59 protein-coding genes, 2 tRNA genes, 1 pseudogene and 1 riboswitch (2 of these 63 cut by a window edge) are annotated in these 55,924 nt (G+C 57.4%); of the genes and pseudogenes, 16 read left to right on the top strand and 46 right to left on the bottom strand.

Annotated features, from left to right (window positions below):
* Positions 1-504 carry the start of a hypothetical protein gene (locus tag BM352_RS05575; protein ID WP_217642984.1) on the bottom strand. Its footprint begins 657 nt before the window's first position, so the window shows 504 of its 1,161 coding nt (coding positions 1-504); its start codon is at positions 502-504; its stop codon lies beyond the left edge, outside the window.
* Between the two features lie 797 nt (positions 505-1,301).
* Here BM352_RS05575 and BM352_RS05570 point away from each other — a divergent pair.
* Genes BM352_RS05570 through BM352_RS05555 form a run of 4 tightly spaced genes read left to right on the top strand, consistent with a single transcriptional unit; the run spans position 1,302 to position 8,594 of the window.
* Entirely contained in the window at positions 1,302-2,789 is a 1,488-nt protein-coding gene (locus BM352_RS05570; RefSeq protein ID WP_090213576.1) for an ATP-binding protein, read from the top strand.
* Between the two features lies 1 nt (position 2,790).
* The gene (locus BM352_RS05565) at positions 2,791-5,535 is read left to right on the top strand and encodes a Z1 domain-containing protein (protein ID WP_090213574.1); all 2,745 of its coding nucleotides are present in this window, start codon (positions 2,791-2,793) and stop codon (positions 5,533-5,535) included.
* Positions 5,525-6,469 (top strand): PD-(D/E)XK motif protein, encoded by a 945-nt coding sequence (locus BM352_RS05560; RefSeq protein WP_175500626.1) that lies wholly within the window; start codon positions 5,525-5,527, stop codon positions 6,467-6,469. Before BM352_RS05565 ends, BM352_RS05560 begins: the two co-directional genes overlap by 11 nt.
* A gap of 1 nt (position 6,470) precedes the next feature.
* Complete coding sequence (locus tag BM352_RS05555; protein WP_090213565.1) at positions 6,471-8,594, top strand: AIPR family protein; 2,124 nt, start codon at positions 6,471-6,473, stop codon at positions 8,592-8,594.
* A 3-nt stretch (positions 8,595-8,597) separates the two neighbouring features.
* On the opposite strand, the gene BM352_RS05550 is transcribed toward BM352_RS05555, so the two are convergent.
* From BM352_RS05550 to BM352_RS05505, 10 genes are all read right to left on the bottom strand, one after another.
* Complete coding sequence (locus BM352_RS05550) at positions 8,598-8,999, bottom strand: hypothetical protein (RefSeq protein ID WP_090213563.1); 402 nt, start codon at positions 8,997-8,999, stop codon at positions 8,598-8,600.
* 11 nt (positions 9,000-9,010) lie between these two features.
* Positions 9,011-9,472 carry a very short patch repair endonuclease gene (locus BM352_RS05545; protein ID WP_090213561.1) on the bottom strand — a complete coding sequence of 154 codons (462 nt, stop codon included), beginning with the start codon at positions 9,470-9,472 and terminating at the stop codon, positions 9,011-9,013.
* The gene (locus tag BM352_RS05540) at positions 9,472-10,746 is read right to left on the bottom strand and encodes a DNA cytosine methyltransferase (protein ID WP_245780920.1); all 1,275 of its coding nucleotides are present in this window, start codon (positions 10,744-10,746) and stop codon (positions 9,472-9,474) included. Before BM352_RS05540 ends, BM352_RS05545 begins: the two co-directional genes overlap by 1 nt.
* Before the next feature lie 292 nt (positions 10,747-11,038).
* On the bottom strand, positions 11,039-11,254 hold the full coding sequence (locus tag BM352_RS05535) for a hypothetical protein (protein ID WP_139229790.1): 216 nt from the start codon (positions 11,252-11,254) through the stop codon (positions 11,039-11,041).
* A 258-nt stretch (positions 11,255-11,512) separates the two neighbouring features.
* Positions 11,513-12,664, bottom strand: a complete 1,152-nt coding sequence (locus BM352_RS05530) for a tyrosine-type recombinase/integrase (RefSeq protein ID WP_175500625.1) — start codon at positions 12,662-12,664, stop codon at positions 11,513-11,515.
* A 449-nt stretch (positions 12,665-13,113) separates the two neighbouring features.
* Positions 13,114-13,458 (bottom strand): helix-turn-helix transcriptional regulator, encoded by a 345-nt coding sequence (locus BM352_RS05525; protein WP_090213550.1) that lies wholly within the window; start codon positions 13,456-13,458, stop codon positions 13,114-13,116.
* Positions 13,458-13,670 (bottom strand): MerR family transcriptional regulator, encoded by a 213-nt coding sequence (locus BM352_RS05520; protein WP_090213547.1) that lies wholly within the window; start codon positions 13,668-13,670, stop codon positions 13,458-13,460. The genes BM352_RS05525 and BM352_RS05520 overlap by 1 nt, the downstream gene beginning before the upstream one ends.
* Before the next feature lie 83 nt (positions 13,671-13,753).
* Positions 13,754-14,938: a tyrosine-type recombinase/integrase gene (locus BM352_RS05515; RefSeq protein ID WP_090213545.1), complete on the bottom strand. Its 1,185-nt coding sequence runs from the start codon at positions 14,936-14,938 to the stop codon at positions 13,754-13,756.
* A gap of 149 nt (positions 14,939-15,087) precedes the next feature.
* Positions 15,088-15,177 (bottom strand) — tRNA-Ser (locus tag BM352_RS05510).
* Positions 15,178-15,263: 86 nt separating this feature from the next.
* Positions 15,264-15,626: a hypothetical protein gene (locus BM352_RS05505; protein ID WP_090213542.1), complete on the bottom strand. Its 363-nt coding sequence runs from the start codon at positions 15,624-15,626 to the stop codon at positions 15,264-15,266.
* A 137-nt stretch (positions 15,627-15,763) separates the two neighbouring features.
* On the opposite strand from BM352_RS05505, the gene BM352_RS05500 reads away from it, so the two are divergent.
* A complete protein-coding gene (locus BM352_RS05500) occupies positions 15,764-15,952 on the top strand; it encodes a hypothetical protein (protein WP_139229789.1) in 189 nt (62 codons plus the stop codon).
* Here the strand turns inward: BM352_RS05500 and ychF are convergent.
* Positions 15,949-17,046, bottom strand: coding sequence for a redox-regulated ATPase YchF (ychF, locus tag BM352_RS05495; RefSeq protein WP_090213537.1), 1,098 nt, complete (start codon positions 17,044-17,046; stop codon positions 15,949-15,951). The genes BM352_RS05500 and ychF overlap by 4 nt on opposite strands.
* A 418-nt stretch (positions 17,047-17,464) precedes the next feature.
* On the opposite strand from ychF, the gene pth reads away from it, so the two are divergent.
* The 4 genes from pth to BM352_RS05475 are packed head-to-tail and all read left to right on the top strand — an operon-like array spanning position 17,465 to position 20,734.
* A complete protein-coding gene (gene pth / locus BM352_RS05490; protein WP_090213534.1) occupies positions 17,465-18,145 on the top strand; it encodes an aminoacyl-tRNA hydrolase in 681 nt (226 codons plus the stop codon).
* Positions 18,146-18,170: 25 nt separating this feature from the next.
* Positions 18,171-19,334: a serine hydrolase domain-containing protein gene (locus tag BM352_RS05485; protein WP_090213532.1), complete on the top strand. Its 1,164-nt coding sequence runs from the start codon at positions 18,171-18,173 to the stop codon at positions 19,332-19,334.
* Complete coding sequence (locus BM352_RS05480; protein WP_090213530.1) at positions 19,331-20,353, top strand: DUF2332 domain-containing protein; 1,023 nt, start codon at positions 19,331-19,333, stop codon at positions 20,351-20,353. Before BM352_RS05485 ends, BM352_RS05480 begins: the two co-directional genes overlap by 4 nt.
* A 3-nt stretch (positions 20,354-20,356) precedes the next feature.
* A complete protein-coding gene (locus BM352_RS05475) occupies positions 20,357-20,734 on the top strand; it encodes a DUF2237 family protein (RefSeq protein WP_090213527.1) in 378 nt (125 codons plus the stop codon).
* 70 nt (positions 20,735-20,804) lie between these two features.
* On the opposite strand, the gene BM352_RS05470 is transcribed toward BM352_RS05475, so the two are convergent.
* The 9 genes from BM352_RS05470 to BM352_RS05430 all read right to left on the bottom strand — a co-directional run bounded on the left by BM352_RS05470 (position 20,805) and on the right by BM352_RS05430 (position 28,624).
* Entirely contained in the window at positions 20,805-21,935 is a 1,131-nt protein-coding gene (locus BM352_RS05470; protein ID WP_090213525.1) for a slipin family protein, read from the bottom strand.
* A 400-nt stretch (positions 21,936-22,335) separates the two neighbouring features.
* A tRNA-Ile gene (locus BM352_RS05465) sits at positions 22,336-22,405 on the bottom strand.
* 303 nt (positions 22,406-22,708) lie between these two features.
* Positions 22,709-23,941: a tryptophan synthase subunit beta gene (trpB, locus tag BM352_RS05460; protein WP_090213522.1), complete on the bottom strand. Its 1,233-nt coding sequence runs from the start codon at positions 23,939-23,941 to the stop codon at positions 22,709-22,711.
* 21 nt (positions 23,942-23,962) lie between these two features.
* On the bottom strand, positions 23,963-24,406 hold the full coding sequence (locus BM352_RS05455; RefSeq protein ID WP_090213519.1) for a GNAT family N-acetyltransferase: 444 nt from the start codon (positions 24,404-24,406) through the stop codon (positions 23,963-23,965).
* The gene (locus BM352_RS05450) at positions 24,403-25,038 is read right to left on the bottom strand and encodes a phosphoribosylanthranilate isomerase (protein WP_090213516.1); all 636 of its coding nucleotides are present in this window, start codon (positions 25,036-25,038) and stop codon (positions 24,403-24,405) included. Before BM352_RS05450 ends, BM352_RS05455 begins: the two co-directional genes overlap by 4 nt.
* Positions 25,039-25,047: 9 nt before the next feature.
* Positions 25,048-25,407 carry a lipopolysaccharide assembly protein LapA domain-containing protein gene (locus tag BM352_RS05445; RefSeq protein ID WP_090213513.1) on the bottom strand — a complete coding sequence of 120 codons (360 nt, stop codon included), beginning with the start codon at positions 25,405-25,407 and terminating at the stop codon, positions 25,048-25,050.
* 5 nt (positions 25,408-25,412) lie between these two features.
* Positions 25,413-25,700, bottom strand: a complete 288-nt coding sequence (gene ihfB / locus BM352_RS05440; RefSeq protein WP_073145419.1) for an integration host factor subunit beta — start codon at positions 25,698-25,700, stop codon at positions 25,413-25,415.
* Positions 25,701-25,997: 297 nt separating this feature from the next.
* Complete coding sequence (rpsA, locus tag BM352_RS05435; protein WP_090213510.1) at positions 25,998-27,677, bottom strand: 30S ribosomal protein S1; 1,680 nt, start codon at positions 27,675-27,677, stop codon at positions 25,998-26,000.
* Positions 27,678-27,898: 221 nt separating this feature from the next.
* Positions 27,899-28,624 carry an SPOR domain-containing protein gene (locus BM352_RS05430; protein WP_090213506.1) on the bottom strand — a complete coding sequence of 242 codons (726 nt, stop codon included), beginning with the start codon at positions 28,622-28,624 and terminating at the stop codon, positions 27,899-27,901.
* Positions 28,625-28,833: 209 nt separating this feature from the next.
* Between BM352_RS05430 and BM352_RS05425 the strand changes: the two genes are divergently transcribed.
* Entirely contained in the window at positions 28,834-29,241 is a 408-nt protein-coding gene (locus BM352_RS05425) for a universal stress protein (RefSeq protein WP_090213504.1), read from the top strand.
* Positions 29,242-29,315: 74 nt separating this feature from the next.
* Here the strand turns inward: BM352_RS05425 and BM352_RS05420 are convergent, their stop codons facing one another.
* The 10 genes from BM352_RS05420 to BM352_RS05375 all read right to left on the bottom strand — a co-directional run bounded on the left by BM352_RS05420 (position 29,316) and on the right by BM352_RS05375 (position 39,298).
* Positions 29,316-30,932, bottom strand: coding sequence for a caspase family protein (locus tag BM352_RS05420; protein WP_090213501.1), 1,617 nt, complete (start codon positions 30,930-30,932; stop codon positions 29,316-29,318).
* 351 nt (positions 30,933-31,283) lie between these two features.
* Complete coding sequence (locus BM352_RS05415) at positions 31,284-32,987, bottom strand: calcium-binding protein (RefSeq protein WP_090213498.1); 1,704 nt, start codon at positions 32,985-32,987, stop codon at positions 31,284-31,286.
* A 189-nt stretch (positions 32,988-33,176) separates the two neighbouring features.
* The gene (locus BM352_RS05410; protein ID WP_090213495.1) at positions 33,177-33,782 is read right to left on the bottom strand and encodes a (d)CMP kinase; all 606 of its coding nucleotides are present in this window, start codon (positions 33,780-33,782) and stop codon (positions 33,177-33,179) included.
* Between the two features lie 78 nt (positions 33,783-33,860).
* On the bottom strand, positions 33,861-34,355 hold the full coding sequence (locus tag BM352_RS05405; protein ID WP_139229788.1) for a hypothetical protein: 495 nt from the start codon (positions 34,353-34,355) through the stop codon (positions 33,861-33,863).
* Complete coding sequence (locus BM352_RS05400; RefSeq protein ID WP_090213488.1) at positions 34,348-34,929, bottom strand: hypothetical protein; 582 nt, start codon at positions 34,927-34,929, stop codon at positions 34,348-34,350. The genes BM352_RS05405 and BM352_RS05400 overlap by 8 nt, the downstream gene beginning before the upstream one ends.
* Positions 34,930-34,934: 5 nt before the next feature.
* The gene (gene aroA / locus BM352_RS05395) at positions 34,935-36,281 is read right to left on the bottom strand and encodes a 3-phosphoshikimate 1-carboxyvinyltransferase (protein WP_090213485.1); all 1,347 of its coding nucleotides are present in this window, start codon (positions 36,279-36,281) and stop codon (positions 34,935-34,937) included.
* 333 nt (positions 36,282-36,614) lie between these two features.
* Entirely contained in the window at positions 36,615-37,004 is a 390-nt protein-coding gene (locus BM352_RS05390; RefSeq protein WP_090213483.1) for a rhodanese-like domain-containing protein, read from the bottom strand.
* Between the two features lie 10 nt (positions 37,005-37,014).
* Positions 37,015-37,914: an MBL fold metallo-hydrolase gene (locus BM352_RS05385; RefSeq protein ID WP_090213480.1), complete on the bottom strand. Its 900-nt coding sequence runs from the start codon at positions 37,912-37,914 to the stop codon at positions 37,015-37,017.
* A 24-nt stretch (positions 37,915-37,938) separates the two neighbouring features.
* Positions 37,939-38,730 (bottom strand): glutaredoxin family protein, encoded by a 792-nt coding sequence (locus tag BM352_RS05380; protein ID WP_090213477.1) that lies wholly within the window; start codon positions 38,728-38,730, stop codon positions 37,939-37,941.
* 16 nt (positions 38,731-38,746) lie between these two features.
* The gene (locus BM352_RS05375) at positions 38,747-39,298 is read right to left on the bottom strand and encodes a DUF305 domain-containing protein (protein ID WP_245780919.1); all 552 of its coding nucleotides are present in this window, start codon (positions 39,296-39,298) and stop codon (positions 38,747-38,749) included.
* 72 nt (positions 39,299-39,370) lie between these two features.
* Here BM352_RS05375 and BM352_RS05370 point away from each other — a divergent pair, with 72 nt between their 5' ends.
* Complete coding sequence (locus BM352_RS05370) at positions 39,371-39,652, top strand: metal-sensitive transcriptional regulator (RefSeq protein ID WP_090213475.1); 282 nt, start codon at positions 39,371-39,373, stop codon at positions 39,650-39,652.
* A 38-nt stretch (positions 39,653-39,690) separates the two neighbouring features.
* Here BM352_RS05370 and BM352_RS05365 read toward each other — a convergent pair.
* From BM352_RS05365 to ybeY, 7 genes and pseudogenes are all read right to left on the bottom strand, one after another.
* Positions 39,691-39,792: pseudogene (locus BM352_RS05365) on the bottom strand (multicopper oxidase domain-containing protein); the annotation flags it as partial.
* 307 nt (positions 39,793-40,099) lie between these two features.
* Complete coding sequence (gene rpiB, locus BM352_RS05360; RefSeq protein WP_090213469.1) at positions 40,100-40,549, bottom strand: ribose 5-phosphate isomerase B; 450 nt, start codon at positions 40,547-40,549, stop codon at positions 40,100-40,102.
* 22 nt (positions 40,550-40,571) lie between these two features.
* Positions 40,572-41,282 carry a tRNA (guanosine(46)-N7)-methyltransferase TrmB gene (trmB, locus tag BM352_RS05355; RefSeq protein ID WP_090213465.1) on the bottom strand — a complete coding sequence of 237 codons (711 nt, stop codon included), beginning with the start codon at positions 41,280-41,282 and terminating at the stop codon, positions 40,572-40,574.
* Between the two features lie 105 nt (positions 41,283-41,387).
* Positions 41,388-42,569: a methionine adenosyltransferase gene (gene metK / locus BM352_RS05350; protein ID WP_090213462.1), complete on the bottom strand. Its 1,182-nt coding sequence runs from the start codon at positions 42,567-42,569 to the stop codon at positions 41,388-41,390.
* A 7-nt stretch (positions 42,570-42,576) separates the two neighbouring features.
* Positions 42,577-42,625: riboswitch (SAM-SAH riboswitch) on the bottom strand.
* Between the two features lie 14 nt (positions 42,626-42,639).
* Positions 42,640-44,151, bottom strand: a complete 1,512-nt coding sequence (gene lnt / locus BM352_RS05345; protein ID WP_090213460.1) for an apolipoprotein N-acyltransferase — start codon at positions 44,149-44,151, stop codon at positions 42,640-42,642.
* Positions 44,152-44,156: 5 nt separating this feature from the next.
* Positions 44,157-45,056 carry a hemolysin family protein gene (locus BM352_RS05340; RefSeq protein WP_090213458.1) on the bottom strand — a complete coding sequence of 300 codons (900 nt, stop codon included), beginning with the start codon at positions 45,054-45,056 and terminating at the stop codon, positions 44,157-44,159.
* Between the two features lie 40 nt (positions 45,057-45,096).
* The gene (gene ybeY / locus BM352_RS05335) at positions 45,097-45,594 is read right to left on the bottom strand and encodes an rRNA maturation RNase YbeY (RefSeq protein WP_090213455.1); all 498 of its coding nucleotides are present in this window, start codon (positions 45,592-45,594) and stop codon (positions 45,097-45,099) included.
* 167 nt (positions 45,595-45,761) lie between these two features.
* Between ybeY and BM352_RS05330 the strand changes: the two genes are divergently transcribed.
* Complete coding sequence (locus BM352_RS05330; RefSeq protein ID WP_090213452.1) at positions 45,762-46,190, top strand: DsrE family protein; 429 nt, start codon at positions 45,762-45,764, stop codon at positions 46,188-46,190.
* A gap of 49 nt (positions 46,191-46,239) precedes the next feature.
* On the opposite strand, the gene BM352_RS05325 is transcribed toward BM352_RS05330, so the two are convergent.
* From BM352_RS05325 to miaB, 4 genes are all read right to left on the bottom strand, one after another.
* A complete protein-coding gene (locus BM352_RS05325; RefSeq protein ID WP_245780918.1) occupies positions 46,240-47,250 on the bottom strand; it encodes a PhoH family protein in 1,011 nt (336 codons plus the stop codon).
* Positions 47,251-47,396: 146 nt separating this feature from the next.
* Positions 47,397-47,720, bottom strand: a complete 324-nt coding sequence (locus tag BM352_RS05320; RefSeq protein ID WP_090213446.1) for a hypothetical protein — start codon at positions 47,718-47,720, stop codon at positions 47,397-47,399.
* Positions 47,721-47,733: 13 nt separating this feature from the next.
* Positions 47,734-48,372, bottom strand: coding sequence for an OmpA family protein (locus BM352_RS19095; RefSeq protein ID WP_425434509.1), 639 nt, complete (start codon positions 48,370-48,372; stop codon positions 47,734-47,736).
* A 252-nt stretch (positions 48,373-48,624) separates the two neighbouring features.
* Positions 48,625-49,941, bottom strand: a complete 1,317-nt coding sequence (gene miaB, locus BM352_RS05310) for a tRNA (N6-isopentenyl adenosine(37)-C2)-methylthiotransferase MiaB (protein WP_090213440.1) — start codon at positions 49,939-49,941, stop codon at positions 48,625-48,627.
* A gap of 115 nt (positions 49,942-50,056) precedes the next feature.
* On the opposite strand from miaB, the gene BM352_RS05305 reads away from it, so the two are divergent.
* The 4 genes from BM352_RS05305 to BM352_RS05290 all read left to right on the top strand — a co-directional run bounded on the left by BM352_RS05305 (position 50,057) and on the right by BM352_RS05290 (position 53,244).
* Entirely contained in the window at positions 50,057-50,917 is an 861-nt protein-coding gene (locus BM352_RS05305; protein ID WP_090213438.1) for a hypothetical protein, read from the top strand.
* A gap of 220 nt (positions 50,918-51,137) precedes the next feature.
* Positions 51,138-52,019, top strand: coding sequence for a DUF4123 domain-containing protein (locus BM352_RS05300; protein ID WP_175500624.1), 882 nt, complete (start codon positions 51,138-51,140; stop codon positions 52,017-52,019).
* A 282-nt stretch (positions 52,020-52,301) separates the two neighbouring features.
* The gene (locus BM352_RS05295) at positions 52,302-52,826 is read left to right on the top strand and encodes a hypothetical protein (RefSeq protein ID WP_090213433.1); all 525 of its coding nucleotides are present in this window, start codon (positions 52,302-52,304) and stop codon (positions 52,824-52,826) included.
* Positions 52,819-53,244, top strand: a complete 426-nt coding sequence (locus tag BM352_RS05290; protein WP_090213431.1) for a hypothetical protein — start codon at positions 52,819-52,821, stop codon at positions 53,242-53,244. The genes BM352_RS05295 and BM352_RS05290 overlap by 8 nt, the downstream gene beginning before the upstream one ends.
* Positions 53,245-53,296: 52 nt before the next feature.
* Here BM352_RS05290 and BM352_RS05285 read toward each other — a convergent pair whose 3' ends face one another.
* From BM352_RS05285 to glcF, 4 genes are all read right to left on the bottom strand, one after another.
* A complete protein-coding gene (locus BM352_RS05285; protein ID WP_090213427.1) occupies positions 53,297-53,746 on the bottom strand; it encodes an Hsp20 family protein in 450 nt (149 codons plus the stop codon).
* A 143-nt stretch (positions 53,747-53,889) separates the two neighbouring features.
* On the bottom strand, positions 53,890-54,696 hold the full coding sequence (locus BM352_RS05280) for a trypsin-like serine peptidase (protein WP_245780917.1): 807 nt from the start codon (positions 54,694-54,696) through the stop codon (positions 53,890-53,892).
* Between the two features lie 83 nt (positions 54,697-54,779).
* A complete protein-coding gene (locus tag BM352_RS05275; protein WP_090213424.1) occupies positions 54,780-55,700 on the bottom strand; it encodes an AEC family transporter in 921 nt (306 codons plus the stop codon).
* Positions 55,700-55,924 carry the final stretch of a glycolate oxidase subunit GlcF gene (glcF, locus tag BM352_RS05270; protein ID WP_090213422.1) on the bottom strand. Its footprint extends 1,107 nt past the window's final position, so 225 of the gene's 1,332 nt are visible here — the last part of the coding sequence; its start codon lies off the right edge, out of view; its stop codon occupies positions 55,700-55,702. The genes BM352_RS05275 and glcF overlap by 1 nt, the downstream gene beginning before the upstream one ends.

Here is a 55,924-nt window from a genome sequence, read left to right as displayed (position 1 = left end):
CGGTTGCCCACCCTCGGGCGGGTCAATTTCACCCGGTTTGGTGCCGTCGCCCTCTGGCTTCACAGGCTCGCGAGGGCGCGTTGGCCCGGTTTGACCACCGCCGCCCTCAGGATCGCCTCCGCTTGTCGGGCCTGTTCCCGTTCCTGAACCCGTTCCGGACCCAGATTGACCGCCAGGCGTGCCGCCGGCACCTTCCTTTTCTTCAATCTGCTTTACTAAGACGCCTTCAAGCTCTTCAGCGCGTCCTTGTCCGCGTTCTGCAGTCGACGACAGGACACTGGCCAAATTGCCCATTGCCTGCACAGTACCGCCAGACGCACCTCCGCCACCGCCTGCTGAGTCCGCTGTTTCCTCAAGTCCAGCCTCTTGTTGTTCAAGCAATCCTTGCTGAATTTCGGCAACTTGCTCGACGAGATCAGCGTCCACTGCGGCTCCATCTGCAGCCGCGCGAACGATATCCGCGAGATGTCCTAGTACCCGATGTGGATTGGCATGATCACCCATCGTTTCACTCAAGAATCGAATAATTTGTTCGAAATCTCCTAGACACCGCCATTCAAGCAATATTGTTTCGCAATATCAAGCTTCGCGTTTCCCCAAAGAATGTGCAACCCTTGAAACTCATAAACGCCATTCGAGTGCGAACGATGCTATGTGCCTGGAAAGTCGGTTTTGTCCGGCGTGCCTGCCGCTTAACGAATAATTATTTTCGCGAAAGCAGCCAATGTCCGGTTTGGCGAGCTGCGATGCGGCATCCTCTGGGCCTGTCGAGGTTCAGGTTTGGGCCGACTCTCATACTCCAATGTCGGCAACACGAGTTTCGCGGCCATCCGTTCGGGATGCAGCAAAAGGAACTTTGGGCTCGAAGCAGACCTCAGATGCAGCGCAGCATTCGCTCAATCTAGGCCGTGGTTGGCTACACGATCGGCCCATTGCTGCCGTTCGTCACCCAGCCGCGATGTTGCACTTGGAGTCCGTATTCCCGCCATTCGCTGCACATGCCAAAGGACACTGCCGAACAGGTAAAGCGCATTTATGTGGCGTTGAGGCTTTCGATGATCATGAAACAAGTAGAGTTGCTTTTAAAGTTGCCCATATCTCTGACGCAACGGCTAGGGAGAATCGACATACGGATTTGACGGGGCTTGATTTCACTTGGAGTGTTTGGTCGATTCCATTGCCTCCAGAACACCTCGTTTTTTAAGAATTAATTTCCTGCATCTTTCGAGCACGCTTGTTGCAAGTGCCAAAGTTCCAGGACAGGTTAGTTGTCGTAACAAACATTTGATGGATACCTTTGTATGGATATTTCGGCGTCACAGGAAGTTGATCTTCCACCACACGCTGCAAGCCTTATCGAAGGCCTTAGAGATTTTGGTTATAGCCTTGAAACGTCGCTGGCAGATATTGTAGATAACTCGATCACTGCTTCTGCTAAGCGAATTGACGTTTTCGCCGATACAGTCTCAGATGATCCTTGGATAGCGATTGCTGACAACGGTCACGGCATGTCGAGAGCAGATCTGCTTGAGGCTCTAAGGCTCGGCACAAAAAATCCTCGGGATGAACGCGACGCAAAAGATCTTGGGCGTTTTGGCCTTGGCCTAAAAAGTGCGAGCTTTTCCCAATGCCGGCAACTTACTGTTCTAACGCGAAAGGATGGAGAAACGACAGCTGCGGCTTGGGACCTAGACCGAGTCGGCGAAACAAATCGGTGGTCAGCTGCAATCCTTGATGACCCAAGTACAGTTCCTTCTGCGCAGCACCTCGGAGATTCCGGCACGATCGTAGTCTGGAAAAAACTTGATCGCCTCGATGGCGGTTACAAGAACGATGGTTCCAAAAGAACCCGAACGCTCAACGCAGCGCTCAGCAGTGCCGAACGCCACCTCAGGCTGGTATTCCATCGCTACCTGAGTGGCTCACCTGCACGAATTTCTCTTTACCTCAACAATGCAAGACTCGACGCAATTGACCCTTTCGCCGAAGGACATCCTGCACGCCAATTGGACTCCGAAGAGTTCGTGAAGCTATCGCAAGGTGTCGTGAGTTTCAAATGTGTCACCCTCCCTCACCATAAGAAGATGTCCCAACAGGAGTGGGATGAAATTGGCGGACCAGAGGGGCACCTAAGATCGCAAGGGCTATATGTCTATCGAGCCGATCGTTTGATTATTGCGGGGGGCTGGTTAGGCTTAGCGAGACAGGTTGAATCGACAAAATTGTGCCGCATCGCCGTAGACATCCCCAACTCCATGGATGCTGAATGGAAAATCGACGTCAAAAAGGCGTCAGCGCAACTCCCACCAACTGTACGAAACAAACTCAAGAGCATCGTTGAACGTTTTGTTTCCACGTCGAAAAGAACCTACACACGCCGCGGGCGCAAACTGATAGAAGAAGATCAGCTGCCTGTTTGGAATCGCGTTTTGCAAGATGACAAAATCATCTTCAGACCGGATCTTTCGCACCCCGTCTTCCAGGACTTTCGTGACCGACTCGGAGGTGATCTGAAGAGCGATTTCGATGCCTGCATCCGGCTGATCGGATCTTCCCTCCCGGTGGAGACCATTCATGCCGATATTATCGGCGGAGCGGAGAAAGTTGCTAGCGATCATCTCGATGACGAAGCTCTCGGCCTACAGGTAGGGGCCCTGATCACGAGCCTACTTGAAGGCGGCATCTCCGCCGATGTCATTCCGGACCTTTTGAAAAACAACGTTGTTCTCCGCTCCCACTGGGGTCGGACGCAGGAAATGATAAACAAATACCTAGAGGAAGACGCCTGAAATGAGCAGTTACGAGTTTCTGGATGCCCAAGTTTCGCAAGCCATTGTCGGTTCTGACAAAAAAACAGCGGATGAATTGCGCGCACTGATTAAGACGCTGAACTCGGTCATGCCGGCAATGGGATACGAGCCTGTGTCGCCCGATCAGGAGGAATTTCTGGCGCGGGAATTCGAGGTACGCAACGGCATCAGCATGGGCCTCGGCGCAGTTGTGACCAGCGATGATTTCGAACCCTGGCTGGACGAAGCCAAACAAAACATCGATCCGTTCTATTGGAAACGTTACCGCGAGCACCTAATCCGGACCGGTTTGCCGAAGGATGTTGTAATCAAACTCGACGATATCACTGACAAAACGCTCGGTAGGATGGGTAATCCGCGACAAGACAGACCCTTTGACTCAAAGGGGATGGTTGTCGGACATGTTCAAAGTGGGAAAACTGCCAACTACACAGGTTTGATCTGTAAAGCTGCAGACGCCGGATACAGACTGATCATCGTAATCGCTGGCATCCACAACAACCTTCGCAACCAGACGCAGCAGCGAATTGACGAAGGCTTCATCGGGCGCGACACCGGAAGGATGTCGAGAGCGGGCAGAAGCAACAGACGTGTCGGCGTCGGCTTGTCCGATGATCGCAATGTGCCTGTCAGCTTGACCACGACGATCGACGACTTCAAAAAAGCCGTCGCGACAACCAACAAGAGCCAGATTGACTCCTACAAAGTTCCAGTCGTCCTTGTGATCAAAAAGAATTACAGCACTTTGGGGAACCTGATCGACTGGCTGAAAGAAAACAGCTCGCACGGCGATGAGGAGATGATCAGTCAGCCGATGCTTCTCATTGACGATGAGGCCGACAACGCATCGATCAACACGAAGTATGGAAAGGAAGAAGTCACGAGGATTAACGGGCAGATCCGAGAATTGCTCGGCCTGTTCCACCGGAGTTGCTACGTGGGCTACACGGCCACCCCGTTCGCAAACATTTTCATCGATCCCGATCAGGAAGACGATATGTGGGGCGAAGACCTCTTCCCTCGTGATTTCATTATTGGACTGGATGCACCGTCGAACTACTTCGGCGGCAAGCGTGTCTTTATCGAGGGCATACCGGATGATGACTCCGAACCGGAGTTCATCCGTTACATCGACGATAACGAAGACATCCTGCCGCTAAAGCACAAGATCGACCACGAGCTCAACGAACTGCCAACATCCTTGACCGACGCACTTCGTGTGTTTCTTGTCGCCAGAACAATCCGTAACTTGCGAGGCCAAGCCGACAAGCACGCCTCAATGCTCGTCAATGCAAGTCGATTTACGCGCATGCAGAGTATTCTCCGTACTCGGCTGCATGAAGTTCTCGACGATATAAAAAGTGCGTTGCGCGTCAATGGAGCCAAAGGCGCAGCGGCTGACCTTGATCCTGAAATAGCCGAACTCAAGAGAGTTTGGGATGACGAGTTCTCAGCGAGTGAATTTGATTGGCCTGAGGTGCGTGCAGCACTCTACAACGCAGTCGCATCGGCGAAGGTTGTCGAAGTCAACAGCGCACGAAACGACCTCGACTATTCCTCGTCAGGTAAGCAGGGCGTCACAGTAATTGCTGTTGGGGGCTTCTCGCTTTCCCGAGGCCTCACTCTTGAAGGGCTGACAACCACCTGGTTTCTCCGCAACACCATGATGTATGATACGCTTATGCAAATGGGTCGCTGGTTTGGTTACCGCATGGGCTATGACGATTTGTGCCGAATCTGGATGCCCCGCGAAGCTGTGTCTTGGTACGCTCACATCGCGGACGCGACCGAGGAGTTGCATCAGGAACTACGCCTCATGGAAAGTGCGAAGGCGACACCGAAGCAGTTCGGCTTAGCTGTTAAAAGTCACCCTTCCACATTAATGGTCACAGCTCGGAACAAGCTTGGCTCCGGAAAGAAGACGGTGGCGGTAGGCTTGTCCTCGAGCTTTGTGGAAACCGCGAGATTGGTATCTAATGGTGAGAATATCCAGAAGAACAGGAGCGCTGCACGCGCATTCATCTCTCGGCTTAGAGAGAAAGGTTATTCTCCAGAAAAAGCCGAAACCGTTACAGGCGGGTACTTGCTAAAGACTGTCCCCGTGGAGCTTATCGACGACTTCTTGCTCGCATGGGTAAATGCGGACGAGAGCATCCCAACCCAGATCGATCCGTTAAGGGAATACATCCGCAAACGAAAAGGCGATGAACTCGCTGAATGGGATGTTCATATTGCTACATTGAAAACGGGTGATTTGGACACCTCGCTCGGTTGGCCTATTGTCCCGATCACACGGAAAATCGGCGCTTTTGACCTAGAGCGTGGATTTATGTCGATCGGCGGCTCCAAAATGCGCGTTTCCTCTCGAGGAGTTGAAAGATTGGGGATTCCGGAAGAACTGGCGCTCGAAGCGGAAGCTGCTGACCGCGAGGCACGTTCGCTTCCCGCAGATACCAAGGCAAACCATCCTGGCAAGATTTACCGCGAAGTCCGTGAGCGGCCTCTGATTGCGCTCTATTTGGTCGAGATCAAGGAGCCAGAGAACAAACACATAGCAGACCACAAGGATTTCCCGGACAAACCTGTTATTGCCTGGGCCATCAGTTTTCCCAGATCCGCAAGCGCGGACGAGAAGGTCGAATACATCATCAACACAACCAAACAGCGCGAGCTCTTTGGCGATCCTGATATTGATGAGGACGAGGAGAACGTGGATGAACAATGATCCTTGGAAAGGCCTTGCTGAAGGCAACATGCGGCGGGTTGATGCGCAGGGGAAGCATGACTTCTTTTGGGCAACCATCGAGAACAAGGCTCCGGCGCTGTTGATGAGCCTCGCGCCCGCAACAGAGACGACGTCAGATCTTCCTGCACTCAAGAACATCAATGTGCAGTTCAGGACAGTCAACGGTAGAGCCCTTGTCATATCGCTACTCGACAACGCGCACCGCGAGATTTTTGAAACCCTATGCCGCGATATTGTCGAGGCTGCGGAAGGTGCTCCAGACCAAACTGCAGCGCTTGACCGTGTCATCAGACGAACGCGCCGATGGCATTTTCTGCTTAAAGGCGGCTCCTCTCAAGGTCTCAGCAAAGAGGAACAGCGAGGGCTGGTTGGCGAACTGGCGTTCCTTCGTGAAATCTCAACTCACGTATCGCCCGAGACGGCGATAGAGGGTTGGACTGGACCGGAAGGCGCTGCAAAGGACTTCGAGTTTCCCGCAGCCTGCATCGAGGTGAAAGCGCGACGAGGCGCAGCCAAGCCGTATGTCAGGATCTCCTCGGAGGACCAGCTCTCCGATGTAACCGGACGACAGCTATTCCTTCGGGTGTATGACGTGGATAGCGCCGTAATTCCGGAGGGTGACAATCTACACGGTCATGTAGAAAATACTGTCGCGCTGTTCGAGGATTATCCCGACTGCCTCAATGTTCTGGAGGAGCGTCTTGAAGCTGTCGGGTATGAACGCGGTCACGATTACGAGAAGCGTCGCTGGATTGTTGGCACCTGCCGGACCTTCACAGTTGCCGACGGCTTTCCACGCATCACACCACCCCTCAACAGTGGCGTCCACAACGTCACCTACGCAATCGACTTGGCCGAATGCACACAGTTTATCACCGAACTTAAACCGGAAATTCTAACTGGGGGGACCTGATATGGATGGACTTAAGGAATTCCACCAACAGTTCCAGACCGACATTATGGGTACTGCAACATCGGACGGGGCGCTTCAGGAGGAGAGCTTTTTCGAAGTGATCGGAGACATGCTGAATGAGGCTGGCGAAATCGATACGCCATCCTGGAGCAGGCACGAGGGAGAGTGGAAGCGCCGCCGCAAAGGGGATGTACGAACGTTAACCAAATCGATAGCCGTTACCGGCTACAGTATCGGGACCGATAACGAAGATAGCACTCTGAGCCTTATACTGACAGATTTCCGATACAGCGAAACTGTCCGTGAAATGGGTTCGCCAGAAGTTAAAAGCCTATTTGGAAAACTTGTAGAATTTCTGCTCGCAGCGAGAAGCGAAGAGTTCCGGGATGCGATCGAGGAAACGAGTGACGGTGCAATCCTTTGTGATCTCATCGCGCGCAAATGGTCGCAACTCGAAAGCATCAAACTGATCATCGCCACGACTGCATCCACCTCTGCAAGAGTTGATTCCTATTCCGCTGGACAGGTCGACGGCAAGAGCGTTACCTACAACGTCTGGGACCTGAAACGGCTTCAAAAATATGTGGAACAGGGCCAAGCCCGCGAGGACCTGATAATAGACCTCGAGAAGGACTTTGGCGGCAGTATCCCTATCCTAAGGGCTTTCGGTGGCGATGCCGCACTGGAAAGCTATCTGGCCGTGATAAACGGCGATCAACTGGCAAACATTTATAACAAATGGGGTGCTCGCCTTCTGGAATCTAACGTGCGTTCTTTCCTTCAGGCGCGTGGCAATGTGAACCGGGGCATCCGTGATACGATCGTCAAGGAACCACACATGTTCTTACCCTATAACAACGGGATCACCGCGACAGCCGATGCTGTGACCATTTCAAAGACAGGTGACGGCCTTGTCCTGTCCAGCGTCGAAAACCTGCAGATCGTGAACGGGGGCCAGACGACGGCTTCACTGCATGCCGCAATGAAAACTGCACCCGAGCAGCTAAAGAACGTCTATGTCCAGATGAAACTCAATATCGTTCCGAAGGAACAATCTGAAGACGTTGTCCCCAAAATTTCAGAATACGCCAACACCCAGAACAAGGTGAATGCCGCCGACTTCTTTTCTAACCACCCGTTCCATATCCGGATGGAGGAATTTTCTCGCAAAATCTATGCGCCAGCTGGGGAAAACGGGTTCCAGGATACAAAGTGGTTCTATGAGCGTGCCCGTGGGCAATACGCGGATGCGCGAGGAAACAAAACGCCTGCCGAACGGAAGAAGTTTGACGGGACCTACCCGCGTTCAGGGTTCTTCACCAAAACCGATCTCGCAAAATACGAAAACTCGTTCCGGTGCGAGCCCCATGTTGTCAGCCTCGGCGCACAGAAGAACTTTGCAAACTTCGCCAAGAGCATTGGCACGAGATGGGGCAAGGACGGGGTTTCCTTTGACGAGACCTGGTACAAACGGCTGGTTTCAAAGGCAATTGTCTTCCGCGCCACCGAAAAGCTTGTCTCCGCCGCCGCCGAAACCTGGTACGAGGGCGGCTACCGCGCGAACATTGTCACATACGGCATCGCGAAAGTGGTTTCAGATGTTACCGAGATGAACAAGGCGATCGATCTCGATCGAGTCTGGAGGCTGCAGCGAAACCTGACCAGCCTCGAAGCTGCGCTTGATATCGCGTGCTCCGAGGCACAGGAGGTGATCCTGAATCCTGTCGCAGGCATGCGGCACATCGGCGAATGGGCAAAGAAGGAGGCCTGCTGGAAAACACTTAAACAGCGTGAGCTAGAGTATCCTGAAGAATTTCTGGACGCGCTCGTGGATCCTGAAGATGTCCGTTCGGTCGCGCAGGAGGCGCGGGCGGACAGTGACTTGACGAAGGATCTGATCGGCGAGAGCTGGATCATCGAAGTTGGCGCCGATTTCTGGCAGGACGTTCTTAACTGGGGAACCGACAAAAAGGCGCTTTCGCCCATGGATGACAAGGTCCTGTCGATCTGCGCCGCGATACCTGCAAAAATTCCGTCCGCACACCAAGCAAAAACGGCCCTGAGGTGCCTCGATAAACTCAAAGGGCTGGGCTACACGCACGCAGCCCTAAAGGCAGCTGAATAGGCTCTAGTCGCGTTCTAGCATGGCAATAGCCTGCAGCACTGCATTCGGCTCCAGATTGATCGTCTTGAACGATCTGGGGCCTGAGCCGTTCGAGTAGTGGATCACCTTCGCCAGAACTTCGAAGAGCGGCAGGGTCTGCACGGCCCCCATGGTTCGTGCCACATCCTCGGTCAGATGGGTCTTGAACAACTCCCTCCACAACTTTTCCTCATAAACAGATGGAAAAGCGTCCAAGCCCTCAAACATGTCTTCGAGGCAGCCCTTTAGTTGATCTGTTGTCATGGCAAACCAGTTCCGTTTGCCGCCCTTTCCACTGTTACTGAAGGTGATAACCTTGGCCTCTGCCGGAACAGTCACAAGAATCCGATCGTTGTCCACCAGCATGTCCTCGAAAACGGTCTCCATGTCTTTTTCCTCTACTGGTGCGTTCCACGCAGTTCGTAAAACGGAATATCTCCGCGTACAAATTCTTCAAGGCGTCTCAGAATGCTATCATGTCCCAATGCTGTTTTGCTTTTCAATGTGCACTCCCACACGACACCAACCCGCCAGCCAAGTTCAAATAGTTCTGTCTGTTTTCGGAGATCCCGTGCCTGATTGCCGGAAATCTTCACATTCCAGAACTCCTGGCGCGATTTCGGGAGGCGAAAAAGATGGCAGTCCTCGTGTCCATGCCAGAAACAGCCATTCACGAATAGCACCGCGTTGTAGCGTGAAAGGACAAGATCTGGTCGACCGGGAAGATCTTTCCGATGAAGCCTGAATCTGTAGCCAGCGCGATGCAGTAATTGTCTTATCAGGATTTCCGGCTTCGTGTCCTTGCCTTTGATGCCTGACATCATTTGACTACGAACCTCCGAGGACACGATGTCGACCATCAGGTTTTCCTTGTCCGGATATTGGCCTCTCTAAGCATCTCGCTTGCTATCGCCCGGATTACAGGGACTGCAACAGAATTCCCGAACTGCTTATAAAGTTGAGATTTGCCGACCCGATCGATCACGAATTCTTCGGGAAATCCCTGCAAGGCGCGTGCCTCTTCAGGAAGGAGCTTACGCGGATTTCGCCCCAAATCCGACTGATCAATGAGAATTTCGCTACCATCCTTATAGTATCGCGCACTCATTGTGCTGCAATACTCGGACGTCCGATCAAAAAGGCTGTACCCGAACCCCTTGCCATTCGCACGGTTCCGCTTTTTGCGTTCCTTGTGCCCAGTCCAGAGTTTGTCCGATATGGTGGAATCCTGAGTACGCTCGGGATCATCGACGAGAATATCTTTGAGAGGCACTTTCAACTGATAGTTTTCAATGACTCTGCCAAACATCTCCTTGATCCGCTCGTGATTGGCCGGCGCGCCTTTGTCGCGACGGATACCCACGATGTAGATACGCTCACGGATCTGGGGTACACCAAAATCCCGCGCACGCAGGACTTCGAAATCGACGTCGTATTTGAGTTTTGTTCCTAGGCTTGCGCGAGCCTCTTCAGACAATTGAACGTCATCCGGAATTTCGACAGAAGCCTCGCCACGAAGGATCGCCATAATCGTTTTTAGGGTACGCTGTTTGTCATGCCCCCTCAGTTGTTTGACGTTCTCTAGTAAAAACGCTTTCGGGTGATGCGAAGCCAAAATGCGTTGGATCTCGAAAAACATCGTGCCACGGGTGTCAAGAAAGCCCTGCTTTTTCCCCGCTTGTGAAAAAGCCTGACAAGGAAAGCCCGCGAGAAGCACATCGTGCTTTGGGATTTCCGAGGAGGTGAACTTGGTTATGTCACCATCCTTTTCGGGCACTTCCCCGAAGTTAGCTGCGTACGTGACCTTGCTATGCTTGTCGATTTCAGCGGTGAAGACACACCTCCCGCCAAATTCCTGGAACGGGAGACGTATCCCTCCTATCCCAGCAAAGAGGTCAATGAACTTGAACGCAGGTTTCTTGCGGGTATCCTTGTAGGGTATTTTGATAGGTAAGGCGTCAATCGCCTTTTGCTTGGCGGGGGTTATCTTCCCCCCTTTGCCGTTCTCCCATAGCTGCACCGTTTCCGCCCCTTCGGGCCCTAGGCCCAAAAGTGTCGCCATCACGTAATGGTCTAAACCAAGCCTTTCTCGCGCCTCAGCTAGTTTACGGTTTATTTCGGGAATGACTTTCAATACCTAGCTCGATCGTTTTTTGGGTTTTGATTAAGTGTATAGAGGAAGCGCTGCAGAACTCCCAATCTCAATGCGACCCTGTGTAATCTTAACTGTCCTGAGCGCAAGCGCCCTAGTAATTCCGGTTAAGAAACTAGGGGTACCTTACACCTCAACTGCAGTGCGGAGCGGTTTATCAGCTAAGTGAGTGTAAGCGCTAACAGCCCGACAAGGATCACCGGCCCCAATTGGGATGTACTGAACAGCTCGACCTCATTTGCGAATTGCAACCCTGCAAGACAGGCAAACACCATCAGCGCCAACTGAGACACGGGCAAGGTTGCGGCGAGCACACCCAGAGGGTTGCCCAGATCAACGCCCCAGTATCTTTTCGGATTGAACGGCCGAGCGACCGCATCGCCATGACTCGTGTGGCGTGGATCAGGGACAAAACGCGCACATGGCCGCCTGCTTCTTCGTCAAACAGCAGCATGTCCTGTAGCCCGCTGAGCATAGCAGGTTCATTCAAGGTCCACTTTGACAATTTCTGAAAACCCTGCTGCAACGCAGCGAACTTCCGCTTTCCGCCCAATTCACGGAGCAACTCACGCCCAAAAGGGCCCATCCTGCGATGTTTAATGCAGCCACAGCGGAGCAAACTGACCCTGCCAGCACTAGTTGGTCAAGAAATGTTTAGACGCCCGAAACTTGGAGGCAGCGCTAGGGCGACGTGATCGAACAGCATAATGGCGTCACCAGTGGTCACAGCTTAACTCTCCGCATTCCGCTATGTCGTCTGTCCACGCGATTGCCGCTCGATAGCCAGCTTCTGCGCCCGCTCAAACTCGGGCGTGCCGCGATCCAATTTATGCTCGTGATACTGCAACAGGAGTTTCATATGCTCGATCGGCTCATTTCTTTCGCCATCAAATGCTTCGAAGATCTCTGCAACTCGATCTCCTGTGATGTTTTTGTAGTACCGCTGCGTCACATCTTCGTTTTCATGGCCCATGTTGACAGACCAAGCCTTGGATTCTTCCGGTGACTTACAGACCTTCCAGCCTAGCTGCCCTATGAAGTGCTTTGCCGAATGCGGAGAAAAGCTTTTTCCTATTCCACTCGAAGCTGCCTGAAAGGCACGGGCGACTGCATGTGTCGATGACATTGCCAAAACGGAACGTGATTGCGATCGATCGATATCACTTGAGAGGTTTCTTTCGTCGGGGAACAACGCATCATCGGCCGCAAACCCCAATCCCAGCAACTCCTCCTTCCACGCTACCACCACCTGAGCAAAGAGCGGCGGCACGGGGAAGAACTTGATCCGAAGACTCTTTCCGTTCTTCGTTCTCGAGCGCCGCGCATCCTGAACTACGACACGCGCTTCACCCTCGAAATGTCGGAATTGCAAAGATGTGATCGTGTCTGCACGCAACGCCGCCAAAAATGCGATTGCAACCATGGCCCGATCACGCCTTTGCTTAACGGTCTCTATGGGCATGCGTTCGACCATCATAATAGCTTCTTCTTCAGTCGGAACTGGTTTGGCGTCCTCGGCAAGGACAGTAGCATCAAACTTCTTTGGTAGCGCAAAGTAGCTGGGCAGAGTTCGATCCAGAGTGCGAAAATCAGGTTGTTCGATCAGCCAGTCAAAGAATGACTTCAAATGCGACACGAGATGCCGCACCGTTGACACGCTCAGCCGGTCTTCACCAAAGGTCTCTGCGCTCGATTTCAGGCTTTCACGGAACCGAGCCACGTCCGACTTGCTAATCTTGGCGAAGTCCTTGCCGTCAAAAAATGCTTCAAATCGCCGAATAGCCGCGAGCTTCGCAGAGACCGTTTTGCTTGACCAACGGCCCGCATACTGCAGCCAATCATGAAGAATGCGGTCATTGATGAAGTAACAAACCTCATCCGTCAGATCGCCTTCATTCACAATACCAGCTGGGGTTTGATCATTTGTTTCGTCTAGGGACTCCAAGCTCGTGTTGGTATCGACGCATCTTATAATCTTGTCGCAATCGGTCGCACTCGCTCTCTTGGTCACAGTGTTTTCACACTTAGAACACCTCGCGCGAAGACTGAAACCGCCACATTCCAACGCCAATTTTTCCACGGAGTTCGCGTCCGGAAACGCTCGGCTCTTGCATCCGAAGCATTTAAACTCCCCGATGCGAAGTGGCGCCCTTCCAGGCATCCGTCTGGCATCGTGAAACCGCTTCACCTCAACTCCGCTAAAGACATAGGGAACTGTTTCATCCGACGGGCGGAGCCCATACTTGACCCAGTTTGATACCGTGTTTCGACCTACATCGAAGACGTCCATGAGTTCCTCGACCGAATACACAAAGTGCTTCTTTGGCCGCACATTCTTGTACGACCGGCTCATGGTGATACCTTCTTGCTAGCAACCGGACATCTGCCATCCCGACCGAATTGCGCGCGGTTTTCGAATTCTATCAGTTGGTCTTCCAACCACCGGCTCGTCCCCGGCGACAGCTTAACCGGCTTAGGGAAATGCTCATTGCGCGCAACCCAACGCCAGACTGTCGCTTGCGAAATCGCATAGCGTTTCATGACTTCATCGATGGTCAGGAACTGGACCTTGCGAGGGCTCGCAACAGCGCCTTTAGGAGCAGGAGCGCCGCGAACCTTGGGTTTGCGCGTCGTTGTCTCGCTAGGCCTCTTTTGGGAGTCTTCCACGCCAAACAGGTCAGCCTGAGCACGCATTAGCTCTTGCTCCGCAAAGCCGGGTCGACCCGGCAAGCCTCGGCCCACGCGTTCAAGTCCGCCCCACGGTAGATGACCTTCCTCCCGAGCTTGTAGAAGGCAGGGCCCATGTTTTTGTGACGCCACAGTGCGAGCTTGTCGCGGTCACCGATCAGATCAAGTTCGGGGTCGCCGAGAACGTAGTTTCTGTTGTTTTCAAAGAGGTCTGCCATCAGGGAATCCTTGTTGATTCGTTTCGATGACGAACCAATTAGACCCCAAAACGTGATCTGTGCGGCGAATATTTTGCCTTTGCTTAGCTCGAGATTGAATGTCCCGAAACGTAGTCAGACCACTTCTCCATAAGCACGCGTCTCTTATCCAGTAGATCAGACCGTGCATACGCCCTCTCGACATCCGATCCGACCCTATGAGCCAAGCACATCTCCGCTACTTCTCGCGGTGCGTTGGCGACTTCGGAGGCCCAGTCGCGGAACGTCGAGCGCAGCCCGTGCACCGTCGCGTCCCCATTCGTTACACGGCGCAGCAACATCAGCATCGACATATTGGACAAAGGCCTATTCCGCTTCTGCCCTTCGAACACGAACTCCGAGTTCATCGCGCGCAACTCTTCGACAATCGACAGCATTTGAGGCGTCATCGGAACCCTATGCGCGGACCCAGTTTTCATGCGCTCGGCCGGGCAGGTCCACACACCCATCTCAACATCCAACTCTTCCCAGCACATCTCAAGCACCTCCGTCGTGCGGGATGCAGACAATGCGGTAAACATCAGTGCCTTTGCAGCCATGCCATCGCGCCCACTCAAAACCTCAAAGAGCCGAGGCATGTCTTGCCAGCGAACTGCTTTGTGATGCTTTGGCTTCGCGGACACCCTCGGCAAAACCTGCGCGTCTTTGATTGCCGCCACCGGGTTCTCACCGGACCGAAACCCTTTCGAGCGTGCCACGTCCAACACAGTTTTAATCCGTTGAGACAACCTGCGGGCGGTTTCGTGCTTGTCGGTCCAGATTGGCGCCAAGCACATCAACACCTCTGGCTGGCCAATACTATCAATTGGCATGCGCCCGATCTTGGGAAAGGCATAGTCACGCAAGGTGTTGATCCATTGCTGCCCATGCTTGGGATTTTTCCAAGTTGGCAAGCGCTCAATATGGACTTGCTGCGCGACCTCCTCAAAGGTCGGGATTTCTCGGGTGGCAGTAAATCTTGGGTTCAGGCCCTGCTTGGCCATGCGGCGATATTCCAGCGCTCGGTCACGGGCCTGGTTGATCGTGACGATATCTGCCCCGCCCAAGCCAAAGTCGGTCCGCAAGGGCGCACCCTTCTTGTTCTTTTGACCTTTAACAACCACGCGAACAATCCAACGCCGCGCACCGGATGGATCTACAACCAGATACAACCCATTCCCGTCGCCATGCCGACCCGGTCCAAGGTTCTCTACCAACTTCTTCGTAAGCTTGCCGCCCAGCGTCGCCATTTACTATACCACACTCCGTACCACTCAAGAAAAGCATACGGTCACTATCGAAAGAAATCGAGAGAAACCAAGAAGGCGCCCAAAACTCAATAAAACAAAGCCAAAGGGCCGCCCAAGGCGACCCAATCAAAGCGATAAAAAATGTATGGTGGCGGAGACGAAGGGATTCGAACCCTCGAGACCCTTCCGGGCCTACTCCCTTAGCAGGGGAGCGCCTTCGACCACTCGGCCACGTCTCCGCCGACCCGTTTAGCGATAGCTTTGAGGGGCGGCAACCGAAAATACCACCATTGGGGAATTTCCGTTGGTGCCAGAGCCGGGACGGTCAGCTTGCTTTGGAAAAGTTGTGGATCGGCGCTTGGGTCCACGGACGATCCAGCGGGATACCGCGGCCGGAGATCATGCCCAGCTCGGCGGCACGCGACAGGATACCCCAATAGATGTCATCGGCCGCGACGCCGTCCAGAGACAACTGCTCATCGGCCTGTCCCACATAGTCCCGCCCTCCGACACATAGGGTTCCGCGCAGATATACCAGCGACGGCAGCACCCGGAGCCGGTCCACCACGGGCAACACCACTCGGGCCGAGCCTGTCACAAGCAAGATCGGGCCAGCGCGTGCGCCGGTCAACTGCCACAACAAATCCGCGTCGTTTGGCTCGGAACTGATATCGAATAGATCTGGCACGAGGCTCTCCTTCACCCCTTTCCCTAGAAGAGCCGCCAAGGGAAGTATCGTGGGAAAGTCGATGCAATTTTCCCTCCGTGATCCCACAGGCAGACCAATCGCCGACTGCGTTTCATCTAAAGCAAGCCCAGGCACAGATGCAGGGCACGCTTACGACTGTTGAACTGTTATTCTTCGACAAGGCCAACGAACCGATCCATCTAGATCGCGCGGAAGAATCCATCGACGCCGCGCGGGAAGTCTTCGAGAAGGCACAGGCCAGCCACTACATTGCGATGGTCGACCCGTTACTCGCAACGATCCAATCGCGGCATGACGCGCTTTAGTTATTAAACAAGAAGTGCAAAACGTCGCCGTCTTTAACCGTGTAGCCCTTGCCCTCGGCGCGCATTTTGCCCGCTTCTTTCGCAGGTTGCTCGCCGCCCAAAGTGACGAAATCATCATAGGCAATCGTCTCGGCGCGGATGAAGCCTTTTTCGAAGTCACCGTGGATGACGCCAGCGGCTTGCGGGGCCATGGTCCCTTGCTTGATCGTCCAGGCGCGGGCCTCTTTGGGGCCGACGGTGAAGTAGGTCTCCAGATGCAGCAGCTCGTAACCTGCACGGATCAGGCGGTCGAGACCGGCCTCTTCCAAGCCCATCTCTGTCAGGAACATCTCGGCTTCTTCGGCGTCCAGCTGGGAAATCTCTTCCTCGATCTGCGCCGAGATCACGACCGAGGCCGCGCCCTGCTCTGCCGCCATCACAGCGACCTTTTCGGAGAACGCGTTGCCCGATGCCGAGGACGCCTCATCTACGTTGCAGACGTACAGGATCGGTTTGCTGGTCAGCAGTTGCAGCATCTTCCACGACTTCTTGTCGTCATCGTCCACCTCGACCGTGCGGGCGGGCTTGCCCTCTTCCAGCGCGGCCATGGCGGTTTTCAACAGGCGCTCCTGCTGAACCGCCTCCTTGTCGCCACCGCGCACTTTGCGGACGATATTGACCAGACGCTTTTCGATCGATTCCATATCGGCCAGCATCAGCTCGGTCTCGATGACCTCGGCGTCGGCCACGGGATCCACGCGGCCTTCCACGTGGGTAACGTCGCCGTCTTCAAAGCAGCGCAGCACATGGGCGATGGCGTCGGTCTCGCGGATATTGGCAAGAAACTGGTTGCCGAGACCTTCGCCCTTGGACGCGCCCTTCACCAGACCGGCGATATCTACAAACGTCATGCGGGTGGGAATGATCTGCTTGGAGCCAGCAATTTCGGCCAGGGTATCGAGCCGTGCGTCCGGCACGGCCACCTCGCCGACATTCGGCTCAATCGTACAGAACGGAAAGTTTGCGGCTTGCGCGGCCGCCGTGCGGGTCAGCGCATTGAACAACGTGGACTTGCCTACGTTTGGCAGCCCGACAATACCCATCTTGAAACCCATGACACTCTCCTAGCTTCGCTTCGGGCGCATGTAGGGGCTGGGTGCGGGGCGGGTCAAGCATATATGGGTTTGGCGCCGCGATCTGCGGCAAGATAACGGTCGGGGGCCTTGAAACTCCCCTACCCGAACCAAGGCTATTCATCGCGGCGAGATCATAGCGCGTTCGCTCGGCTTCCGACAGTTCTAGCAGGCGCACGAACATCGTCGGGGGCCCTTAGGGCGCGCCTTTGAGAATTCCTTTGCGGGTTCTTTGGCCTTGCCCAAAGGCGAAAGGCCTTCCAAGCCCGCAAAGCGATTTTGCCATTGGATGCTGTAGGTTCGGGCGTGGTTGTTCGAACACCCTCGTGAATCTGCAGTCGCGCGAGTCACGCGTTTTCCCCCTCTGGCCCCGCAACCCAGGACAGGATAAAACACCGATATGAAACTCTTCGTAGGTCTCGGGAACCCGGGCGCAAAATACAGCCAGAACCGGCACAATATCGGCTTTATGGCCGTGGACCGCATCGCGGATGACCATGGCTTTGCACCGTGGAAATCCAAGTTCCAAGGGCAAGTCACCGAGGGCCGTCTGGGCCATGAGAAAGTGATTATGCTCAAGCCCGCCACCTTCATGAACCTATCCGGCCAGTCGGTGGGCGAGGCGATGCGGTTCTACAAGCTCGACAGCACCGACATCACCGTCTTCCACGACGAGATCGACCTTGCCCCAGCCAAGACAAAGTGCAAATCGGGCGGTGGTCATGCGGGCCACAACGGGCTGCGGTCTGTCCATCAGCATATTGGCCCGCATTATGACCGCGTACGCCTTGGCGTGGGCCATCCGGGCCACAAGGACAAGGTGCCGTCTTATGTGCTGAACGACTTCGCCAAGGCGGAACAGGACTGGCTTGATGATGTGCTGCGCGGAATCTCGGACGGGGCGCCCTATCTGGCGGAGGGCGACAGCGCGAAGTTTCTGAATGCCGTCGCTTTGCGGGTCGCCCCTGCGCGGTCCTCGACCACACAGCAAAAGCCGAAGCCTAAGGCCGAGCCCGAACCAAAGCCCGAGCCGGAAGACACCCGCAATCCTTTGCAAAAGTTGATGGATCGCTTCAACTGACTTGACCCAGAACGGAGACCGCCCCATGCGAACGATATTGAAATGGGCCTTACGCCTTGCCGCGTTGCTGGTTGTCGTCGCAGTTCTTGCGGGCATCTGGAAACGCGAGGAGCTGACGCGGTTGATGGCGGTGAACTCCCTATTCGCCGCGGAAAAAATCGTCAGCAACTTTTCCCACATGGATAAGGCCTTCCTGACGACGGAACTCAACCTGCCCGATGCGCGCCCAAGCCCCTTGCCCAAAGGGCCGGAAGCAACGCTTCCCGCGCAGACCCAAGACTGGATTACCGCCCGCGACGTGACTGCGTTGGTGGTCATCAAGAACGGGCAGATCGTCCATGAAAGCTATTACAAGGGCACCTCCCCCGAGGATCGCCGCATCTCTTGGTCCGTTGCGAAAAGCTACCTGTCGGCCTTGATGGGGGTGATTTTGGCCGACGGCTCCATCGCGTCTATTGACGATCCGGTGACCAAATACGCGCCTTCGCTCAAAGGCACAGCATATGAGGGTGCTAGTATCCGCAATGTGCTGAACATGTCGTCTGGTGTGACGTTCGATGAGGACTATCTCGACAAATCCTCCGACATCAATCGCATGGGGCGCGTGCTAGCCCTTGGCGGCACGATGGACGGGTTTGCCGAAAGCCTGAGTGACACCTTCGCGGCGCCGGGGCAAACTTGGCAATATGTCTCCATCGACACCCATGTGCTGTCGATGGTCATTCGCGGGGCGACGGGCCGGTCCATCTCCGACCTGATGAGCGAAAAGATCATGGGGCCCATGGGGTTGGAAGTGGCACCCTACTACCTGACCGATGGGGTCGGCGTGGCCTTTGTGCTTGGCGGGTTGAACATGATCACCCGTGACTATGCCCGCATGGGGCAGATGTTTTTGCAGCGCGGTCGGCTGAACGGCCAACAGATCGTGCCTGCAGATTGGGTCGATGCATCGACCGCAGCGACCGCCCCAACGGCACAAGACGCCATAGGCTACGGCTTTCAGTGGTGGGTGCCAAAAGGCGCGGATGAGGGCGAGTTTATGGCCCGTGGAGTCTACGGCCAATATATATACATCAACCGTCCGCTGGGTGTGGTTATCGCCACCAACGCCGCTGACCGTAAGTTCCGCGAGACTGGCGTCAGCGACGCAAACGTCGCCATGTTCCGCGCGATCGCTAACGCCCTATGAGCCTTAAGGACGCCCTGCGCGATCAGGCCGGCCATTGCGCGGCACTCGGGTCGCCCTTCATGGCACGGCTGCTGACATTGCTGGCCAACAGGCTGCGACCTGATACGCCGCTGACTGAACGGCTGTTCAATTGGCCCGGCGACCTGAGCCCGCACGGTGCGTCAGTGCCGCTTCGTCTTGCGGGTGCCTTGCATGCCCATGTGCTGCGCGCGCCGGACAGCGCCCTTGCCCGCGCCTACCCGCCAGCAGAGGTCAGTGACGACGCGCTATGGGCCGCGGTGCTCAGAACACTGGTGGACGAGGCCGAGTTTCTTGATGCCTTCCTCGACAGCCCGCCCCAGACCAACGAGGTGCGGCGCAGCGCCGCCATTCTGCCAGCGGCCATGGTCGCAGCCGAGCATTTCGGCCTGCCGCTGACCGTGTCGGAACTCGGTGCAAGCGCGGGCTTGAACCTGACATTTGACCGCTACGCCCTTCAGATTAATGGTTTGACCTACGGCGCAAAAAATCCCGTGCTCACACTCACCCCAGACTGGACCGGACGCCCTCCGCCGACGGCACAGCTTTCGGTCATGGATCGCTGCGGGGTGGATCTGAACCCACTCACAGCCCCCGAGGATGCTGCGCGTCTGCGCGCCTATCTTTGGGCAGACCAGCCGGAGCGACTGACGCTCACGAATGCCGCGCTTTCCCTGCCGCGCCCTCGCATTGATCGCGCAGATGCTGCCGACTGGCTGGAAGCCCGTCTTTCGCACACCTTGTCCGGCAGCACGCATTTCCTGTTCCACACCATCGCGTGGCAGTATTTTCCTGACGCGGTCCAAGCCCGCTGCACGCGCGCGATTGAAGCCGCCGCAGACCGCGCCACGCCTGACGCACCGCTGGCCTGGTTTGCGATGGAATCCGACAACGGGGCGGGCGGACAGGGCGCAAAGCTCACCTTGCGACTTTGGCCCGGGTCGTTAGTCTTGGAACTAGGCCGCGCTGATTTCCACGGGCGTTGGGTCAACTGGAGCTAGAACATGGACCGCGACCCCTCTCTCAATGTGCTCGGGGACACGCTGCAAAGCTGTTCGCACGATCCGGTCACAGGCTATTTCCGCAACGGTTGCTGTGACACGGGGCCATCGGATCGCGGAAGCCATACGGTTTGTGCGATCATGACAGCTGAGTTCTTGGCCTTGTCCAAATATCTGGGCAATGATCTGTCGACCCCGCGCCCTGACTATGGCTTTGCAGGCTTGAAGCCCGGCGATCAGTGGTGCCTGTGCGCCGCGCGGTTCCTGCAAGCCCATGACGAGGGCGCAGCGCCCAAGGTGCGGCTTGCCTCCACCCATCAGCGAGCACTTGATATTGTGCCGATGGAGGTTCTGGTTAAGAACGCGCTGGACGCCAACTGACGTCACTTTTCTCGCATGTCTCTCAAACATAGCGAAGCCGCCCGAGTATTCACTCGGACGGCCTCATTTTTTAGTCGCGCAAGCGCACGATGTCGTTCATCAGGCCTTCGGTCCCGCTGTGCACGGTCAGACGCTCGACCTTCCCCGCGATGGTCTCCAACGCCTCAAGCTCTTTGAGGCGCAGCATCACAGGGTTCTCGGCCATCACCTTCGCCGTGTTCAGAAGCGAGCGCGTTGCGTTCGTTTCTTCCCGACGGCGGATAACATTGGCCTCGGCCTCTTTCTCGGCGGCGACAACACCCGTCAGGATGTCGCGCATATCGCCGGGCAAGATCACGTCTTTCAACGTGATGGCCCCGACCTCGACCCCGATCGCAGCCATTTCTGCCCGCACCGCTTCCGCAGCCTCGGCATCGACGGCCATCTTGTCGGCCAGCAACGCATCAAGGGTCAGCGCCCCCAATGTTTTGCGGAACGCCAGCGCCAACGCACGGTGCAACGCGTCCTCGAAGTCTTTGACCGCCGTAACCGCCAACACAGGGTCGGTGACACGGAAGTCGGCCGAGAGGTTCACCCGCAGCGAGACACGGTCGCGTGTCAGGATCTCGTGCCCCGTCACGTCATGCGCGCGCCACCGCAAGTCGACCATTTTGACTACGATCTTGCGCCCCACCGTCCAGAAGCGGTGAGCCCCGGCGGTCAGTGTCTTGGTCAAAACACCATCCACCAGCATCAGCCCCACTTCCGTCGCGGACACCTCAACTACGGTCATAGCGTTGGTCATGCGGGCGCGGGTCAACCGGTCCCCAAGCTTGGCGTTCACATCCAAGCGTTCGATCAAGTTGATCCGCTCCACATCCCAAGGACCAGCGTCAGTCCACAGCACGCGCCGGTGGTCGGGCGTCATCACTTCGAACAGCCGCCCGTCCTTCGACACAACGGCGATCTCGTCCGCCCCCGTGCGCAAAACAGTCAGATGCGTGTCCACCAAGTCAGGGCGTTCCCGCGTCAAAGCATCCGAAAGGGTCGAGACGAAGACAGGATCGCTCAGGTCGTGGCGTTCCACCACATCCGCACGGCGCAGCATGTGCTCGCCCGCACCCAAGATATCCGTGATCCGCCCCTTGCGGATCACCAAGGCTCGTTCGGCCTCGGTCAAAGTAACACGCCGACGGCGCATCAATATATCAAGCATAGTCATCGTCTTTTTTCCTTTATTAGCAATGCCTTATCGTCGTCGCAATTTGCGATCTCCTTCAGGTTTCAGGTGTGGTTGGGGAGCCAGAAGTGGCCCGGTTGCAAAATGTGGTGGAGACCCGAAGCCCTGCCCTGTCCCACCCGTGGCGGACCTTGAAGGCGCCACAACCAGCCCGTTCATGATGGGGTTTGCGCGATCTAAATCACACGCACCTGATCACGGCGATCAGCCATGGCGGCCCAAAAGACCGGCCCCGCGCGGGGCGGTTGGATTGCTTCAATGAAGGGCCGAAGCCCCGCCTGACGCGCGCCACTCGCGGGCGAACCTCAGGTCTCCGAATAGATGTTTCAATCGCTTTACAGGCGACGGGGAGTCGAACCCCAAGTGTCTCCACTTGACCAGATGGTGATGGCAGGATTCGAACCTGCTACACGAGGATTATAAGTCCACTGCTCTACCGGATGAGCTACATCGCATACGTCCCAAAAACGCACCCCTCCCTCGCGTCACGGCCTTGGCATACATTCGCAGCAGGGCCGCGTTGCACCGGGGCAGTGATCACCTGCTCCCGCTAAGGTCCGTTCCAATAAGATCGGGAGGTGGGGTTTAGGACGGGTTTGAATTTCGATCCACCGGGGATGTGAGGCACGAATTTCGCCTGTGACCGGCGCGCAACAAAATTACCCGCCCGCGCAATAAATGAAAAAGGCGTCCCGCATTCGGAACGCCTTTGCAGATTCTAAAAGCCCTTTGGCTTTGCGTAATCTTTCAAAATTTTAGGCGAACTCACCCATCTCGAAGCCCAAAGCACGGGCCACGGTGAAGATATCCTTGTCGCCGCGACCGCACATGTTCATGCAGATGATGTGATCCTTGGGCAAGGTCGGCGCGATCTTCATCACATGAGCCAACGCGTGGGACGGCTCCAGCGCGGGAATGATCCCTTCCAGCGAGCAGCACAGTTGGAACGCTTCCAGCGCTTCTTTGTCGGTGATCGCCACGTATTGCGCACGGCCGATTTCGTGCAGCCAAGCGTGTTCTGGCCCGATGCCGGGATAATCGAGACCTGCCGAAATCGAGAAGCCCTCAAGGATCTGCCCGTCATCGTCCTGCAAAAGGTAGGTGCGGTTGCCGTGCAGCACGCCGGGGCGACCACCCGTGAGGGAGGCGCAATGCTCCATCTTGGCATTCACGCCTTTGCCGCCAGCTTCGACGCCGATGATCTCCACGTCCTTGTCGTCAAGGAACGGGAAGAACAGGCCCATCGCATTGGAGCCGCCGCCGATGGCCGCAACCAGCGTGTCGGGCAACCGGCCTTCGGCTTCTTGCATCTGCTCTTTGGTTTCCTTGCCGATAATGGCCTGGAAATCGCGGACCATGGCAGGATAGGGATGTGGGCCGGCCACGGTGCCGATGCAGTAGAACGTGTCGCGCACATTGGTCACCCAGTCGCGCAGCGCGTCGTTCATCGCGTCTTTCAGCGTGCCACGCCCCGAGGTCACAGGTACCACTTCCGCGCCCAGCAGGCGCATACGGAATACGTTGGGGGCCTGACGCTCCACGTCGTGGGCGCCCATATAAACCACGCATTTCAGCCCGAACTTCGCGCAGACGGTGGCGGTTGCCACCCCGTGCTGACCTGCGCCGGTTTCGGCGATGATGCGGGTCTTGCCCATGCGGCGAGCAAGAATGATCTGGCCCAGCACGTTGTTGATTTTATGCGCGCCGGTGTGGTTCAGCTCGTCGCGCTTCATGTAGACTTTGGCACCGCCCAGATGCTCGCTCAGTCGTTCGGCGTGATACAGCGGCGACGGGCGGCCCACGTAGTGTTTCCAGAGGAAATCCATCTCGTCCCAGAACGTCTTGTCCGTCTTGGCGTGCTCATACTGCTCTTCCAGCTCAAGGATCAGCGGCATCAATGTCTCGGATACAAACCGACCGCCAAAATCGCCAAAGCGGCCCTTTTCATCGGGGCCCGTCATGAAGGAGTTGAAAAGATCATGTGCCATCGCGTGAACCTCCGGTAAGCGCTAGAGTTCGCGTTTATACCCAATATGGGACGGGGTAAATCCAACGCTGCCATAGAATTTCGCAGAATCTTGGCGCGAGGCATTCATGGTCAGTTGCATCAGGCTGCATCCGGCCTCTTTTGCGCGCTTGGCTGCATCGTCAAACATCAATCGCCCAAGCCCCTGCCGTCGCAGATCGGAGGAAATCCGCACGCTTTCAATCTGCGCACGACGCGCAGCCTTCAGCGAAAGCCCCGAGATGTAGGTGATCTGATAGGTCGCAACGATGCGTCCGTCGATCTCTCCGACGATCAGGTGATTGTTGCCTTCCGCCGTCATCTGGCGGAAGGCCTCCAGATACTCTGACAAACTGTCGACCTCACGCGCCGCGCCAAGGCTGTCATCTTTCAGGAGCGCGAGGACTGCCGCAATGTCTGCAAGCTCGGCCTCGCGGAACACGATCACTGCGCCGCTGCCACGAAGGCCGCGATCAAATCCGCATCTTTCACCCCCGGCGCGTTTTCAACGCCCGAGGACACGTCGACTTGCGTGGCCCCTGTCAGACGGATCGCCTCGGCGACGTTGTCGGGGGTCAACCCACCCGCAAGCATCCACGGGGTCGGCCAGCGGCGGCCTGCGATCAGGCGCCAGTCAAAGGCCAGACCGTTGCCGCCGGGCAAGGCTGCGTCTTTGGGCGGCTTTGCATCCACCAAAATCTGGTCGGCCACGCGCATGTAGTCGTCCAATGCTGCCAAATCGCCCTCGTCTGCCACACCGACAGCCTTCATCACGGGTAGGCCAAAGCGGTCGCGGATCTCGACAACGCGGTCAGGGCTTTCCGATCCATGAAGCTGCAACATGTCAAGCGGCACCTGATCCACCAACGCATCCAGCGCAGCGTCATCGGCATTGACTGTCAATGCCACCTTCGCAAGACCCAGAGGCACGCTCAAAGCCAAATCGCGAGCGGCGTCTAGTGTCAGGTGGCGTGGGGATTTCTCGAAAAATACGAACCCGACATATGCCGCACCAGCCGCCGCACACGCAGTCACATCGGCAGGTCGGCCAAGGCCGCAAATTTTGACGCGAGTTGTCATGGGTTGGACCTAGCGCGCTGCGGCGCTGTCGTCGAGCAGGGCAAGCACTTCATCCTTGCCTTCGTTCGACTTGCGCTTGAGGCCTTTGACCTCACGCTCCAGCCGCTCTTTCTCGCGCTTTTGCAACCGGGCGTCCGCGCGGTGCTTGTGCTCGCGCAGCCATTCCCAAACAAAGCCAATCAGAAGACCCACGATGATACCGCCGAAAATCACTACAAAGAGAGGCAACTCATAGGAGAGGGGCTGACCCAGATAGGCCGCCATTTCCTCTGGCAGGACACGGATCGTCACCATGCCGCGATTGGCAAGGGCGACCAGAATCAAAGAAAGGCCGACAACGGCCATGAACAAGTAGCGGATGTAACGCATGAGGTTTAGCTTTCGTTTCCGTTCAGCCGATCTCGTAGCAGCTTGCCCGTCTTGAAGAAAGGCACATGCTTCTCTTCGACGTGCACACTTTCGCCCGTGCGCGGGTTACGACCGGTGCGGGCGTCACGCTTTTTGACGGAGAACGCGCCGAAGCCACGAAGCTCCACACGATTGCCGGACGCGACGGCGTCAACGATTTCCTCAAAGATGGTATTCACGATGCGCTCCACATCCCGTTGGTAGAGGTGCGGGTTTTCATCGGCGATCTTTTGGATCAGCTCGGAGCGTATCATCAAATATCCTCCCCAGGACTTTGTTCATTGCAACGGCTGGACGCCGTAACTTGTCGAACTATAGGACAAATAATCCAACTGAGGAAAGCATTTAGAGTGCCCGCCCCCACTGCTTGGTGGGTAAAATAGCGTAAAAAATAACGCTCCGAGGCGGTTTTCACGGCGCAACGCCGCTGATTTGGGCGTCACTGGTTACAGACGGCTGCCCTGACCGTCAGTCGATTCGGGTGTCACCGACAACGAAAAACGGCCCCGTCATCGCTGACAGGGCCGTCTTAGAACTCTCAGGCGAAACGATTACTCGTCGTCTGATTTCAGTGCTGCACCAAGGATATCGCCGAGGGACGCGCCGGAGTCGGAGGAGCCATACTGTTCGACGGCTTCTTTCTCTTCTGCGATCTCGCGTGCCTTGATGGACAGGCCCAGACGACGGGTCTTGGCGTCCACATTGGTGACGCGCACGTCGATCTTGTCGCCAACGCCGAAGCGCTCAGGACGCTGCTCGGCACGATCACGGGACAGGTCGGAGCGGCGGATGAAGGATTTAGCGCCCTCATATTCCACTTCGATGCCACCTTCTTCGATCGAGGTAACTTCGACGGTGATGATGGAGCCGCGCTTAACGCCGTCCACTGCTGTGTCGAACGAGCCGTCCAGAGCTTTGATCGAGAGCGAGATGCGCTCTTTCTCAACGTCCACTTCGGTGACAACGGCTTTAACCATGTCGCCTTTGCGGAAGTCGCCCAGTGCGTCTTCGCCACGGCCGTCCCAAGTGATGTCGGACAGGTGAACCATGCCGTCGATGTCGTTGTCGAGACCAACGAACAGACCGAATTCGGTGATGTTCTTGACTTCGCCTTCGATCTCTTTGCCGACAGGGTTGTTCTCTGCGAACACTTCCCATGGGTTGCGCTGAGTCTGCTTGAGACCCAAGGAAACGCGGCGTTTGGCGCTGTCGATTTCCAGAACCATGACTTCGACTTCCTGCGAAGTGGACACGATTTTGCCGGGGTGCACGTTCTTCTTGGTCCAAGACATCTCGGAGACGTGGACCAGACCTTCAACACCGGGCTCCAGCTCAACAAATGCGCCGTAGTCGGTGATGTTGGTGACGCGGCCCTGATGCGTGGAATCCAGAGCGTATTTCGCGGCAACTTCGCCCCATGGATCGTCCTGCAGCTGTTTCATGCCGAGGGAGATACGGTGGGTCTCTTTGTTGATCTTGATGACCTGAACCTTGACGGTTTCGCCAATTGTCAGGATCTCGCGTGGGTCGTTGACGCGGCGCCATGCCATGTCGGTGACGTGCAGCAGGCCGTCTACGCCGCCAAGGTCGACGAATGCGCCGTACTCGGTGATGTTTTTGACGACGCCGTCAACAGCCTGACCTTCGGTGAGGTTGCCGATAACTTCTGCACGCTGTTCGGCACGTGATTCTTCCAGAATGGCACGACGGGACACAACGATGTTGCCACGGCGGCGGTCCATTTTCAGGATTTGGAACGGCTGCTTCATGCCCATCAGCGGGCCAGCGTCGCGTACTGGACGCACGTCGACTTGGGAGCCGGGAAGGAAGGCAACTGCGCCGCCCAGATCCACGGTGAAGCCGCCTTTGACGCGACCAAAGATTGCGCCATCGACGCGCTCTTCGTCTGCGTATGCTTTTTCCAGACGGTCCCAAGCTTCCTCGCGGCGCGCTTTATCGCGGCTGATGGAGGCTTCGCCACGGGCGTTCTCGACGCGGTCAAGGAACACCTCAACTTCGTCGCCCACTGCGATTTTGGCGCTCTCGCCTGGTTCTGCGAATTCTTTAAGGTCGATACGGCCTTCCATTTTGTAGCCGATATCGATGATGGCTTGGCCGGCTTCGATCGCCAGTACTTTGCCTTTAACAACCGAACCTTCGTCCGGTGTGTCCATTTCGAAGCTTTCGTTCAAGAGGGCTTCGAATTCTTCCATAGATGCGTTTGTAGCCATGAGGCGTGTGTGTCCTAATCTAATGTTTATGCGGGCCGAGCGGTTGTCTCCGCCGGTCTTTGGGTTTCATGTTGGTCCGTCAGGGCATTTTCAAAACAAGAAGGGCCGGAAAACCGACCCTGCTCGCCTTGAGACTGTTCTCGCCCCTTAGACAAGCGCGCGTATAGCGTGGGTTGCGCGGAAGGGCAAGTATGTAAGGGCGAACCTGTTTGATCCGCCTCTTACCCGCACGCAATCACACCGTCGCTTCCCGTCGAGACCGTGCCTTCGCACCAGATCGCGGTGGATCGCGCGTAGATGCCTTTTCGGCGCGCGGCTTGCTCCAGTGCGGGCAACGCGGCTTCTGCTTGGTCTGCGGTGTCGAAGAAGGCGACCGTGCGATACCAGTTGTCGCGTAGAATGAGCTCGATTTGCACCTGATCCACGCGGCCAGCGATTTTGCGCTGTTCGTCCTGCGCCGCGTCCAGACTGCGGTCGGCCCCCAGAACGACGACCCATTCCCCAACACCGTCATCCGACGGGCCAGGAACAATAATTCCGCTGGAAACTGTCTCGTTTCCTTCGGAGATCACGACCGGCTCTACGGTCGCTTCCGCCCCGCCTGACTTTGCAAGGTAGGCACCGACCTGCTCGATCTGTAGCAAGGAGGCCAGTTGCGCCTGCTCGTCACTATTGCATTGGCCGCGGCCCAAACATTCCCCAGATAATTTGACCTGATCCAGCACCGAGCTTTGTTCGGTCAATTCCTTCACCTCGCGCGGCGAGATGTTAAAGCCCATCGCAGCGATTTTGATGTTGATGTCGTGATCCTGGAAAGCCTTAAAAAAATTTCCGGTCCGTTTGGCGGTAAACTCCGGCTTGAAAAACAACGAGGCAATCAGCGCCAACAGCGCCAGATACACCAGCGTCTGGAGAGCCAGTTTAACGGCTTCAATCTGCGCTTTCATATTATCCTCCTTCTGCATTTCACGGAATTCAATCTATCGGAACGCGCTTGAAGTCGGTGTGAAATGACGGCGCTCGGGCGTGAATTGCGCCCTCTCGAAGGCTTAAAAAGACACAAAAACCACGCCTTGACCTAACTCAACGACCCTTAGCAGCTTTCAGTCTAAACTTAGCCACTCACCTAAAATGCAAACAAGTAGGAGATGACACCATGTACAAGCATATCCTCGTTCCAGTCGTTTTTGATGAAACACACGATACACAGGCCTCGTTTCTGGCCGCGCGGGCCTTGGCAGACAAAGACGCCAAATTTACGGTCATACACGTCGTAGAGGCCATTCCTGCGTATTTTACTGCTGAGATTCCCGACGACGTACTTAAGAACACGCATGACGGAATTGCCAAATCTCTGACCCAATCGGCCAAGGGTTTACCGGGCGCAGTGCCGACGCTCGTATCGGGCCATGCAGGGCGCACGCTGGTCGACTATGCCAACGATAACGATGTCGACTGTATTGTCATGGCGTCTCACAGGCCGGGGTTTAGCGATATCTTTCTGGGCTCTACTGCGGCGCGGGTGGTGCGCCATGCCAAATGCGCGGTGCATGTCATCCGCTAAACCCTATGGGACAGGCAGCGCTCTGTGTTCCGTGCCTTAACAAAGAGAGACTCGCGCGACCAGCTGCGTCGGGTCTATCGGCAGCGCTGCGAATAAAGGGAGCAGAATTTGCAGTTCCGCGTCTTTTTGAAGAACTGACCGCTGTCACCTGACCGACATTCAGCGGTCCCGCATTGCCTGTTCGCCCCGCAAAACTGAGTGTATTTATTGGATGGCTTCGGCGTCACCTTCTTGGCGACGACCTTTGGCGGCGGTGGTGCGGTTGCCTTCGGAGCAACCACCTTCGGCTGGGTCACCTGTTTGGGGCGGGCTGCGGCCTTTGCTGGTTTCGGCGCGGCGGTCTTCGCCTTCGTCACGCTTGCCGCCTTACGCGCGCGCCAGTCCTTCAGCTCCGCCTCGGAGACCTTATCGCGCAACGCCTTCAGAACAGGTAGCGAAGCGAGGCCCAAAACCGGACGGCCTTCCGCCTGCTCATATTCCCGAATAGCGGCTTTGGTGCGACGACCTGCGACCCCGTCAGCCGAGCCTAACGCGTGCCCTAACGAAGAGAGCCTTTCTTGCAGCTCGACCAACTCGTCGCGGCTCAATGCGCGATCCTCGGCGATAACTGGCGCGAGCGTTTCAAATGGCGCCGCAGTTGCGACCTTCTGTGGGGGCGGCGTTGCGCCACCCAGAAGTTCAATTTTGGCGTTTGCCAGTTCAGCGAAAAACCCGTCGGGATATAAGTCGAGATAGGCTTCAAGCAAGGACGGTTTCGTGGTGTCCGCGATGGATTTCCAAAAAACGATTTCGGCGGCGTTGGCCGTCGGGACGTCTTCGACGCGCCCTTCCGAGGTGTCGATTATGGTCGTGCCGGGGGCGATCCCGCGGGTGTCATTCAGATATATCGGATCAGCCGAGAGCGAGCCGTAGACAAAGGGCTCTTGCTTGCCTGCCGTTGCTTTGAGGACGCTGTCGCGAACCCGCCGCATCATCAATCCAACCTCCAGATCGCGTTGCCCAAGCGCATCAATCAAGGCAGTGGCGTAGGGGCTGTTGCGACCAATACCGTCAGCGGCCGTAGTGCCTTCTTTCGCCGCATAGGCCACGAGGGTGTTTTTGGTGGGCTCGATCGCCGACAAGCCGCGCCCGATAGATCGGCTGGCGTTGGTGCGTTTCATCGAGCTGGCAAAAGGGTTGTTTCGGCAAGCGTCCACAACGACCATGCTCAGACGTGTCGCCCCGCTCGCAGCGAAGACCATCGTTTCCAGCTTAACCGCCTCAAAGTTGACGTCCGCGTCGGTTTCCAGAACCGCATCAACGGGCAGCAGGTAGTTCTGGCGGTCAATTTCGATGCCGTGTCCCGCGTAATAGATCAGCGCAATCTCCGCCCTGTCCGCCTTGCGCCGGAAGGCCCTGAGCGTGTCCAGCATCTTTCCTTGGTCTTGATCCAGATGCAGGTCGACTTGGAACCCCGCCGCCGTCAGCGACGCCGCAAGGTCGGCGGAGTCGTTGCGCGGGTTGCGAAGCTCGGCCACGTTCTCATACGCTCCGTTCCCTATGATCAAAGCGATACGCCCAGATCCCCCGTCCTGCGCAAGAAGCGGCAAGGCCAGCAGTAGGGTCGCCATCAACACGATCGCAAACTGAAGCGCCTCGCGGCAGGCGCTGGCTCGATATGTTGGACCCATATTTGGCGCTGTGTTTCCCATACATCTGTTTAGCACGCGGAGAGCCGCCAAACTAGGCTCTACTCCAGCTTCCACAGAACGCACCCGCTACCAAACCTTAAGGCCTGCGCCCTATATCCTGTCCTCGGTTAACCAAACGCGCGGCGTCACAAACGCTTCGCAATCGTTCTGTGGTCACTGGCCCCGCATTGGGGCTTCCCGCGACCGCCGGCAATATAGGGGACGCTAAACCCCGAAGGGATGCAGGGTAACGCCTGCAACATGACGACCGCAGCCCGAAATGGGCGGCCGCCTATCTTACCAATCCCGAGACATGCAAAAGCCGCGCCGGAACACTCCAGCGCGGCCAGAACTGCTTGCCTGTCAGGTCCGTTACAGCAGGAAGTCACTTGCAGCGACGGTGTCGATACCTTGCAGTTCCACCCCAAGGTCGGCCACACCATCGCCATTCCCGTCGACCCAGATGTAATCGCCATCGAAGGTTACTTCGGCAGCACCAGACCCGCTGAGAACCGCCACAAAGCTGAGGTTGCCATAGCTGCTAAGGTCAATTTGATCCTCGCCACTCACAAACCCTTCGACCAGATCCATGGTGCTTGCTGTGGTGCCGCTGTCGCCTGCGCCGAAGATGAACACGTCGCGGGCGCCATCAAGATCCCAGCCGACAAGCCGGTCCACGCCCGCGCCGCCATAGATCAAGTCGCTGCCCTCCTGCCCGTTCAGCAGGTCATCGCCACTGCCGCCGATCAGGGTGTCATTATCGTTGCCGCCATAAAGCAAGTCATTGCCTGCATCGCCGGAAAGCACATCGTCGCCCGCATCGCCGAACACCGTGTCCACGCCGTCGCCACCTTCGATGTGATCATTGCCGTCTCCGCCACCGATGCGGTCCACGCCTTGGCCGCCGTAAATCCAGTCATGACCGGCCTCGCCCCAGAGCGTGTCCTGCCCATCATCGCCGGAGATCACATCGTCACCGTCGCCGCCGCCAATAAGGTCGTCGTCCGCGCCGCCAAGGATAAAGTCATCGCCCTCATTGCCCCACAGCTCGTCCGCGCCTTCGTCGCCGTAAAGCTCGTCATTCCCGATGCCGCCGCCCAGCGTATCCGCACCCGCACCGCCATACATGACATCCGCGCCGTCACCGCCCCAAATCTCATCATTGCCATTGCCACCGACCAGTCCGTCATCGCCTGAGCCGCCGTCGATCACATCGTTGCCATCGTCGCCGTAGATGATGTCCGAGCCTTCGTCGCCCCACAGGTTATCCGCATCCGCGCCCCCGTGGAGCGTGTCATCCCCAAGGCCTCCGCCCAGCGTGTCTGAGCCTGCGTCGCCATGCAGTTCGTCATTTCCAGCGTCGCCCCAAAGGCGGTCATCGCCTGCCTCGCCGATCAGCAGATCATTGCCGTCGCCGCCAGCAGCAACGTCATTGCCCGCCCCTGCCCACACAATATCATTGCCACTTTCGGGCCAGATCAGATCATCGCCGGCGCCGGCGTAAAATACCTCGTCCGCTGCGACGGACAACTCCGGGCTATAATCGCCGGAATAGAGCGTTTCACCTGCATCCGTGCCGTAGACGACGTTCACGCCGTTGACGAAAAAGTTGAGCCATCCCGCTATGTCATCGACGGGTTCATTCGCGTCGCCATCCTCGTTCAGGAAGACCCCGTTGCCGTATTCGAAGCCCACGTGGTAAATCGCGTCAGCGATGTTATCCACCAGATGCCGCCCCTGAAACATGAAAGAGCCGCCGTCGCCCTGCACAAGGTGGAATCCCGTTTCAAGCTGGCCTTCGTCATTGCCGTGACCTTCAACGAAATCAGCGTAAAGCGCCGGAGTTTCGCGGATGTAATCGCTGATGGTGCGGATGTCGTCGGGCGTCAGCGCACCGTCAGCATTCACGCCGGTGTCGACAATTGCTTGCAGAATAACGTCATTCATCAGTCGCGCCCCGTCGGTCCCGCCGCTGATATCGGCGAGGGCAACATTCTCCAGAAGGCCGGGATCTTGCGTGACGGTTTTGGCTATGGTTTCGAGGCCTGCTGCGATGGTTTCTTGTGCTGAAGGCATTACTTCTCCTTTCGCCTAAAAGGCGTTGGTTTACTGGGGTTTTGATCTGTCTGATGCCCCTTAACCACGGATGCGTATACCCTGACGAGTACGGAAGTCCTCTATCGGCGAAACACCGTGAATGTCGCAGGAAAGTGTGGCGGTTTCTTGCCACGAGGCGCCCAAGGAGACCGTTTAAGCAGTTTCAGCCTAGATGCGGGCCTTGATGAAGCGGACAGCCGCCTGCACAGCGGCGTCGATTGTCATGTCAGACGTGTCGATCACCACTGCATCTGCCGCCGCCGCCAAGGGAGCTGCTTCGCGGTCACGGTCGCGGGCGTCGCGTTCTTGCAGATCACGCAGGACGCCTTCGCGTGTGACCTCATGGCCGTTGCCTGAAAGCTCCAGATAGCGCCGCTCCGCCCGAACGGCGTCGGAGGCGGTGACGAACAGCTTCACGTCCGCATCCGGGCAGATCACCGTGCCTATGTCGCGCCCGTCCAGAACTGCGCCCCCTTCGCGTCTGGCAAAGTCGCGCTGGAACTGGACCAGCGCCGCGCGCACCTCTGGAATTGCGGCCACTTTCGAGGCCGCTTGCGCGACCGCTGTGGTGCGCAAATCATCGCGGGCCATGTCGTCCGGTGTCAGGCCTTTCGCAGCCTCAACTGGTTCCGCCCCTGCCAGAACCCGCGCGCCCGTGGCACGATAAAGCAACCCCGTGTCGAGATGGGCAAACCCGAACTCGGTGGCGACCCGTTTGGAGAGCGTGCCCTTGCCTGCCGCGGCAGGGCCGTCGATTGCGACTGTGAATTTCATGGCATCTGTCTCGTCAGTTTGGGTCGTCAGCAGGTGTAGGCCTCGTGCAAAGTCGGTGCAAGCGTTGGGGCAGGACCGTTAGCCGTGGCGAGGTGATCTGCGCCACTGCGCCAGAAGGGTCAGTGCCATTACGGCTATTGCAGCAAACTTGGAGCGCGTTGCCCACGCGATCAACGCAAACTCGGGATCGCTGCCCCCTTGCGCCTCCTTCATCAGCGACGCAACCATTTGGTTTTCCGCTAGATCCATCACGCCATAAACCAACGCCGCCACGACCGACATCCATAGCAGGCGGCCGTCAAAGGTCCGAGAAAGCGCAACGCCCAGCACAACCAGCGCCGCGATAAATGCGGTGTCCAGCGGCTTCAGCCAGGTCAAGTAATAGAGACGGCCCGCGTCGGTCATGGCCGCCATGTAGGTAGCACCGTCCGAAGCGTTCATGCCAAGCGGGCGCATGTCAAAACCCAACATGCCCCCCGCAAGGGAGGGCATTGTGACGTAAGACCCGTAGGCCAGCACGCCGTAGAGCGCGGCGGTCGTGACCGCCCACGCCCATAGCAGGGGTTTAGGCACCGAAGGCAATCGGTTCGCTCATCGCGACATGCTCGCCACCGGCAACCCGTGCAGCCAGCGCGCTTGGCTTGGCATCGAAGTCGTAGGCATCATCCGCGTGCAATTCCGCATCCATCAGGCCTTCAACCGAGGTGATGGTCGCGCCGCCCTGCTCCGCATCGCTGAGGATGATCCGCAGGCCTTGAATCGCGTTTGCAGCTTTCACACCGACCAGTGCAACCTGACCACCGCCAGTTTTTACGGCAAGCTCGACCAGCGCCATTTTGCAGCCGCTTTCTGGCAGGGCAGCAGGCAACGCACCGGGATAGGGATCGCCAGCAATCAATCGACCCGGCTGGATGTCCATCGCCTTCACTGGCCCAAGATTGATCGGGGCGTCGAAATCGCCCTCCTCGAAATCATCCAGCAATGCAGCACGGCGCAGCAAAAGGAGTTGCGTGTTTTCTTGGTCAAACGCCATCATCAGCGTCGCGAGAAACTGCGTGATACTCTCTGAATGGCCAACGAAGATGCGGGAGTTGGCGTCCAATTCGCTCTCGCCGCCAACTACAACACTCGCAAAATACTTCTGCATAAACCCTAATCCCTTGTAATGGTCGCGCCCAAACCGCGCATCAAATCCTCAAAAATCGGGAAGGATGTCGCAATTGGCCCCCCGTCGTCAATATGGACCGGCTTCTGCGTGCCCAGCCCGAGCACCATGAAAGACATTGCGATGCGGTGGTCCAGATGGGTGGCGCATGTGCCACCGCCCGGAACGCCGCCGACGCCCATACCATGCACGGTAAAGGTATCCTCGTCTTCCTCAATAGTCACCCCGCAAGCCTCCAGCCCGCGCGCCATGGCGTCGATACGGTCGCTTTCCTTCACCCGCAGCTCTTTCACGCCGCGCATGACGGTCTTGCCGGTTGCGAATGCGGCGACAACGGACAGCACCGGATATTCGTCGATCATCGAGGCCGCGCGCTCTGGCGGCACCTCGATGCCTTGCATGTTGTCAGAGAACTTCGCCCGCAGGTCCGCCACAGGCTCCCCACCCTCTTCGCGCATGTTCTCGAATGTCAGGTCCGCGCCCATTTCTTGCAACGTGGTGAAAAGGCCCGCGCGGGTCGGGTTCAGCCCGATGCCAGGCACCAACACGTCGGAGCCCGGGGCGACGATGCCCGCGCAAACGGGAAAAGCGGCGGAGCTTGGGTCACGCGGCACGGTGATGGTTTGCGGCTTCAATTCTGGCTGGCCTGTCAGCGTGATAACGCGACCTTCATTGCTGTCGTCCACGCTCAGGTTCGCGCCGAAACCCACGAGCATCCGCTCCGAATGGTCGCGGGTGGCTTCTTTCTCGATCACCACGGTCTCGCCCGGCGCGTTCAGCCCGGCCAGTAGCACCGCGGATTTCACCTGAGCGGAGGGCATGGGCACGGTGTAGCGGACAGGGGCGGGGTTCGCGGCGCCCACAATCGTCATTGGCAACCGCCCGCCCTTGCGCCCGTAGCTTTGCGTGCCGAACAGCGCCAGCGGATCCGTCACACGGCCCATAGGACGGCCATTCAAGGAGGCATCGCCCGTGAAGGTCGCGGTGATCGGCGAGGTCGCCATCGCGCCCATGATCAGCCGCACGCCGGTGCCGGAGTTGCCGCAGTCGATGACTTGGCTTGGTTCCGCAAAGCCGCCGACACCCACGCCATGCACCGACCAGTTGCCGCCGCCGTGGTTGATAACTTCCGCCCCGAAGGCCTGCATCGCGCGGCCTGTGTCCAGAACGTCTTGGCCTTCCAGCAGGCCGGAGACCTTGGTCTCCCCTACAGCCATCGCGCCCAAAATAAGCGAGCGGTGGGAGATGGATTTGTCCCCCGGCACATGCGCCTCGCCGGATAAAGCGCCACCAGCGCGGGAGGTCATTGGGATAGGGTCACCGTGGCCGGACATGGGGCAATTCTCTCTGGTCAGTCAAAAGCCCTGACGTGATAGCCCAGTGTCGGCGAAGGGTCCATCGTCGTTTGTGCATGGGGTGGGGATGGCCTAATTGGACCAACTTCCCTGCACCCATCTGGGGCGAAGGGAAGCTATGCGGACGAAGCCCCATTTCGCTGCAGTTACGCCAACGGCTGCTTTCCAGTTACTACGGTAAGGCATTGGCCGAGCCGAACTCTCTGATGCCGAACGCCCAGAGCTTAATAATTTCTCTCACGTATATCCTGACCAATTATGAGGAATTCAGGCCAAACAGCACGTTTCCACTGTCTCATACGAACGAAAAAGTTAGCTGGTGGCTGTCTTTTGCATGCTTTTGGGGGCGCCCGAGCCAACATCGGTTCCGGTATAGGCCATGCCAGTGTCCTTCCAGGCACCAAAGCCGCCTCCAAGGTGGGCGACCCTTTCGAATCCATGTTCAAGGCACAGCCGCGCTACCTTTTCTGACCGGACACCAGAACCGCAATGAAATACGATGTGCTTGTCAGACTGGCCCGGCATGTGATCCGGATCAAAGGCCTGCATAGGTGCGAGGAGCGCGCCCTCTATACGTTCAAACCCGTATTCTTGCGGGGTGCGCACGTCAATCAGGACAATTTCATTGCGCTGAAACGCATCACGGACCTCTTGTGGTGTCCAGGTTTCAAGCGTGCCGTTGTCGGTTGTTTCGGTCTCCATGGTGGTCTCCTTAGAAGCGGTTTAGCGGAATTTTCAGGTAGCGCTGGTCGTCGTCTTCGGTGGAAGGGAGCGCGCCTGCACGCAGGTTCATCTGCAAAACGTGCAGCATGCGATCGGGGAATGCGAGGCTGTTGTCGCGTGCCTCTCGCAGGTCAATATACGCAGCCTTGTTGGTCCCACCGCCAACGTGGATGTTGTGACGGCGCTGTTCGGCCACGGTAGATTCCCACGTAGGCGTCTTGCGATAGTCGCTGCCGTAGTCGTGTCCGATAAACAGTCGGGTATCGTCAGGCAGCGCCAGAATATCCTGCAACGAGCCATAAAGGTCAGCCGCCGTGCCACCGGGAAAATCTGCGCGCGCGGTTCCCGCATCCGGCTGCATGAAGGTGTCGTGGACGAAGGCCGCATCGTTACCAACAATATAAGTGATCGATCCCAGAGTGTGACCGGGCGAGAGCATGACCTTAACCGGAAGCGACCCAATCTGAAAACTGTCACCATCCTCGAAGAGATGATCGAAATCGGAGGCGGGATCGAATGCGTCAGGCATGTTGTAAAAGTCACGCCAAAGCTCTGCGATGTCCAGAACCTTGGCCCCGATAGCATTCGGTTTGCCCAGACGTTTTTTCAAAAACGATGAGGCCATAAGGTGATCGGCGTGCGGGTGCGTGTCGAGGATCCACGTGATGTCCAGCCCCTCAGCCTTCGCAAAGTCTAGAATGGACTCTACACTGTCGCTGTTGGTCGCTGCACTCTTGGGATCAAAGCTAAGTACAGTGTCGATCAAGGCAGCCTGTCGGGTGTTAGGGTCCGCCACGAGATATTGGATGCTTCCCGTATCATCGTCATAAAATCCGGTGACCTGCGCGGAATTCGGGCCGCGTGACGGGCTTGTGCGTGAAAGTTTCATTAGTGCTTTCTCCTCTTGTCCATATTATCCGGCGATGGCCAAGCCCAACATGACGATCGCCATCCCCATCATCATCAGGTTTTCAGACAGGCTTACGAAGCCGAGCGGCACATTGGAATTTCCGCCCACGCAGGCGCATTTAAGCTCTCGTTTGTCGATGTAGACGGCTTTGAACACGCTGAATGCGCCGACAGTGGCGATGAAAAGCGCGGCAGGGGCGGCAAGCCCGGTCAGCAACATGCCTGTCATCAAAACGCCCGCTCCGGTTTCGACCCACGGGTATACATAGGCGTAGGGAACCCATTTGCGCGCCAGCAGATCATAGTTGAGGAACATCGTCGTGAAGCTTTCGATGTCGCGCAGTTTCTGCATCCCCAGCAGGATCATCGAGACGGATATGAACCAGCCGAGCGTTTGCCACGTGATCGCGCCAAGAAAGCCGATGGACAGCGCCAGCGCCGTCGCGGCGGCCACGGCGAACAGGTAGATTACTGGTTTATAGGTTGTCGCATCAGGGTCATAGTCGGTGAGCTTTTGGCGCAGAGCGTCATAGCCGCCAACCCTCTCGCCTTCGATCCAGATCTGCGGGGTGGTGGGCACGCCCTGCGCTTTTTTGAACGCGTCGACCTCTGACCTCGACCGGAAAAGGCGATCATCGACCGAAAATCCTTTGCTTTTTAAAAGCCACCGAGCCTTCTGTCCTGACGGGCACAGATGGTCGGGCAGGGCCATGCGGTAAAGTACGGCTGTCTTTCCGGTCGCGAATTCCGCGGGGTCTGTTTTTACGTCAGCAATGTCGCGTGTATCGTCTGGCATGATGGTTTCCTTTGCCTCAGCGTTCTGTCCGCGAGGTTCCGGCAGGCGCATCCCCGTTGGCTTCGATATCTGCGATGTAACCCTTCATTTCCGCAATCTCGCCGCGCTGCGCTTCGATGATCGCGGTGGCCAATTCCTGAACCCGTGGATCAGAGAAGTTGGCGCGTTCACTAACCAAGATCGCAATAGAATGGTGCGGGATCATCGCCTTCATCCAAGCAACATCACCCACCGTATCCTGCGAGCGGACCAGATAAACGCCTGCCGCAAAGGCAATGGCGGCCCCCGCGAAAATCGCGATATTGGCTTTTCGGTTGGAATACATGCCGAGCATGAAGGCCAGCATGATAATCGCCATCATCCCACCCATATACAGCGCCATCCACATACGCGTCTGTGAGAAGAAGACGTGATCGAGTGCGTAGGTGTTGAGATACATCAGACCATACATCACAACCGTCGAGGTGCCGATCATAGCAAAGAATTTGCCGTACCCGCCGCCCTTTGCGTTATGATCCTTGCTGTGCATAGACCGAGAGCCCATATTCGTATCCTGATGGTGTGCCATTACGTGTCCTCTCTTTATACCCGTGTGGGGTATTAACGGGACTGCTGCTAAATGGTTCCGATATTTATAAGGATGGCCCGATTGAAAGCGAACAAAGATAAAACGCTAGACCGGCTTTCACGGCTTGAAGGGCAAGTGCGGGGCGTGGCAAGGATGGTCGAGGGTGACCGCTACTGCATGGATATTCTGGCGCAAACAGCGGCGATCAGGTCAGCTATTCTGGGTGTCGAAAAACTGATCCTCGAAAATCATGCCGCACACTGCGTCGAGACGGCCATCCAGAGCGGCGACCCCGAAGAACAGCGTGCGAAATTTGACGAGTTGATTGGACTTTTGCAGAAGGCGTCGAAATAACCTGTACGGTCGAAAGCGCTTCCATTCCAATGTTCCGGTTATACCACCTCAAACCAAGCCATCATGCCCGACTTTTGATGCGACAGCATATGGAAATGGATTATCCATACGCCTGGCTTGTCGGTCACGAAGGCAATTTCGACGGTTTCATGAGCAGATCGGTGTTTCGCCCCCTGCGCTTTTTCGAGAGCTGGCGCGGCGTAGAAACTGAAGCAGACCTTCGCTGCACCTCATAGAAGTTGGAAGTTTGGGCTCAAAGCCGACTTTCCCCGCCCGGAACCAAGCCGTAGGCGCCGGGCGATCGTCGAACCGTCCCACGGGTCGGCGATTTTGCTACGGGCGCAACGGCTTGTGGGGGAAGATGAACTTGGCCGAAATAAACTGCCAAACTGCTATGAAAGATCGCCCACCCCCGGTCCGCCGACCGCCCGGCTTGCGCTCCGAACGCTAACCCTCAATCGCGCTAATCATATCCACCCGCGTCGCATGGCGCCCGCCCTCGAACTCGGCACCCAAGAAGGCGTCCACGATATCCAGCGCCAGCCCCTCGCCGATCACCCGTGCGCCCAAGGACAGCATGTTGGCGTTATTGTGCTGGCGGATCATACGGGCGGAGAATGTGTCGGAACACACACCGCAGCGGATGCCTTTGACCTTGTTGGCCGCCATCATGATGCCCTGCCCCGTGCCGCAAACGATGATGCCCAAAGCGCAATCACCTGACGCCACCCGCCGCGCGGCGGCTTCACCGTGCTTGGGGTAATGGGTGCTTTCGGATGTCATCGGGCCGATGTCTTCGACCTCGTAGCCAAGGGCTGCAACATGCGCGGCGATGGTTTTGCGCAATTCGATATCGGCGTGATCGCTGGAAAGGACGATGCGTGTCTTGGCTGTCATGGGGAGAGTCTGCCTTCAAAAATCAGTTGCGGATAAAAGTCATGTAATGCGGTGTGCGGCCTTCGCGCAGGGCTTTTTGCTCGTAGCGCGTCGAGAACCAATCATCCCAAGCCTTGCCCAGATCATCAGGCTGTTCGGTCAGCGTAAATCCCGCGCGCGGCACTTCTTCCAAGGTCTGACGCACGTAGTCTTCGATATCGGTGGCAACACGGAATTCTTTGCCCGGTTTGAGCTTCTCGGCCAGCGGGTCCAAGTGCTCCGGCGTCACGAACCGGCGGCGATGGTGGCGCGCTTTGGGCCACGGGTCCGGGTAGAGCAGGAACATTTTGTCCAAGCTATTTGCAGGCAGCACGTCAAACAGGTCACGGGCATCGCCTGCGTGGATCACGATATTGGAGATGCCTTCGCGGCGGATTTTGCCCAATAGGGCCGCCACGCCGTTGATGTAGATTTCGCAGCCGATGAACAGCACGTCGGGGTTGGCCTTGGCCTGATGGGCAAGGTGCTCGCCAGAGCCGAACCCAACCTCCAGCCAAACCGGGTTGCCATCGCGGAGTGCTTCGATGTCCAGCAGAGTGCGGTCAGGGTTTTCCTCGCGGGTGACATTTGGCAAGCGAACACTTGGCAACAGGTCCTCAAGGTCCTGCTCTTGGCGGGCATTCAAGGACTGGCCTTTGATACGGCCATAAAAATTGCGCCAAGGCGTCGCGGGGTCTTTGTCAGATGTGCTCATGCGCGGCGGTTTAGCCGTGGAACAGCACGGGCGCAACGGGGCATGGCCCAAACGCCAAAGGGCGCACCAATGGCGCGCCCTTGTCGTCAGATGTTGCGGGGGCGGTCAGACCGCCTTTTTCAGCGCCTCGACCATATCCGTGCGTTCCCAAGAGAAGCCGCCATCGGCCTCCGGCGCGCGACCAAAGTGGCCGTAAGCCGCGGTGCGGGCATAGATCGGGCGGTTCATCCCCAGATGCTCGCGGATGCCGCGGGGCGTCAGGTCCATCAAACCTGCGACCGCTGTCTCGATTGCGGCGTCTGGCGCTTCGCCTGTGCCATGCGTGTCACAATAGATTGACAGCGGCTTGGCCACACCGATCGCGTAGCTCAGCTGGATCGTGCAGCGACGCGCAAGGCCGGAGGCGACAACGTTTTTCGCCAGATAGCGCGATGCGTAAGCGGCGGACCGGTCCACTTTGGTCGGGTCTTTGCCAGAAAACGCGCCACCGCCATGCGGGGCCGCGCCACCATAGGTGTCGACGATGATCTTGCGGCCGGTCAGGCCTGCGTCGCCGTCAGGGCCGCCGATAACGAATTTGCCGGTCGGGTTAACCCACCATTCTGTGTCGCCGGTCAGCCAGCCGTCGGGCAGCACTTCGGTGATGTAGGGCTCCACAACCGCGCGCACATCGGCGGAGGTCATGTTCTCGTCCAAGTGCTGCGTCGACAGCACGACAGAGGACACCCCCACTGGCTTGCCGTCCACATAGCGCACCGTCAGCTGTGATTTGGCGTCGGGGCCAAGCGTCGGCTCGGTGCCGTTTTTACGAACTTCCGCCAGACGGCGCAGGATAGCATGGGCGTAGTGGATCGGCGCGGGCATAAGCTCCGGCGTTTCATTGCAGGCATAGCCGAACATGATGCCTTGGTCGCCGGCCCCTTCTTCCTTGTCGCTGGAAGCATCAACCCCTTGTGCGATATGGGCAGATTGCTCGTGCAGCAGGTTCGTCACTTCGACTGTTTTCCAGTGGAACTTGTCCTGCTCGTAGCCGATGTCACGGATACAGTCGCGGGTGATGTCCTCGATCCGGTCCATATACTCGTGCAGCTTGTTTTTATCAGAGAGGCCCACTTCGCCCCCGATCACCACGCGATTGGTTGTCGCAAAGGTTTCCGCTGCGACGCGCGCCTCAGGCTCTTCCGCGAGAAATGCGTCCAGAACTGCGTCTGAAATGCGGTCGCACACCTTGTCCGGGTGACCCTCGGATACGGATTCCGAGGTGAAGAGATAGTTCTGTCGTGCCATGGGAAAGTGCTCCGATTATGTTGTCCCGCCACGTCAGGAAGCCGTTGTGGCGGTGAATGATCGACCTGCCCTACTCCCGTGGCGTGGCGCGGTCAATGGGAACACGGCGTCGTGCGGCGATCTGCCAGACAAGCAACAGCACCAACAGCACACGCATCGGCCAATCGCCAAAGCGGCTATAGGGCGTGGCGGAGGTCGGCGCAGGAAGCGCTGCATCGAGAAATGCGGCCTCGTTCAGCTTGGTTTGTGCGGTGACGCGCCCCCAAGGGTCAATCACCGCCGAAATCCCGGTATTCGCGGCGCGGATCAATGGCAGGCCTTGCTCCACCGCGCGAAGGCGGGCTTGAGCAAGGTGTTGGTACGGCCCCGAGATATTGCCGAACCACGCGTCATTGGTGATCTGCAACAGCAAATTGGGACGCGGCAACCCACGCAGGTTGCGCGGGAAGATAAGTTCGTAGCAGATCAGTGGCAGGGCCGGACCAATCCCCGGCAGATCGATCAGCTTGGCCCCCGGCCCCTTGGCAAAGCCGCCCCCGTCGCGGGAGGCCATGCCGCTGATACCCAGTTTCGACAAGACATCACCGAACGGGATGTATTCGCCAAACGGGACAAGGTGGTATTTGTGGTAGGTCTGCACGCGCTTTCCGTCAGGACCAAGCAGCACCAATGTGTTGCGCCAGCCGTCCTCGGCACGGTCGTTGCCGCCGACAATAATCGGCTGCCCGCCCGCAGCGACAGAAATCGCTGCCAGCACTGTCGGGGCCTCGCCCAGCGGATAGGGAACCGAGGTTTCGGGCCAGACGATCAAGTCCGGTGGCGCTTCGGCGGGTGCCGCTGTCAAATCCACCGCGCGTTGCAGAAATCGGCCGATATGCTCTGGATCCCACTTCAAATGCTGCGCAGCATTTGGCTGGATCAATCGCACGTTCTGGCCAGTTTGCTGCGCAGCATGGGTGGCCAGTTGCTGCGCCCCGAACCCCCACCCTGCAAGCAAAAGAACGCCTGAAAACGCCAACCCTGCAAGGGGTTCTCGAGCGCTTGGCCCAGCGGCAATCGCCAATGTCAGCAGCGTCAGGGCTGGTGTTCCGCCAAGGGCCGCGATCTGCATTACCGGATGGTCTGACCAGATATGTCCGACTGTTGCCCACGGGAAACCGGTGAACAAGACGCTGCGCAGCATTTCCATTGCAGTCCACATGGAAATCAGCGCAATCAGACCGCCAATCCGGCGCGCAATGCCGAAAGCTGTGGCCCACAAAAGCGCCAGCCCGCCAGCCATAAAGAACAGAGCGAAGGGTGCCATCCAGCCGTGGCGGGCGATGTCGACCATGAACGGCTCAACCAGCCAGAACAGCGCCAGCGTGAAATAACCCGCGCCCCCTGCCCAGCCAATCCAAGCGGCCTTGGGCGCGCTTTCAGCGGCTTTGAAGAGCCATGTCAGCCCGCCAAACCCTGCAATCGCCACCGGCCATAGCGACCAAGGGGCCTGCCCCAACGCGCCCAACATGCCAAGCGCGAACGCACAGGAAAGATGCCGCCAGCCTGGCCGAGCGGCACGCCGGAAGGCGCGGCGTATCATGGCGGTCAGTTGGATGCGTTGGCGGGCATCAGGACCCGAAGGCGTTTGATCCGGCGCGGATCAGCGTCGACAATCTCGAACTCTGCGCCGGAAGGGTGCTCCACAACCTCGCCCCGTGCAGGCACGCGGCCAGACAGCATAAACACCAAGCCGCCAAGGGTGTCGATCTCTTCGTCCATCTCGTCATCGGACAGGCGCTGGCCGATCTCGGCCTCGAACTCCTCCAGAGGAGCGCGGGCCTGTGCCAGATAGACCCCCGGCTTTTCCATCTTCCACAGATCGGCTTCGTCGATGTCGTGTTCATCCTCGATCTCGCCAAGCACCTGTTCAATCAGGTCCTCGATGGTAACCAAACCGTCCACACCACCATATTCATCGATCACCAGCGCCATGTGCTTGCGCCCGGTCTGCATCTTGGCCAGCAACACCCCGATTGGCATCGAGGGCGGCACAAACAACACGGGCCGCACCATTTGCGACAGATCGAAATCGGGGCTTTTGCCATTAAAGCCGTGGCGCAGGGCCAAGTCTTTCAGGTGAACCAAGCCAATCGGGCTGTCCAATGTGTCTTCGAACACAGGAAGCCGCGTCAGCCCGCTTTCGCGGAACACCTCGACCAGTTCGTCCAAGCCAATGGTTTTTGGAACCGACACGATTTCGGCACGCGGAATGACAACGTCTTCCACCCGCTTTGCGCGCAAGTTTCCAAGCCCAAGCATCTGGGACTTGCCCGAGCCGTTGCTGTTGGAGGTTTCGTCATCGTAATCTGGCGTCCGAAACGCTGCGATCACGCGTGATATAAGTCCAGGTTCCGTCTCGCCGCTGTCTGCGGTCTCGGTCTGGCTTTGGTCTATGTCCTGCGCGCTCTGCGCTGCGGTAGACGAGCCTTCTATTTCTGCGCCCATCGGTCCTTTTCCAATTAATCGGCCCCAAAAAATCTGAGCCTTACTGTCTATATGGGTCGGCTATTCCTAATTTTGCAAGAATTCTGGTCTCCAAACCCTCCATCAAGGCCGCATCTGGATCATTTGTGTGATCAAAGCCCAACAAATGGAGCGTCCCATGCACCAAAAGGTGCGTCACATGGTCCTCAAACGGCTTGTCGGCCTCCTCTGCTTCGCGAGCGCAGGTCTCGAACGCAACGGCGATATCGCCCAGCTCCAGTTCGTGGGGTGCCCCGTCCGGCAGGCTCGGGATCATTCCGGGCAGTTGCGCGCCGCGCTCCTCCGACGGCCATGACAGCACGTTTGTGGGGGTCGGCTTGCCGCGAAATTCGGTGTTCAATTCTGCCACGCGCGCATCGTCGCAGGCCAGCAGGCTGATCTCGTACTCAGCGTCCAACGACAACTCACTCAGCGCGGCTGTGCATGCTTTCTCGGCCAGCGCAGGGAGGCCTGCGGTGGTCCAGCGATCGTCTTCAGTCAGAACTTCGATGTGTGCCATGGCATCCCCATACAGCAGGCCAAAGCCGCGTCAACACATCTTGTGTTTTGGCCATATATGCGGCGCCATTCGGCCGGTTGCCGACAGGACACATTCCAATAATTGAATTGACAAGAGCTGAGTATCCGCACCTGATCTAGACATATCAACATCAGGGAGGATTAGATATGCGCACGACACTTATGGCCATTGGCTTTTCGACATTGGCGTCCATCGCGATGGCAGGTGAGATGCACCACGTTGCAATTCATGTGGACCAAAACGACCCGCAAGTCATGAATCTTGCGCTCAACAATGCCCAAAACGTTGCGGCCTATTACAAAAGCATTGGCGACGAGGTGACAATCGAAGTGGTGACCTACGGTCCGGGGCTCAACATGCTGATCCCAGGCAAAAGCCCAGTGGCAGACCGGATTTCCGTTATGTCTTTGGAGTTGGACAATATCAGCTTTGCAGCATGCGGGAACACACACGCGAAAATGTCCGAAAAAGCGGGCAAGGACATTCCACTAATGTCCGAGGCCAAAATGGTCCAATCCGGCGTGGTGCGGCTGATCGAACTTCAGGAAGATGGCTATGCTTACGTGCGCCCTTAAGTCTGGCGTTCTATCGGAGACCTAGCCGAAACACATAAGCGCGGACGCCCTACGCTTTGGCGTCTGCCGCTTCGTAGGCTTCGATGATCCGTGCAACGAGCGGGTGGCGGACAACATCTTTGGCCGTGAAGTAGTTAAACGACACGCCCTTGACGCCTTGGATCAGGTCTTCGGCCTCTCGCAGTCCTGAATAGACACCGCGCGGCAAGTCAACCTGCGACCGGTCGCCCGTGATCACCATGCGGGAGCCTTGACCCAGACGGGTCAGGAACATTTTCATCTGCATCGTCGTAGCGTTCTGCGCCTCGTCCAGCACCACGAAAGCGTTGGACAGCGTACGGCCCCTCATAAAGGCGAGCGGCGCGATCTCGATACGCTTTTCCTCGATAAGCTTGGCGGTTTGCTTGCCGGGCAAAAAGTCGTTCAGCGCATCGTAGAGCGGCTGCATATAGGGGTCGACCTTGTCCTTCATGTCGCCAGGCAAGAAGCCCAGACGCTCCCCAGCCTCAACGGCGGGGCGGGAGAGGATGATCTTGTCGACCTTGCCGGTGATGAACAGGGAGACGCCAACAGCCACAGCAAGATAGGTTTTGCCCGTGCCCGCAGGGCCAATGCCAAAGGCGAGTTCATTCTTGAACAGCGATGTCACGTAGTCTTTTTGCGCCTGCGTGCGGGGCTCCACGGTTTTCTTGCGGGTCTTGATCTCGACTGCGCCACCCTTGAACATCTCGATCTGGTCGCCGTCGCGGGCGCCTGTATCCTCGGCGGAGCGGCCCATGCGGATTTCCGCCTCGATATCGGCCATCTCGACGCTGCGACCACCCTCAAGCCGGATATACAACGCCTCCAACACGGTTGCCGCCTTTTCGGCGGCCTCGCCCATGACGGCCAGCTGGTTGCCACGGCGCACGATTTGCACACCAAGAACCTGTTCAATCTGGGCAAGGTTTCGGTCGAATTCTCCACACAGGTCGATCAGTAACCGATTGTCGGGAAACTCCAGAAGGGTTTCGGTCGGGGCGACATCCGTGGGCTCCACGGTCAGATCACTGATGGTCAACGAGCTCTCCTGCGTTGGGTCATATTGGAAGGGTGCATGAGGGGGCTTGGCCGCGCAAGAGGCCGCCTGCATGTTTCACGGTTTTGATACAAAAAAAGGCCACCCTTGCGGGCAGCCTTTTTCGAGTTTGCACAATTGCGTTGCACCTAGATCGGGTCGCCAACGTCACGCGAACCGCGATAGTTGCCCGTCGCGTAGCCGGGAGGGGCTGCACCGGAACACACCGGCTTGCCGTTGCGGTCCAGACGCTGGGACAGATAGCCTTCGATGCCGTCATCGATGATCCAGTGATCGCACCCGCGCGGATCGACCCAGATGCCGGCCTGAAGCTGGCTCAGATCTTTTTGCCCGCGACCAAAAAAAGTGCCGTAGTCGCGCGTTTTGTCGTTGCTGTTAGCACCGGTGCCACCCTCGCATGCGACAAGGGCCGTTAATGCGGTGAAGACGGTGACTGCTTTTACAATTTTCATTTCAGCTCTCCACTCAGCGGATGCATTGGATTTCGACACGGCGATTAGCTGCCATGCCTCGTGCGGTGCCGTTGGATGCTTTTGGCACCCGCTCGCCATAACCGCGTGTAGAGGAGACGCGCGCACCCACAGAGCGGGCGACCTGAGCAACGGCGTTTGCGCGGCGCTGAGACAGGTTCAAGTTATAGGCATCGCTTGCGCGGCTGTCAGTGTGGCCTTCGATGATGTAGGCGGTCGCACCAGCGGACTGGAAGAACTGCTGCAAACGCTTTTTGTTCGCGCCGTTGATCGTCGCCTGATTGGTGGCGAATAGCTGATCCGAGTTCATGACTGCGCAGGTGTTCCCACGGCGGCAAACAGGGATGCCCTGACGGGTCACGTGCGGGGTCATGAACCCTTCGAAGCCGTCATCCATAACCCAGTGCTCACACCCATCAGGATCGACCCAGATGGTTGGAATATAGCGCTCGGCGCGCACGGTTGTGCGGCGGACAATCTTGCCGTTGGCCACTGTGCCCTGGCTGAAGCCATCTTCGGTATAGACATATTGCTGCTGCGCAGATGCGCCAGATGTCGAAAGCACCAAGGCAGAGACCACTACGGCACATCCCCCCAATGCGCTTTGCAGGATTTTTGAAAGATTGAGTTTCACTGCCTCGTCCTTTTGCGTGTTAATCTTAACTTCTCTGCACCAACCCTTTGACAGGCGAACGGTGCACCCACCTATATCTGTGCAAGAGTAGCAAATTTGTGTGTGAATTAAAGTGCTTTTTACTACATATAGTTGCCGAATCGGCAACAATGCCTCAGTTCTGACACGATCTGTCCTGCATAACGCGTCTCGGAACGCCATGCCTCCTGATGCAAGGTGGCGAAGCGCTGAGTAAGTCGCGGCGCGAAAGACTCAGGCCAGCACGCCTTTCAGCGAGTTTGTAACGCTGGATTCAATGCGGACGGGCTGCACCGTTCCAATCATCTCGTCAGGTGCGTCGCAATGGACGGCGTGCAAATAGTCGGACTTCCCGACCAACTGCCCGTCAAGCCGACCACGCTTTTCGAACAGCACGCCGACAACGCGCCCGACCATGCTGCGCTGCGCCTCGTATTGCTGTTCGGTCAGCAAAGCTTGGAGGCGCTGCAAACGTTCCGACGCGATGTCGTCTGCGACGGGCTCTTTCTCGGCGGCTGGCGTGCCGGGGCGGGCGGAGTATTTGAAAGAATAGGCCTGACCGTAGCCAACCGTCCGCACCAGATCCAGCGTGGCCTCGAAATCTTCCTCGGTCTCGCCGGGGAAGCCGACGATGAAGTCTCCCGACAACAGCAGATCAGGACGCGCGGCGCGGATGCGGTCGATCAGCTTGATGTAGCTGGCGGCGGTGTGCTTGCGGTTCATCGCCTTTAGGATTTTGTCGGACCCGCTTTGCACTGGCAAATGCAGATACGGCATCAGCTTGTCGCACGTGCCATGCGCCTCGATCAGAGCGTCTTCCATGTCGTTGGGATGCGAGGTGGTGAAGCGGATACGCTTCAGCCCTTCGATGTCATTCAAGGCCCAGATCAGGCGCGCCAGCCCCCATGTGCCGTCCGCACCCTCGCCATGATAGGCGTTGACGTTCTGGCCAAGCAGCGTGATTTCGCGCACGCCGCGCTCCACCAGATTTTGCGCCTCGGCGATGAGGCGCTCCGGCGGGCGAGAGACTTCCGCGCCGCGGGTATAGGGCACCACGCAGAAGGCGCAGAACTTGTCGCAGCCCTCCTGCACCGTCAGGAACGCCGACGGGCGGGCCTTGCTTTCGCGCTTGGGCAAATGTTCGAACTTGTCTTCTTCGGGGAAATCCGTGTCGAGCGCGGCTTCGCCTCGATTCACTTTCTCCATAAGGTCGGGAAGGCGGTGATAGGTTTGCGGCCCGACAACCAGATCGACCATCGGCTGGCGGCGCATAATTTCTGCCCCTTCGGCCTGTGCCACGCATCCCGCGACGCCGATTTTCAGGTCGGGCTTTTCCTCTTTCAACGGACGCATCCGCCCCAAATCGGAATAGAGCTTTTCCGCCGCTTTCTCGCGGATGTGGCAGGTGTTGAGCAGGATCATATCGGCGTCGCCAATATTTTCGGTCGTCTCATAGCCTTCGGCGCCCAAGGATTCGGCCATCCGCTCACTGTCATAGACGTTCATCTGACAGCCATAGGTCTTGATAAAGAGCTTCTTAGCGTTGGACATGAGACACCTGCGGGATAAGGGGTTAGGGCGGGGCATAACGCAGCCGGTGCGATCTTGCAATTCAAGGCAGGATGCCCGAGTTTAGCGGCGAGCAGAAAAGGAAAGAACAGCAGGTATGCGGCACAGCTCTCTTAGCGCGTTTTTGAGCGTCGCACCGACGCAACTTTCGCCCAAGGGTCCCTTCGCGCTTGTCTTCGTTGAGGACGCCGCCGAGGTGGACAGCACGATCGCGCATGTTCTTAAAACCGGTTTCCGCGAGGTTCTTGTTTTCGGGGCCAATGACCTTTTACCGCAGGATGACACGGGTCTGCATGTCGTCACTGCAAATGTGCATGAGCAGGACGCCTTTTCCAAGATCACCAACGAGTTGATCAAACTCTTCCCCGGCGTCTGGATGCATTATTGCTTCAACGCAGAATACATGTTCTTCCCGTTCTGCGAGTCCCGCAATGTGCGCGAACTGATCGCCTTCAACCTTGAAGAACGCCGCCATTCGGTGATGACGTATGTGGTGGACCTGTATTCCAACGACCTTGGAAAACACCCGAACGCCGTGTCGCTGGATCAAGCCTATATGGACAAATCCGGCTATTACGCGCTTGCGCGCTTTAACGAGGATGGCGTGGCGCTTGACCGGCAGCTCGACTTTTTCGGCGGGCTGCGCTGGCGGTTTGAGGAACATATTCCTTGGATGCGCCGCCGGATTGACCGCGTGGGGCTGTTTCACGCCGTGAAAGGTCTAGAACTTCGCAGCGACCACACCTTTAACCTGCAAGAATACAATACGTTCGCTTGCCCTTGGCATCACAACATTTCGGCCACCATCTGTTCGTTCCGAACGGCCAAGGCGTTGGTTTCGAACCCCGGCTCGATGTACGAGATCCCGCATTTCTGGTGGAAGAACTCGGCCAAGTTCGAATGGAACTCGAACCAGCTTCTGGAACTGGGTTTGATGGAGCCCGGGCAGTGGTTCTAGTGGCGAACCCGCTTCTCTGGACAAGCCATACGCTATACTGCACAACTTCCTTTATTGTTTTATAAATTTTTGTGAGGTCGACCTGTGTCTGAGGACCTTTGGCGTTTGGACTTCCGCTACGTCCGCTTCTACAACGAACACCAGTGACGCGCCAATTCTGAAACGTTTAACTGGACTTACACCGCTCTCGGATGATGACGGCCACGCGCTACCAGCTGCTTTGCTGGAGTGGGGTCTTCACCCTATTGGGGACGACGAAGCCGCGCTCTACACGGTTATCGACGCATCGAATGTAGTCGGCTTGGAAGAGCTTCTGGCCCAATCCGGATTGGATCACCGCTGCCTTTTCGTTGGCGCCGCGTTCGAAGAGTTTCGCGACAAAGCCCCTTGGCTCGTGCGACTTGAAGATCATAATCGTTTCACTGCGCAGCTTTTCTCCGAAGGGGATGCACCGTGGCTTTTGTGGCACCACGAGGCGCATGTATTCCTGCGTTCAGCCAGCGATCTTGATGACGTTTGGTCCCACCTTCGCCGTATCCTGCGGTTTCAGGATCACAAGGGGCGCTGGCAGATGTTCCGGTTCTGGCAGCAGGATTTTATGCGCTTTTGCGCCGAAGCGATGGAGCATGATCTGGACGCATTGAACCGGTTCTTTGGCGGCGGGTTGGTTCGCGTGATCTTCGGGGTGACGCCAGCGGGCATGGGGTGGCATTTGGCCAATCCCGCACCCACAGGGACTCCGGCCCTGAAAGCGGCGGAGCTAGGCGATGTCATTTTACCCTTGGCCCGGCGCTATTCCTGGCATGACTTTCAGATCCGCTTGTTTACCAACCTGAGCACCCGTTACGAGGGCAAGGCCCCCGAGATGAAACGCGCCGACGTGATTTCAGCCAGCAACGCGATACGCGGACAAGGGTATCGCAAAGAGAACGCGGTTGCCGATATGACCGAAGCCGCGCTGGTGGCGCGTCATTACAAATTGCCGTTTGACCGCCTTGCGCATGACGCCGACCCTGACCTGCAGTTTGCCGAGGCGACCCGCGCCAAGCGGATCAAGATTGCGGTGAATGAAGCCGCTGCGGAGTTCCGTTATGGGCAGTAGTTTTGGCGACGGCACGTCCGATGGCGCGCAGCTGTGCTGCTGTCCATGCAATGGCGCGGAGCGGGCCAACTACACCAATGAGCGCCTGATCCCCAGCTACACCGGCGACCTTCCAGCGCCCTTGCAGGTCGCAAGCTGGATTCCGCGTAGCATCGGTCAGGTTGTCTACATTTCTGATAGCAACGTTCGGGGCTATGTCAGACGCGCGGCCAACTACCACGGCATTCTCTATGCGGCCATTGCTGCAATCCTACAGCTTGAGAACGCACCCACGGCTTCAAAATGGCAACAGTTTTCTTGCAAGCGGGCGAGCGGTCGCTGCAAGGGCTGGCAAACGGGTTTGACCATGTCGCGCGCAACGCTTTGGGCGTGGGTGCTGACGATATTCCACGGCTGCCCGGCGATGTGGATGATAAGATCAGGCGTTTCGCACGAGGGTCTGCGGGTTTGACCAACATGTCCGATGCAACGCTCAACAACGCAATCGAGTACACGCTGACGACCTATTGCAAAAACCCCATTGCCGACAGGGACCGCTATGCCATGTTCGGCATTGACTCGGACCTGCGGATCACGGGCTATGATATGATTGCGGATTTCTATTACTGCGCCGCGCATATCCGCCAGAACATCGATGCTCTTCTCGGTGGGCCTTGTTTCACGGGTGTGCTGGACGACAGCCAGATGGCGCGCGTCATTGCCGCCTATAACGGGACTGGCCCTGCTGCGGCCCGATACGGGCAAGAGGGTGTTGATGCTATCGACGGCGCGATCTGCCGGTCAGGGAGTTTGTATTGGTATGAATAAGGCGGCGCTTTTTGGTAGTCTGGCTTTGGCCCTGACCGCCTGCAACGATGATGACACCTATCCCGGCTGCGACAATTCGTGGTGGGGGTCGTGCGAATTCGCCGTTTCGTCGTGGAACCTAGGCTCTGAAAACTATTGGATCTATGGCGCCGATGCGCAGGCCTATTACTTCTTCAACGGTGCCGAGATCGGGCGTGATTACGTTGCGATCCCACGCAGCAAGGCCGAAGCCTGCTCGGCGTTCGACCGCCATGATGTGATGACTTGGAGCACGTGCGACGACAGCTTGGAATTTAATTGCGCGTTCAGCGACATGGCCAAAGAGACCTATAATCGCTACTCGTCCGAAACCGCGCATAAAGACAAGAAATATCCGCCGCTTCCGGATGGCCCCAACCGCTATTCCTGCGATCTGTGAAGTAAAAACGGCCCCCGAGGGGAGCGGGGGCCGTTCTTGTCAGGCGAGAGGGTTAGGCCTCGATCGCCTTGGGATCAGATGCTTTGGTGATCTGAATCTGACGCGGTTTCAGCGCCTCGGGCACCTCGCGTACCAGATCGATATGCAGCATTCCGTCGGCGTGGTTTGCCGATGTCACACGGACATGGTCAGCCAGATGGAAGCGCTTCTCGAAGGCGCGGGTGGCGATGCCGCGATGCAAGTAGGTCTTGGCCTCACCCTCGTCGGCTTTCTTGGCAGACACGATCAGCGCGTTTTCACGCTGCTCGATCGTCAGGTCGGCGTCGGAAAAGCCTGCAACAGCGACCGAGATGCGATAGGAATCGTCACCGGTTTTTTCGATGTTATAGGGCGGGTAAGTGGAGTTGGTGACCTCGGCGGACAGCACACGGTCCATCAGGTCGGCGACCCGATCAAAACCTACAGTGGCACGGTGAAGGGGGGCGAAATCATATGCACGCATTGTTTGCATCCTTATCAATAAGCAATGTTTACGTTGACGGACCTTCCTATTGGACAAGCCCTGTTTTGCAGTCACCGGACCCCATTCGGGCATCCGGTGATATTGATTTGGGAATGGCTGAGCGGGGTTTCAAGACCCCACGATTAAGGCTTTATGAACAGCGCGCCTGAAGGCTGAATGCCCATTTGCAGCGCCACGCGGGAGGCGCCGGTATCCTCGCGACGGAACACACCGTCATTAAGCTCAATCTCGTTGAGAAGTGTCGACAGGCGTTGATCCAAGCCAACGCCAAGAGCGACTTTCTGCGAGCGCCACTCCGCCTTGGCGGAGACCACTGACAAGATCACAGGGACGCCGTTCTGAATGGCAAAGATCGGCGCGCCGGAGGAGCCAAAATCGACGTCGCAGGACGTCACGTAGACACCGGGATCGCGCGCTAGAACGTTGCAGGTTTCCTGAATGGAGGGCGCGTTTGCACGGTGCTTGGCGTACGAAATCACCTGAACCTCTTGACCACGCTCGACCTCTACGGCGGTTTCGAAGGGCCGGATGGACGGGTTTTTGATCGGCTGATCCAGCTGGATCAGCGCCAGATCGGATGACACCTTGTCCACATTGTTGCGCCCTTTGAAGACGTAATCGGGATGGATCACCGACCGTTTTGCACCCCGATAGGCCGAGGCGCGACCGTTCTGCCAGCCGGCCAGAAACTCGATCTCTGCATCATCGGTGCGGGTGCCTGCGGCGTCATAAAAGCAATGCGCCGCAGTCAGAACCAGATCAGGGGCAATCAGCGTGCCGGTGCAAAATCCCGACTTGCCAAGGTTAATGCGACCCACGCCCTGCCACGCTTTTGTTGCGTCAAGCGAGGTCAGACGTGTCAAAACACCCTCGGCCTGCGCTGTCGTTGCCAGCATGACTGCCGTGATCAGTGTTGCCAAAATTCGCATTAATCGCCCCGATATGCCCATTTTGACCCTGATTAGAAAACAGTTGGGGCAAAAATGCGGCCAAGGATGGTCCTTTTTGGCCCTTAGGCCAGAACAGCCAGTGACACCAAGGTCAGCAGACTTGTCCAGACTACGATTTGAGCAATCGCGTCACTGCGGATATTATGCAGCAGTGCCAAGCTGAACCCCATAGCGCCTGCGGGCCCAGCGGAAGCCATGAGGAACTGGGAATTCTGCGCCCAACCGTCCCCGTCGAACTTACCTGCGGACATGAAGACGGCCCACAGCAACAACGGAAAGGCGAAGAGCTTGATCAGGGTGAAGCTGATGACCACGCGGTCCCATTCGAACTTCGTTTGCGACAACACCACGCCCAGCGCGAACAGAGCCACGGGCGCAGCCCCTGCCCCGTTGAATTGAACGAAAGTCATGATCGGTCCGGGCAGCTGAATCTGCGCCAACCCCACGACTACGCCGCACAGGATCGCAAGGATCAGGGGCGTGCGCGCCAGCGACATTAACACTGCGCGGGGCTGTGCCTTGCCCATGCCGATCCATTGCAATGCGATCATTGCACCCGCGAAGGTCACGATAGAATCCACCGTCACAACCGAGGTTACCGGAAGAACACCGTCTGGACCGTAAAGCAGAATGGAGATGGGCAGCACATACAGCGCGTTGTTTACAAAGATGCAGCAGAAGGCCAATAGCACGGATTCCGCCGGATCGCGCGAAAAGGCGTAGCGGGCTATGAGGAAGGCACCGGCGAAGATTACCACCTCCACCGCCGCATAAAGCACGACCTCGCCCAATGGGAACCGTGCCATCGGAGCAGTTCCGATCAGATTGAACACGAAGATCGGCAATAGCACGGTCATCGCGAAGCGGTTGATCACCCGTGCATCCGCGAGGCTAACCCAACCTGCACGCCCCGCAACGAACCCGCCTGCCATGATCGCGAAGACCGGCAGGATCGGGTTAAACAGGACGGTTAGAATGTCCATCAGCGCAGGACAGGGATGTCCATCGGACGCACACCGCCATTGGCCGCCGCCAGCATGGCGGGCGGTTTCGGACCGCCAGTGGCCCAGTCCAGAAGCTCCACCGTGTGGACGATCGGAACGTCCGTGCCGGAGCCGATTTGCATCATACAGCCGATATTGCCTGCGGCGATGATGTCGGGGTTTCTGGCCTCTAGCGTTTGCACCTTGCGGTCTTTCAGCTGTTT

It is taken from the genome of Litoreibacter janthinus, assembly GCF_900111945.1.
In the GTDB taxonomy this organism is placed as follows: Bacteria; Pseudomonadota; Alphaproteobacteria; order Rhodobacterales; family Rhodobacteraceae; genus Litoreibacter; species Litoreibacter janthinus.
Note: the sequence above shows the minus strand (reverse complement) of the source record. Positions and strands in the feature narration are given on the sequence as shown.

What these genes read in the sequence shown, in the direction of transcription:
- BM352_RS05570 (WP_090213576.1), top strand. Translation starts at nt 1,302, where the DNA reads ATGGATATTTCGGCGTCACAGGAAGTTGATCTTCCACCACACGCTGCA.
- BM352_RS05565 (WP_090213574.1), top strand. Translation starts at nt 2,791, where the DNA reads ATGAGCAGTTACGAGTTTCTGGATGCCCAAGTTTCGCAAGCCATTGTC.
- BM352_RS05560 (WP_175500626.1), top strand. Translation starts at nt 5,525, where the DNA reads ATGAACAATGATCCTTGGAAAGGCCTTGCTGAAGGCAACATGCGGCGG.
- BM352_RS05555 (WP_090213565.1), top strand. Translation starts at nt 6,471, where the DNA reads ATGGATGGACTTAAGGAATTCCACCAACAGTTCCAGACCGACATTATG.
- BM352_RS05550 (WP_090213563.1), bottom strand. Translation starts at nt 8,999, where the DNA reads ATGGAGACCGTTTTCGAGGACATGCTGGTGGACAACGATCGGATTCTT.
- BM352_RS05545 (WP_090213561.1), bottom strand. Translation starts at nt 9,472, where the DNA reads ATGGTCGACATCGTGTCCTCGGAGGTTCGTAGTCAAATGATGTCAGGC.
- BM352_RS05525 (WP_090213550.1), bottom strand. Translation starts at nt 13,458, where the DNA reads ATGCGTGCTCAGGCTGACCTGTTTGGCGTGGAAGACTCCCAAAAGAGG.
- BM352_RS05520 (WP_090213547.1), bottom strand. Translation starts at nt 13,670, where the DNA reads ATGGCAGACCTCTTTGAAAACAACAGAAACTACGTTCTCGGCGACCCC.
- BM352_RS05515 (WP_090213545.1), bottom strand. Translation starts at nt 14,938, where the DNA reads ATGGCGACGCTGGGCGGCAAGCTTACGAAGAAGTTGGTAGAGAACCTT.
- BM352_RS05500 (WP_139229789.1), top strand. Translation starts at nt 15,764, where the DNA reads ATGCAGGGCACGCTTACGACTGTTGAACTGTTATTCTTCGACAAGGCC.
- ychF (WP_090213537.1), bottom strand. Translation starts at nt 17,046, where the DNA reads ATGGGTTTCAAGATGGGTATTGTCGGGCTGCCAAACGTAGGCAAGTCC.
- pth (WP_090213534.1), top strand. Translation starts at nt 17,465, where the DNA reads ATGAAACTCTTCGTAGGTCTCGGGAACCCGGGCGCAAAATACAGCCAG.
- BM352_RS05485 (WP_090213532.1), top strand. Translation starts at nt 18,171, where the DNA reads ATGCGAACGATATTGAAATGGGCCTTACGCCTTGCCGCGTTGCTGGTT.
- BM352_RS05480 (WP_090213530.1), top strand. Translation starts at nt 19,331, where the DNA reads ATGAGCCTTAAGGACGCCCTGCGCGATCAGGCCGGCCATTGCGCGGCA.
- BM352_RS05475 (WP_090213527.1), top strand. Translation starts at nt 20,357, where the DNA reads ATGGACCGCGACCCCTCTCTCAATGTGCTCGGGGACACGCTGCAAAGC.
- BM352_RS05470 (WP_090213525.1), bottom strand. Translation starts at nt 21,935, where the DNA reads ATGACTATGCTTGATATATTGATGCGCCGTCGGCGTGTTACTTTGACC.
- trpB (WP_090213522.1), bottom strand. Translation starts at nt 23,941, where the DNA reads ATGGCACATGATCTTTTCAACTCCTTCATGACGGGCCCCGATGAAAAG.
- BM352_RS05450 (WP_090213516.1), bottom strand. Translation starts at nt 25,038, where the DNA reads ATGACAACTCGCGTCAAAATTTGCGGCCTTGGCCGACCTGCCGATGTG.
- BM352_RS05445 (WP_090213513.1), bottom strand. Translation starts at nt 25,407, where the DNA reads ATGCGTTACATCCGCTACTTGTTCATGGCCGTTGTCGGCCTTTCTTTG.
- ihfB (WP_073145419.1), bottom strand. Translation starts at nt 25,700, where the DNA reads ATGATACGCTCCGAGCTGATCCAAAAGATCGCCGATGAAAACCCGCAC.
- rpsA (WP_090213510.1), bottom strand. Translation starts at nt 27,677, where the DNA reads ATGGCTACAAACGCATCTATGGAAGAATTCGAAGCCCTCTTGAACGAA.
- BM352_RS05430 (WP_090213506.1), bottom strand. Translation starts at nt 28,624, where the DNA reads ATGAAAGCGCAGATTGAAGCCGTTAAACTGGCTCTCCAGACGCTGGTG.
- BM352_RS05425 (WP_090213504.1), top strand. Translation starts at nt 28,834, where the DNA reads ATGTACAAGCATATCCTCGTTCCAGTCGTTTTTGATGAAACACACGAT.
- BM352_RS05420 (WP_090213501.1), bottom strand. Translation starts at nt 30,932, where the DNA reads ATGGGAAACACAGCGCCAAATATGGGTCCAACATATCGAGCCAGCGCC.
- BM352_RS05415 (WP_090213498.1), bottom strand. Translation starts at nt 32,987, where the DNA reads ATGCCTTCAGCACAAGAAACCATCGCAGCAGGCCTCGAAACCATAGCC.
- BM352_RS05410 (WP_090213495.1), bottom strand. Translation starts at nt 33,782, where the DNA reads ATGAAATTCACAGTCGCAATCGACGGCCCTGCCGCGGCAGGCAAGGGC.
- BM352_RS05400 (WP_090213488.1), bottom strand. Translation starts at nt 34,929, where the DNA reads ATGCAGAAGTATTTTGCGAGTGTTGTAGTTGGCGGCGAGAGCGAATTG.
- aroA (WP_090213485.1), bottom strand. Translation starts at nt 36,281, where the DNA reads ATGTCCGGCCACGGTGACCCTATCCCAATGACCTCCCGCGCTGGTGGC.
- BM352_RS05390 (WP_090213483.1), bottom strand. Translation starts at nt 37,004, where the DNA reads ATGGAGACCGAAACAACCGACAACGGCACGCTTGAAACCTGGACACCA.
- BM352_RS05385 (WP_090213480.1), bottom strand. Translation starts at nt 37,914, where the DNA reads ATGAAACTTTCACGCACAAGCCCGTCACGCGGCCCGAATTCCGCGCAG.
- BM352_RS05380 (WP_090213477.1), bottom strand. Translation starts at nt 38,730, where the DNA reads ATGCCAGACGATACACGCGACATTGCTGACGTAAAAACAGACCCCGCG.
- BM352_RS05375 (WP_245780919.1), bottom strand. Translation starts at nt 39,298, where the DNA reads ATGGCACACCATCAGGATACGAATATGGGCTCTCGGTCTATGCACAGC.
- BM352_RS05370 (WP_090213475.1), top strand. Translation starts at nt 39,371, where the DNA reads ATGGCCCGATTGAAAGCGAACAAAGATAAAACGCTAGACCGGCTTTCA.
- rpiB (WP_090213469.1), bottom strand. Translation starts at nt 40,549, where the DNA reads ATGACAGCCAAGACACGCATCGTCCTTTCCAGCGATCACGCCGATATC.
- trmB (WP_090213465.1), bottom strand. Translation starts at nt 41,282, where the DNA reads ATGAGCACATCTGACAAAGACCCCGCGACGCCTTGGCGCAATTTTTAT.
- metK (WP_090213462.1), bottom strand. Translation starts at nt 42,569, where the DNA reads ATGGCACGACAGAACTATCTCTTCACCTCGGAATCCGTATCCGAGGGT.
- lnt (WP_090213460.1), bottom strand. Translation starts at nt 44,151, where the DNA reads ATGATACGCCGCGCCTTCCGGCGTGCCGCTCGGCCAGGCTGGCGGCAT.
- BM352_RS05340 (WP_090213458.1), bottom strand. Translation starts at nt 45,056, where the DNA reads ATGGGCGCAGAAATAGAAGGCTCGTCTACCGCAGCGCAGAGCGCGCAG.
- ybeY (WP_090213455.1), bottom strand. Translation starts at nt 45,594, where the DNA reads ATGGCACACATCGAAGTTCTGACTGAAGACGATCGCTGGACCACCGCA.
- BM352_RS05330 (WP_090213452.1), top strand. Translation starts at nt 45,762, where the DNA reads ATGCGCACGACACTTATGGCCATTGGCTTTTCGACATTGGCGTCCATC.
- BM352_RS05320 (WP_090213446.1), bottom strand. Translation starts at nt 47,720, where the DNA reads ATGAAAATTGTAAAAGCAGTCACCGTCTTCACCGCATTAACGGCCCTT.
- miaB (WP_090213440.1), bottom strand. Translation starts at nt 49,941, where the DNA reads ATGTCCAACGCTAAGAAGCTCTTTATCAAGACCTATGGCTGTCAGATG.
- BM352_RS05305 (WP_090213438.1), top strand. Translation starts at nt 50,057, where the DNA reads ATGCGGCACAGCTCTCTTAGCGCGTTTTTGAGCGTCGCACCGACGCAA.
- BM352_RS05295 (WP_090213433.1), top strand. Translation starts at nt 52,302, where the DNA reads ATGGCAACAGTTTTCTTGCAAGCGGGCGAGCGGTCGCTGCAAGGGCTG.
- BM352_RS05290 (WP_090213431.1), top strand. Translation starts at nt 52,819, where the DNA reads ATGAATAAGGCGGCGCTTTTTGGTAGTCTGGCTTTGGCCCTGACCGCC.
- BM352_RS05285 (WP_090213427.1), bottom strand. Translation starts at nt 53,746, where the DNA reads ATGCGTGCATATGATTTCGCCCCCCTTCACCGTGCCACTGTAGGTTTT.
- BM352_RS05280 (WP_245780917.1), bottom strand. Translation starts at nt 54,696, where the DNA reads ATGCGAATTTTGGCAACACTGATCACGGCAGTCATGCTGGCAACGACA.
- BM352_RS05275 (WP_090213424.1), bottom strand. Translation starts at nt 55,700, where the DNA reads ATGGACATTCTAACCGTCCTGTTTAACCCGATCCTGCCGGTCTTCGCG.